At 67.9% G+C, this 49,421-nt stretch carries 56 protein-coding genes and 2 tRNA genes (1 of these 58 cut by a window edge); 33 read left to right on the top strand and 25 right to left on the bottom strand.

All coding sequences use genetic code 11. The annotated features are described in order from the left end of the window. The 3 genes from IEX25_RS10130 to betC form a co-directional block, all read left to right on the top strand. The coding region (locus IEX25_RS10130; protein WP_229665129.1) for a 3-hydroxyacyl-CoA dehydrogenase family protein at nt 1-379 on the top strand (379 nt) is incomplete at its 5' end. An 87-nt stretch (nt 380-466) separates the two neighbouring features. Continuing rightward, complete coding sequence (gene choX, locus IEX25_RS10125) at nt 467-1,399, top strand: choline ABC transporter substrate-binding protein (RefSeq protein ID WP_188715040.1); 933 nt, start codon at nt 467-469, stop codon at nt 1,397-1,399. A 4-nt stretch (nt 1,400-1,403) separates the two neighbouring features. Beyond that, entirely contained in the window at nt 1,404-2,894 is a 1,491-nt protein-coding gene (gene betC, locus IEX25_RS10120) for a choline-sulfatase (protein WP_256388123.1), read from the top strand. Nucleotides 2,895-2,926: 32 nt separating this feature from the next. On the opposite strand, the gene IEX25_RS10115 is transcribed toward betC, so the two are convergent. From IEX25_RS10115 to IEX25_RS10090, 6 genes are all read right to left on the bottom strand, one after another. Then, nucleotides 2,927-3,340 (bottom strand): DUF2852 domain-containing protein, encoded by a 414-nt coding sequence (locus IEX25_RS10115; RefSeq protein WP_103173333.1) that lies wholly within the window; start codon nt 3,338-3,340, stop codon nt 2,927-2,929. An 80-nt stretch (nt 3,341-3,420) separates the two neighbouring features. Continuing rightward, entirely contained in the window at nt 3,421-4,035 is a 615-nt protein-coding gene (locus tag IEX25_RS10110) for a TetR/AcrR family transcriptional regulator (protein ID WP_103173334.1), read from the bottom strand. Further along, the gene (locus IEX25_RS10105) at nt 4,036-4,314 is read right to left on the bottom strand and encodes an HPr family phosphocarrier protein (protein WP_103173335.1); all 279 of its coding nucleotides are present in this window, start codon (nt 4,312-4,314) and stop codon (nt 4,036-4,038) included. Beyond that, on the bottom strand, nt 4,311-4,733 hold the full coding sequence (locus IEX25_RS10100) for a PTS sugar transporter subunit IIA (protein WP_103173336.1): 423 nt from the start codon (nt 4,731-4,733) through the stop codon (nt 4,311-4,313). The genes IEX25_RS10105 and IEX25_RS10100 overlap by 4 nt, the downstream gene beginning before the upstream one ends. Beyond that, the gene (rapZ, locus tag IEX25_RS10095) at nt 4,730-5,704 is read right to left on the bottom strand and encodes an RNase adapter RapZ (RefSeq protein ID WP_229665135.1); all 975 of its coding nucleotides are present in this window, start codon (nt 5,702-5,704) and stop codon (nt 4,730-4,732) included. Before rapZ ends, IEX25_RS10100 begins: the two co-directional genes overlap by 4 nt. Before the next feature lie 62 nt (nt 5,705-5,766). Further along, nucleotides 5,767-6,177 carry an HPr kinase/phosphorylase gene (locus tag IEX25_RS10090; RefSeq protein WP_103173338.1) on the bottom strand — a complete coding sequence of 137 codons (411 nt, stop codon included), beginning with the start codon at nt 6,175-6,177 and terminating at the stop codon, nt 5,767-5,769. Between the two features lie 201 nt (nt 6,178-6,378). On the opposite strand from IEX25_RS10090, the gene IEX25_RS10085 reads away from it, so the two are divergent. Next, on the top strand, nt 6,379-7,974 hold the full coding sequence (locus IEX25_RS10085) for a phosphoenolpyruvate carboxykinase (protein WP_103173339.1): 1,596 nt from the start codon (nt 6,379-6,381) through the stop codon (nt 7,972-7,974). Nucleotides 7,975-8,101: 127 nt separating this feature from the next. Here the strand turns inward: IEX25_RS10085 and IEX25_RS10080 are convergent, their stop codons facing one another. The 4 genes from IEX25_RS10080 to IEX25_RS10065 all read right to left on the bottom strand — a co-directional run bounded on the left by IEX25_RS10080 (nt 8,102) and on the right by IEX25_RS10065 (nt 13,457). Beyond that, nucleotides 8,102-10,081: a PhoX family protein gene (locus IEX25_RS10080; protein WP_103173340.1), complete on the bottom strand. Its 1,980-nt coding sequence runs from the start codon at nt 10,079-10,081 to the stop codon at nt 8,102-8,104. Between the two features lie 135 nt (nt 10,082-10,216). Next, complete coding sequence (argF, locus tag IEX25_RS10075) at nt 10,217-11,143, bottom strand: ornithine carbamoyltransferase (protein WP_103173341.1); 927 nt, start codon at nt 11,141-11,143, stop codon at nt 10,217-10,219. Between the two features lie 187 nt (nt 11,144-11,330). Next, on the bottom strand, nt 11,331-12,497 hold the full coding sequence (locus IEX25_RS10070) for an aspartate aminotransferase family protein (protein ID WP_103173342.1): 1,167 nt from the start codon (nt 12,495-12,497) through the stop codon (nt 11,331-11,333). A 141-nt stretch (nt 12,498-12,638) separates the two neighbouring features. After that, complete coding sequence (locus tag IEX25_RS10065) at nt 12,639-13,457, bottom strand: ABC transporter permease (protein WP_229665128.1); 819 nt, start codon at nt 13,455-13,457, stop codon at nt 12,639-12,641. A gap of 117 nt (nt 13,458-13,574) precedes the next feature. Between IEX25_RS10065 and IEX25_RS10060 the strand changes: the two genes are divergently transcribed. Continuing rightward, the gene (locus IEX25_RS10060) at nt 13,575-14,183 is read left to right on the top strand and encodes a GcrA family cell cycle regulator (RefSeq protein WP_103173343.1); all 609 of its coding nucleotides are present in this window, start codon (nt 13,575-13,577) and stop codon (nt 14,181-14,183) included. 27 nt (nt 14,184-14,210) lie between these two features. Continuing rightward, complete coding sequence (locus tag IEX25_RS10055; RefSeq protein WP_103173344.1) at nt 14,211-14,552, top strand: MliC family protein; 342 nt, start codon at nt 14,211-14,213, stop codon at nt 14,550-14,552. On the opposite strand, the gene nudC is transcribed toward IEX25_RS10055, so the two are convergent. Then, complete coding sequence (nudC, locus tag IEX25_RS10050; protein ID WP_103173417.1) at nt 14,549-15,496, bottom strand: NAD(+) diphosphatase; 948 nt, start codon at nt 15,494-15,496, stop codon at nt 14,549-14,551. The two genes, IEX25_RS10055 and nudC, sit on opposite strands and share 4 nt — an antisense overlap. A 57-nt stretch (nt 15,497-15,553) precedes the next feature. Then, on the bottom strand, nt 15,554-16,204 hold the full coding sequence (locus IEX25_RS20015) for a hypothetical protein (RefSeq protein WP_103173345.1): 651 nt from the start codon (nt 16,202-16,204) through the stop codon (nt 15,554-15,556). A gap of 140 nt (nt 16,205-16,344) precedes the next feature. Between IEX25_RS20015 and metG the strand changes: the two genes are divergently transcribed. From metG to IEX25_RS10025, 3 genes are all read left to right on the top strand, one after another. Beyond that, nucleotides 16,345-18,063, top strand: a complete 1,719-nt coding sequence (metG, locus tag IEX25_RS10035) for a methionine--tRNA ligase (protein ID WP_188715034.1) — start codon at nt 16,345-16,347, stop codon at nt 18,061-18,063. A gap of 74 nt (nt 18,064-18,137) precedes the next feature. Continuing rightward, nucleotides 18,138-19,058 (top strand): arginase, encoded by a 921-nt coding sequence (rocF, locus tag IEX25_RS10030; protein WP_103173347.1) that lies wholly within the window; start codon nt 18,138-18,140, stop codon nt 19,056-19,058. Between the two features lie 56 nt (nt 19,059-19,114). Beyond that, a tRNA-Leu gene (locus IEX25_RS10025) sits at nt 19,115-19,199 on the top strand. Nucleotides 19,200-19,261: 62 nt separating this feature from the next. On the opposite strand, the gene IEX25_RS10020 is transcribed toward IEX25_RS10025, so the two are convergent. From IEX25_RS10020 to IEX25_RS10005, 4 genes are all read right to left on the bottom strand, one after another. After that, nucleotides 19,262-19,337: transfer RNA gene (locus IEX25_RS10020), tRNA-Thr, on the bottom strand. A gap of 85 nt (nt 19,338-19,422) precedes the next feature. Continuing rightward, the gene (locus IEX25_RS10015) at nt 19,423-21,210 is read right to left on the bottom strand and encodes a heme biosynthesis HemY N-terminal domain-containing protein (protein WP_103173348.1); all 1,788 of its coding nucleotides are present in this window, start codon (nt 21,208-21,210) and stop codon (nt 19,423-19,425) included. A 10-nt stretch (nt 21,211-21,220) separates the two neighbouring features. After that, nucleotides 21,221-22,567, bottom strand: coding sequence for a COG4223 family protein (locus tag IEX25_RS10010; protein WP_188715032.1), 1,347 nt, complete (start codon nt 22,565-22,567; stop codon nt 21,221-21,223). A 154-nt stretch (nt 22,568-22,721) separates the two neighbouring features. Next, nucleotides 22,722-23,384 (bottom strand): uroporphyrinogen-III synthase, encoded by a 663-nt coding sequence (locus tag IEX25_RS10005; protein WP_103173350.1) that lies wholly within the window; start codon nt 23,382-23,384, stop codon nt 22,722-22,724. A 65-nt stretch (nt 23,385-23,449) separates the two neighbouring features. Here IEX25_RS10005 and tsaD point away from each other — a divergent pair, with 65 nt between their 5' ends. From tsaD to truA, 9 genes are all read left to right on the top strand, one after another. Then, nucleotides 23,450-24,520: a tRNA (adenosine(37)-N6)-threonylcarbamoyltransferase complex transferase subunit TsaD gene (tsaD, locus tag IEX25_RS10000; RefSeq protein WP_103173351.1), complete on the top strand. Its 1,071-nt coding sequence runs from the start codon at nt 23,450-23,452 to the stop codon at nt 24,518-24,520. Then, nucleotides 24,517-25,458 (top strand): NAD(P)H-dependent glycerol-3-phosphate dehydrogenase, encoded by a 942-nt coding sequence (locus IEX25_RS09995; RefSeq protein ID WP_103173352.1) that lies wholly within the window; start codon nt 24,517-24,519, stop codon nt 25,456-25,458. Before tsaD ends, IEX25_RS09995 begins: the two co-directional genes overlap by 4 nt. Then, complete coding sequence (locus tag IEX25_RS09990; protein ID WP_188715030.1) at nt 25,455-25,730, top strand: YciI family protein; 276 nt, start codon at nt 25,455-25,457, stop codon at nt 25,728-25,730. Before IEX25_RS09995 ends, IEX25_RS09990 begins: the two co-directional genes overlap by 4 nt. Then, on the top strand, nt 25,730-26,143 hold the full coding sequence (locus IEX25_RS09985; protein ID WP_188715062.1) for an EVE domain-containing protein: 414 nt from the start codon (nt 25,730-25,732) through the stop codon (nt 26,141-26,143). The genes IEX25_RS09990 and IEX25_RS09985 overlap by 1 nt, the downstream gene beginning before the upstream one ends. 158 nt (nt 26,144-26,301) lie before the next feature. Continuing rightward, a complete protein-coding gene (locus IEX25_RS09980; protein ID WP_103173355.1) occupies nt 26,302-26,553 on the top strand; it encodes a DUF4170 domain-containing protein in 252 nt (83 codons plus the stop codon). Between the two features lie 22 nt (nt 26,554-26,575). Next, nucleotides 26,576-27,733, top strand: a complete 1,158-nt coding sequence (locus tag IEX25_RS09975) for a 3-deoxy-D-manno-octulosonic acid transferase (RefSeq protein ID WP_188715028.1) — start codon at nt 26,576-26,578, stop codon at nt 27,731-27,733. Continuing rightward, nucleotides 27,730-28,728 (top strand): tetraacyldisaccharide 4'-kinase, encoded by a 999-nt coding sequence (gene lpxK / locus IEX25_RS09970; protein ID WP_103173357.1) that lies wholly within the window; start codon nt 27,730-27,732, stop codon nt 28,726-28,728. The genes IEX25_RS09975 and lpxK overlap by 4 nt, the downstream gene beginning before the upstream one ends. Before the next feature lie 156 nt (nt 28,729-28,884). Continuing rightward, nucleotides 28,885-29,847 (top strand): 5-bromo-4-chloroindolyl phosphate hydrolysis family protein, encoded by a 963-nt coding sequence (locus tag IEX25_RS09965; protein ID WP_103173358.1) that lies wholly within the window; start codon nt 28,885-28,887, stop codon nt 29,845-29,847. A gap of 7 nt (nt 29,848-29,854) precedes the next feature. Then, a complete protein-coding gene (truA, locus tag IEX25_RS09960) occupies nt 29,855-30,634 on the top strand; it encodes a tRNA pseudouridine(38-40) synthase TruA (protein ID WP_103173359.1) in 780 nt (259 codons plus the stop codon). Between the two features lie 4 nt (nt 30,635-30,638). Here the strand turns inward: truA and IEX25_RS09955 are convergent, their stop codons facing one another. Further along, the gene (locus IEX25_RS09955) at nt 30,639-31,100 is read right to left on the bottom strand and encodes a sugar transferase (RefSeq protein WP_188715026.1); all 462 of its coding nucleotides are present in this window, start codon (nt 31,098-31,100) and stop codon (nt 30,639-30,641) included. 265 nt (nt 31,101-31,365) lie between these two features. Here IEX25_RS09955 and IEX25_RS09950 point away from each other — a divergent pair, with 265 nt between their 5' ends. The 10 genes from IEX25_RS09950 to IEX25_RS09905 all read left to right on the top strand — a co-directional run bounded on the left by IEX25_RS09950 (nt 31,366) and on the right by IEX25_RS09905 (nt 39,630). Beyond that, nucleotides 31,366-31,821, top strand: coding sequence for a universal stress protein (locus IEX25_RS09950; RefSeq protein ID WP_103173419.1), 456 nt, complete (start codon nt 31,366-31,368; stop codon nt 31,819-31,821). A gap of 63 nt (nt 31,822-31,884) precedes the next feature. After that, on the top strand, nt 31,885-32,442 hold the full coding sequence (locus IEX25_RS09945) for a NifU family protein (RefSeq protein WP_103173360.1): 558 nt from the start codon (nt 31,885-31,887) through the stop codon (nt 32,440-32,442). Continuing rightward, nucleotides 32,435-33,022: a tRNA (adenosine(37)-N6)-threonylcarbamoyltransferase complex dimerization subunit type 1 TsaB gene (gene tsaB, locus IEX25_RS09940; protein ID WP_103173361.1), complete on the top strand. Its 588-nt coding sequence runs from the start codon at nt 32,435-32,437 to the stop codon at nt 33,020-33,022. Before IEX25_RS09945 ends, tsaB begins: the two co-directional genes overlap by 8 nt. Further along, complete coding sequence (locus tag IEX25_RS09935; protein WP_103173362.1) at nt 33,019-33,438, top strand: GNAT family N-acetyltransferase; 420 nt, start codon at nt 33,019-33,021, stop codon at nt 33,436-33,438. The genes tsaB and IEX25_RS09935 overlap by 4 nt, the downstream gene beginning before the upstream one ends. Before the next feature lie 81 nt (nt 33,439-33,519). Then, nucleotides 33,520-34,503: a BMP family lipoprotein gene (locus tag IEX25_RS09930; RefSeq protein ID WP_103173363.1), complete on the top strand. Its 984-nt coding sequence runs from the start codon at nt 33,520-33,522 to the stop codon at nt 34,501-34,503. Between the two features lie 10 nt (nt 34,504-34,513). Then, nucleotides 34,514-36,112 (top strand): ABC transporter ATP-binding protein, encoded by a 1,599-nt coding sequence (locus IEX25_RS09925; protein ID WP_103173420.1) that lies wholly within the window; start codon nt 34,514-34,516, stop codon nt 36,110-36,112. Beyond that, nucleotides 36,113-36,676 (top strand): hypothetical protein, encoded by a 564-nt coding sequence (locus IEX25_RS09920; protein WP_103173364.1) that lies wholly within the window; start codon nt 36,113-36,115, stop codon nt 36,674-36,676. 5 nt (nt 36,677-36,681) lie between these two features. Then, nucleotides 36,682-37,776, top strand: coding sequence for an ABC transporter permease (locus IEX25_RS09915; protein ID WP_103173365.1), 1,095 nt, complete (start codon nt 36,682-36,684; stop codon nt 37,774-37,776). Continuing rightward, nucleotides 37,776-38,828: an ABC transporter permease gene (locus tag IEX25_RS09910; RefSeq protein WP_103173366.1), complete on the top strand. Its 1,053-nt coding sequence runs from the start codon at nt 37,776-37,778 to the stop codon at nt 38,826-38,828. The genes IEX25_RS09915 and IEX25_RS09910 overlap by 1 nt, the downstream gene beginning before the upstream one ends. Continuing rightward, the gene (locus tag IEX25_RS09905) at nt 38,812-39,630 is read left to right on the top strand and encodes a purine-nucleoside phosphorylase (protein WP_103173367.1); all 819 of its coding nucleotides are present in this window, start codon (nt 38,812-38,814) and stop codon (nt 39,628-39,630) included. Before IEX25_RS09910 ends, IEX25_RS09905 begins: the two co-directional genes overlap by 17 nt. Here the strand turns inward: IEX25_RS09905 and yghX are convergent. The 3 genes from yghX to IEX25_RS09890 form a co-directional block, all read right to left on the bottom strand. Then, a complete protein-coding gene (gene yghX / locus IEX25_RS09900) occupies nt 39,618-40,505 on the bottom strand; it encodes a YghX family hydrolase (RefSeq protein ID WP_188715024.1) in 888 nt (295 codons plus the stop codon). The genes IEX25_RS09905 and yghX overlap by 13 nt on opposite strands. Nucleotides 40,506-40,589: 84 nt before the next feature. Then, complete coding sequence (mnmH, locus tag IEX25_RS09895) at nt 40,590-41,648, bottom strand: tRNA 2-selenouridine(34) synthase MnmH (protein ID WP_103173369.1); 1,059 nt, start codon at nt 41,646-41,648, stop codon at nt 40,590-40,592. Between the two features lies 1 nt (nt 41,649). After that, nucleotides 41,650-42,210 (bottom strand): L,D-transpeptidase, encoded by a 561-nt coding sequence (locus IEX25_RS09890; RefSeq protein ID WP_103173370.1) that lies wholly within the window; start codon nt 42,208-42,210, stop codon nt 41,650-41,652. A 140-nt stretch (nt 42,211-42,350) separates the two neighbouring features. Between IEX25_RS09890 and IEX25_RS09885 the strand changes: the two genes are divergently transcribed. From IEX25_RS09885 to IEX25_RS09875, 3 genes are read left to right on the top strand one after another with little or no spacing between them, the layout of a single operon-like run. After that, a complete protein-coding gene (locus IEX25_RS09885; protein WP_146038652.1) occupies nt 42,351-42,632 on the top strand; it encodes a hypothetical protein in 282 nt (93 codons plus the stop codon). Next, nucleotides 42,613-44,856 (top strand): heavy metal translocating P-type ATPase, encoded by a 2,244-nt coding sequence (locus IEX25_RS09880; RefSeq protein WP_103173371.1) that lies wholly within the window; start codon nt 42,613-42,615, stop codon nt 44,854-44,856. The genes IEX25_RS09885 and IEX25_RS09880 overlap by 20 nt, the downstream gene beginning before the upstream one ends. Further along, nucleotides 44,853-45,482: an arylesterase gene (locus tag IEX25_RS09875; RefSeq protein ID WP_229665127.1), complete on the top strand. Its 630-nt coding sequence runs from the start codon at nt 44,853-44,855 to the stop codon at nt 45,480-45,482. The genes IEX25_RS09880 and IEX25_RS09875 overlap by 4 nt, the downstream gene beginning before the upstream one ends. Here IEX25_RS09875 and IEX25_RS09870 read toward each other — a convergent pair. The 5 genes from IEX25_RS09870 to meaB all read right to left on the bottom strand — a co-directional run bounded on the left by IEX25_RS09870 (nt 45,479) and on the right by meaB (nt 48,912). After that, nucleotides 45,479-45,934 (bottom strand): copper chaperone PCu(A)C, encoded by a 456-nt coding sequence (locus IEX25_RS09870; protein WP_103173372.1) that lies wholly within the window; start codon nt 45,932-45,934, stop codon nt 45,479-45,481. The two genes, IEX25_RS09875 and IEX25_RS09870, sit on opposite strands and share 4 nt — an antisense overlap. A gap of 17 nt (nt 45,935-45,951) precedes the next feature. Beyond that, a complete protein-coding gene (locus IEX25_RS09865; protein WP_146038653.1) occupies nt 45,952-46,302 on the bottom strand; it encodes a hypothetical protein in 351 nt (116 codons plus the stop codon). Nucleotides 46,303-46,398: 96 nt separating this feature from the next. After that, a complete protein-coding gene (gene rpmB / locus IEX25_RS09860; protein WP_103173374.1) occupies nt 46,399-46,689 on the bottom strand; it encodes a 50S ribosomal protein L28 in 291 nt (96 codons plus the stop codon). 137 nt (nt 46,690-46,826) lie between these two features. Then, nucleotides 46,827-47,891, bottom strand: coding sequence for a bifunctional transcriptional activator/DNA repair enzyme AdaA (locus IEX25_RS09855; RefSeq protein WP_205049029.1), 1,065 nt, complete (start codon nt 47,889-47,891; stop codon nt 46,827-46,829). Nucleotides 47,892-47,943: 52 nt separating this feature from the next. Next, a complete protein-coding gene (meaB, locus tag IEX25_RS09850; RefSeq protein ID WP_103173375.1) occupies nt 47,944-48,912 on the bottom strand; it encodes a methylmalonyl Co-A mutase-associated GTPase MeaB in 969 nt (322 codons plus the stop codon). Between the two features lie 63 nt (nt 48,913-48,975). On the opposite strand from meaB, the gene IEX25_RS09845 reads away from it, so the two are divergent. Continuing rightward, the gene (locus IEX25_RS09845; RefSeq protein WP_103173376.1) at nt 48,976-49,323 is read left to right on the top strand and encodes a thioredoxin fold domain-containing protein; all 348 of its coding nucleotides are present in this window, start codon (nt 48,976-48,978) and stop codon (nt 49,321-49,323) included. Between the two features lie 83 nt (nt 49,324-49,406). Continuing rightward, nucleotides 49,407-49,421, top strand: partial view of a serine--tRNA ligase gene (serS, locus tag IEX25_RS09840; protein WP_103173423.1) — the 5' portion only. 1,278 nt of this gene lie beyond the right edge of the window; 15 of the gene's 1,293 nt are visible here — the first part of the coding sequence; its start codon is at nt 49,407-49,409; its stop codon lies off the right edge, out of view.

Raw genomic sequence — 49,421 nt, 5'->3', positions numbered from 1 at the left:
GCTCCACGAGGTGGTGGAAAGGCTGGGCAAGACGGCGGCCAGTGCCGAGGACTTCCCGGCCTTTATCGTCAACCGCATCCTGATGCCGATGATCAACGAGGCGGTTTATACGCTTTACGAAGGCGTGGGCAACGTGAAGTCCATCGACAGCGCGATGAAGCTGGGCACCAACCATCCGATGGGTCCGCTGGAACTGGCCGACTTCATCGGGCTGGATACCTGCCTGGCGATCATGAACGTGCTCCATGACGGCCTGGCCGACACCAAGTACCGCCCCTGCCCGCTGCTCACCAAGTATGTCGAGGCCGGATGGCTGGGCCGCAAGACCGGCCGGGGCTTCTACGACTATCGCGGAGAAACGCCGGTTCCGACACGGTGAGGGGGCCCCATGTCGCTTTCAGGCGCGACGGCGGCAGCGATCCGTTCTTGATTGAACGGATAAGCAAAATCCAAAAGGAGGTAGATGATGAAGGCTTTGACGATGACGGCCGCCATGCTGCTGGCTGCGACGGCCCTGCCCGTCCTGGCGGATGATGCCGCCACCTGCGGCACGGTGCGCTATTCCGATCCCGGCTGGACCGACATCACCGCGACGAACGGCGTCGCCGCCGTTCTGCTCGAGGCGCTTGGCTATACGCCCGAAATCTCGACCCTTTCGGTGCCGGTGGGCTATGAGGCGCTGAAGGGCGGCCAGACCGATGTGTTCCTGGGCAACTGGATGCCCGCGCAGCAGAAGTTCCGCGACGACCTGGATGCGGCAGGCACCATCGACGTGCTGGCGCAGAACCTGGAAGGCGCCAAGTTCACCCTGGCCGTCAACAAGGCCGGCGCCGATGCGGGGGTCAAGGATTTCGCCGATCTGGATGCGCAAAAGGACGCCTTCGGCGGCAAGATCTATGGCATCGAACCCGGCGCGCCCGCGAACCAGTCGATCCAGTCGATGATCGACGCGGACGAATTCGGCTTGGGCGACTGGGAACTGGTGGAATCCGGTGAACAGGCGATGCTGGCGCAGGTCACGCGCAGCGGCGACAGCCCCGTGGTGTTCCTGGCCTGGGCGCCGCATCCGATGAACGAAGCCATCGACATCACCTATCTGTCGGGCGGCGATGCGCAGTTCGGGCCGGACTTCGGCGGGGCCACCGTCCATACCCTGGCGCGCAAGGAATGGGTCGCGGCCTGCCCCAATGCCGCCAAGCTGTTCAGCCAGTTGGTCTTCGACGTGCCGATGGAAAACGTCCTGATGGGCAAGATCCTGGACGACGGCATGGACGCCAGGGACGCCGCAAGGGAATGGCTGGCCGAGAACCCCGAGGCTGCGGACGCATGGTTGGAGGGCGTGACCACGCTGGACGGCCAGCCGGGCGCGGATGCGGTGAAGGCGGCAATTGCCGGATAAGACCGTGAAGCCGAATATCCTGATCCTGATGGTGGACCAGCTGTCGGGGGTGCTTTTCCCCGACGGCCCGGCGCCTTTCCTGCATACGCCCAACCTGAAGCGTCTGGCCGAACGGTCCACGCGTTTCGCCAACACCTATACCGGCAGCCCGCTTTGCGCACCCGCGCGCGCCAGCTTCATGTCGGGGCAGTTGCCGCGGCGGACGCGGGTCTATGACAATGCGGCGGAATTCGCGTCAGACATCCCGACCTATGCCCATCACCTGCGGCGGGGCGGATACCAGACCAGCCTGTCGGGCAAGATGCATTTCGTGGGCCCCGACCAGCTTCACGGCTTCGAGGAACGGCTGACCACCGACATCTATCCCGCCGATTTCGGCTGGACCCCCGATTACCGCCGCCCTGGCGAACGGATCGACTGGTGGTATCACAACCTGGGTTCCGTCACGGGCGCAGGGGTGGCCGAGATCACCAACCAGTATGAATACGACGACGAGGTGGCCTTCAACGCCTGCCGCAAGCTTTACGACCTGTCGCGGGGCAAGGACGACCGGCCCTGGTGCCTGACGGTCAGCTTCACCCATCCCCATGACCCCTTCGTCGCGCGCCGCAAATACTGGGACCTGTACGAGGGCATCCCGGAACTGGAACCGCCTGCGGCCATCGCCTATGACGACATGGACCCGCATTCGCGTCGCCTGATGGATGCCTGCGACTGGCGCGCCTTTGACATCACGGACGATCATGTTCGCCGGGCGCGGCAAGGCTATTTCGCCAATATCACCTATGTGGACGAAAAGATCGGCGAGATCCTGGACGTGCTGGACCGCACCCGGCAGGAGGCCATCGTCCTGTTCCTGTCCGACCACGGAGAGATGCTGGGCGAACGCGGCATGTGGTTCAAGATGAACTTCTTCGAACCGTCCAGCCGCGTGCCGCTGATGATTTCGGCCCCCGGCATGGCGCCGGGGCGTGTGGACCAGCCGGTCAGCACCATCGACGTCCTGCCGACGCTTTGCGACCTGGCGGGGCTGTCGATGGACGAGATCGCGCCCTGGACGGATGGTCATTCGCTGGCCCGCGGCGCAGAGCGGGGGCCGGTGCCGATGGAATATGCGGCCGAGGGCAGCGTGGCGCCGATGGTGGCGATCCGCGACGGACGGTGGAAATACATCGCCTGCGCGGCTGACCCCGAGATGCTGTTCGACCTGGAAACCGACCCCGAGGAACGCGACAACGTCGCGGGCGATCCCGGCCATGCGGTGCCCCTGGCCCATCTGCGCGTCCTGGCGATGCAGCAATGGGATCTGGACGCCTATGACGCCGAGGTGCGCCAGTCCCAGGCCCGCCGCTGGATCGTCTATGAGGCGCTGCGCAACGGGGCCTATTACCCTTGGGACCATCAGCCGCTGCAACTGGCCTCGGAACGCTACATGCGCAACCACATGGACCTGAACGTGCTGGAGGAAAGCCAGCGCTTCCCGCGGGGGGAATAGCAAAAGGGCCGGTCATCCCGGCCCTTCCTTCGTCACGCGCCCTGCTGGGCGTCGTTCTTTTCGCCGCGGTTCTGCATGAACTGGTCGAATTCGGCCTTGTCCTTGGCCTCGCGCAGCTTTTCGAGGAAGTCCACGAATTCGCGGTGCTCGTCCTCAAGGCGTTTCAGCGTTTCCTCGCGATAGGCGTCAAAGGCGCTGTTGCCCGTGGCAGGGGCGTAATAGCGGGCCGATACCCGGCGATTGCTGCAACCGAACATGCGTTTGCTCCAGATCATATAGGCCAGAAGGGCAAGGCCAAGCGGCCAGAAGAAGACGAAGCCAAGGATCATGGCGATGATCCAGGCGGGCTTGCCGCGGGCATCCAGCCAGTCGCGGGCGCGGATCAGCGGGCCTTGGACACGCGACGGCACGGAATAGGCGGGCATTCGATATGATGCGCTGTGCATCCGGGAACCTCCCATGTTAATGTTAATCACATTTACATAAGTAGGCGGCACCAAGGTTCCGTCAAGCGGAGGGGCGAAAATTATTCGCCGATCAAACCAAGCCCCCGCAGATAGATGATCGCGCCGCTTTCCAGCATCTCGGACGCGCCGATGGAACTGCGCCCGCCGGGCTTGCCGCGCAAGAACAACTCGACCACCCCATGGCTGAGCGCCCAGATGTGATTGGCCACCATCCGGGCGGGCGGGCGGCGGTCGGGCGGCAGGCGTTCGGCCATGCTTTCGGCCGCGCGGATCAGCGCCCGCTGCGCCCGGTCCGAGGCGGCGGCAAGATCGGCGTTGCCGGCGATCGAGATCCCGGATTCGAACATCGCCATGTAATAGCCCGGCTGTTCGGCCGCGAAGTCCAGATAGGCCTGCCCCATCCGCATGAAGGCCGTCAGGGGGCGCGGCCTGCCTTCGTCGAAGGCCTGTTCCAGCCGAGTGCCGAAATCGACGAAGCCTTGCCGGGCCACTTCCTCCAACAGGTCGTCGCGGCCTTTGAAATGGCGATAAGGCGCGGCTGGGGACACGCCCGCCCGGCGCGCGGCCTCGGTCAGGGTAAAGGCCAGGGGGCCGGTTTCCTGGATCAGCACAGCCGTTGCATCCACCAGGGCCTGGCGCAGGTTGCCGTGGTGATAGGTCTTGCGGTCGGGCACCTACATGCCTTCGCCGAAGTAATCCGCCACCAGGGCTTCAAGCGCGTCGGCCAGGGGCAAGGCGTCCGGGCCGCTGGTCGTCACCGTGATCTGGCTGCCGCGCGGCGCGGTCAGCATCAGAAGGCCCATGATGGAATCCCCCGACACGCACATGCCGTCCTTTTCGACCTGTGCCTGCGCGTCGAAGCGTTCGACCAGATCGACGAATTTGGCACTGGCCCGCGCGTGAAGGCCCTTTTCGTTTATGATGGCAAGCCGGCGGGTGATCGGTCCGGTCATCCGAAGCGCGGTCCTGTGTCGAAGACCGCCTCGACGGGAACATTATAGGAATTGATGTACTTGCGCCCCGCCTCCTTGGCGAAGGCCACCGCGTCAGGCACCGGCAGGTGACGCGACTTGGCCAGCTTGACCAGCATGGGCAGGTTCGCACCGTACAGGATGGTGCGGTCGCGCACGGCGCAGGCGGGCAGCGACAGGTTCGACGGCGATCCCCCGAACAGGTCCGTCACCACAACCACGCCGCTGCCGTCGTCAACGGCATTGGCGGCCGCCTGGATTTCGGCCGTCTTGGCGGCGCGGTCGTGATCGTCCTCGATCGCGACGGCTGCAATGCCGCTTTGCGGTCCCACCACATGTTCGACCGCCAGAAGATATTCCCTGGCCAGGCCGCCATGCGCCACGATAACGATTCCAATCAACGCGTTCCACCACGTTCAACAGCGCGCAGCCGACCCGCCTCTTGCGCGCTGCCTGCGGCATCGCCCAAGACCGGCGGCGTCGGATTGCGACGCTCGAGTTCCCTATGCCTTATTGACACCGGCCAACCGGCCTTCGCAAGCGCCTGTGCCACCTTTTCAGCCAAAGTGACGGAACGGTGTTGTCCGCCGGTGCAGCCGAATCCGACCGCCAGATGGGACTTTCCCTCCTCGACATAGGCCGGAAGCAGAAACAGGATCATCTCGCACACCCGATCCAGGAAGTCGGCGAATCGCGAGTCGCTTGCCACATGGTCCTGCACCGCCGCGTCGCGCCCGGTCAGGGGGCGCAGCGCGGGTTCCCAATGCGGGTTTGTCAGGAAGCGGCAATCGAACATCATGTCGATGCCCCGCGGCACCCCCCGCTTGTAGCTGAAGGAATGCAGGGACACGCTGAGCCTGCGGTTCGGGCGAATGTCGAACCACCGCGTCAGTTCCGCCTTGAGGTCGTGGGGCGACAGATCCGAGGTATCGACAAGAACATCAGCCCGGACACGGATGGGGGACAGAAGGTCGATTTCCGCCATGACGCCTGCCGCGGGCGCGCTGTCGGGCGACAGCGGATGACGCCGCCGGGTTTCGTTATAGCGGCGTTCCAACACCTCGGGCGCGCAGTCCAGGAACAGCACCTCGGGGGCGTAGCGCGGATCGCGGGTCAGCCGGTCGATCAGCTCGATCAGGTTGCTGGCGGAAAAATCCCGGTTACGCACGTCCAGCCCCAAGGCCAGCGGCTCGGGCCGGCTTGGCCCGTCCAGAAGGCGCGGGATCAGCGACAAGGGCAGGTTGTCGATGGCCTCGAACCCCAGATCCTCCAGCACGTTGATCGCCGTGGACCGTCCAGCGCCGGATGGCCCAGTGACCAGAACCAGCCGTTGCACCCCCTCATCGGATACCGAAGGAAGTTCAACGGGCATAGTGGTGGGATCGTCACCCAGATCGATCATCTTTCCTGCCTGCAAGGGATACAGATCGTTCGTCACAGGACGCGGCCGCCCAGCAAAAGCTGCCGCAGTGCAGCGTAAAGATGCGGTCGATAGGGGCCGGTGACAAGGGGCACGGCCACCCCCAGCACATCATAGCTGCGCGACTGTGGCAGGCGATCATCAGGCCCGGCGCCAAGATCGACCACCTGTGCGACCCGGACCGGCCCGGCAGCGTCCGCCGCCAGGATGCCGATCCCCCGTGCCTCGATCCGCCCCGACAAGGCGGGCGGGCAACTGGCAATGACATCAGCCCCGTCGCGGCGCAGGTCGGTCCTGTCGTCGGCGACCAGCGAAGCGCCCACCGCCAGCAGTTCCAGCGCCAGTGTCGACTTGCCTGCGCCAGAAGGCCCCAGGATCATCAGGCCGGCATTGCGGATGGATACCGTGGTCGCATGAAGCTGCATTCCGAATCACCCCCTGATCCCATCATCGGCAGATTTCGCTAATACAGGGTTGAGAAGCAGCGCATCTTGTCCCTGTTGGCGATAACATTGTCTGTTTCCGCTAACTGTTCGCGCCAACTTCTTTTTCGCGCTTCGGCCCATGCTATAGCCGCCCCATAATGCTTCACGAAAGTGTCGCATGCCATCGCATGAGGAGAGACCATGTCCAGCCGCGTAAACCCGAACTGCAAGCTTGAGGATCAGGGAATCGAGGGCCTCGGCCGGGTTTACTACAACCTGCTGGAGCCGGCGCTGATGACCGAGGCGGTGGCCCGCGGCGAAGGCAAGCTGGGCCTGGGCGGCACCTTCCTGGTCTCCACCGGCGCGCATACCGGGCGTTCGCCCAAGGACAAGTTCGTGGTCCGCAGCCCCGAGGTCGAGGACACGATCTGGTGGGAAAACAACAAGCCCATGTCGCCGGAGGCCTTCGATCGCCTGCACGCCGACATGCTGGCCCATATGAAGGGCCGCGACTATTTCGTGCAGGATCTGTTCGGCGGCGCGGATGCCGACAACCGCCTGGACGTGCGCGTGGTGACCGAACTGGCCTGGCACGGGCTGTTCATCCGCCACCTGCTGCGGCGCCCCGATGCCAGCGAATTGGCAAGCTTCGCGCCCGAATTCACCATCATCAACTGCCCCAGCTTCAAGGCCGATCCCGAACGCCACGGCTGCCGCAGCGAAACGGTGATCGCGCTGAACTTCGCCAAGAAGCTGATCCTGATCGGCAACACGGCCTATGCGGGCGAGAACAAGAAATCGGTCTTCACGCTGCTGAACTATCTGCTGCCGGAAAAGGGCATCATGCCGATGCATTGTTCGGCCAACCACGCCATCGGCAATCCCGACGACAGCGCCGTCTTCTTCGGCCTGTCCGGCACCGGCAAGACCACGCTGTCGGCCGACCCCTCGCGCGTGCTGATCGGCGATGACGAACATGGCTGGTCGGACAAGGGCATCTTCAACTTCGAGGGCGGCTGCTACGCCAAGACCATCAACCTGTCGCCCAAGGCCGAACCCGAGATCTATGCCACCTGCTCTCGCTTCGGCACGGTGATCGAGAACATGGTCTTCGACCCGGAAACGCTGGAACTGGATTTCGACGACAACTCGATCACCGACAACATGCGCTGCGCCTATCCGCTGGAGGCCATCGGCAACGCGTCGGATACCAGCCTGGGCGGGCATCCGAAGAACGTGATCATGCTGACCTGCGACGCCTATGGCGTGCTGCCGCCCATCGCGCGGCTGACGCCTGCGCAGGCGATGTATCACTTCCTGTCGGGCTTCACCTCCAAGACGCCGGGGACCGAGGTGGGTATCGTGGAGCCGATCCCGACTTTCTCGACCTGCTTCGGCGCGCCCTTCATGCCGCGCCGCCCCGAGGTTTATGGCAAGCTGCTGCAGGAAAAGATCGCCCAGCACGGCGCAAGCTGCTGGTTGGTCAATACCGGCTGGACCGGCGGAGCCTTCGGCACCGGCAAGCGGATGCCCATCGCCGCAACCCGCGCCCTGCTGGCGGCCGCACTGGACGGCAGCCTGAACGACGTGCAGTTCCGCAAGGATCCGAACTTCGGCTTCGAGGTTCCGGTCAGCGTGCCGGGCGTCGAGGAGAAGCTGCTGGATCCGCGACAGACCTGGGCCGATCCCGCCGCCTATGACAAGCAGGCCGCCAAGTTGGTGCAGATGTTCAGCGACAACTTCGCGCAATATCTGGAAGCCATCGACGACGAGGTTCGCGCGGCGGCCATCGGCTGAGATCGCTCATCCAAAATTCAAAGGCCGCGCAGATAGCGCGGCCTTTTTCTTTTGGTACGTAGGGTGCGTGCTTGCACGCACCGACTGCGCAAGAACCGTGGTGCGTGCAAGCACGCACCCTGCGGGATCACCCGATCCGGCCGCCGCCCTGTCTGGTGATCGCCACCACGGCCGGGCGCACGGGCATGGCATCGTCGAAATCCGGCCAGCGGGTGGAAAGATCCTCGTAATAGGACGGGCGGCCATGGCCTTCCCAGTCCTCGCCGCCGTCGCCCGGATGCTGGACGGCCACGAAGAAGGTGGTCATGTCCTCGGTGATGCAGGGGCCGCACAATTCGGCGCCCACCGGCACGCGATAGAACAGCCGCGATGTGCCGCGCGCCGCGCCCTCGGTGTCCAGGGCCCAGAGCCCGTCCGTGCGCCCCGTATCGGCCATCGAGTTGCCGTCGGTCGAAACCCAGAGCCGCCCTTCCGCATCCACGGCGGCGTTGTCGGGCATCCCGAACCAGCCATCCACCGTGGTTTCGGTCGAAAAGGTGGCCCCCACCTCGGCAATCGAGGGATCGCCGCATTTCACCAGGATTTCCCAGGTGCCGCTGGTCGCGGTGAAGTCGCCGTCCTGCTCGATGATCTCGATGATATGGCCGAAGGCGTTGTCAACGCGCGGATTGGCGGCATTGGCTTCCTCGCGCTTGGTGTTGTTGGTCAGCATGACATAGGCGCGGCCCGTCAGCGGGTTCGGCTGGATGTCCTCGGGGCGGTCCATCGGGGTCGCTTCCAGCAGGTCGGCGGCGCGGCGAGTCTCGATCAGGACATCGGCCTGGGTCGCAAAGCCGTTGGCGGCGGTCAGCGGGCCTTCGCCTTGCACCAGCGGCAGCCATTCCACCCGCCCGCCCTCATCGAAGCGCGCGACATAAAGCGTGCCTTCGTCCAGCAGGTCCATGTTGGCGGCGCGGTCCTCAGGGTTGTACTTGCCCGCCGTGACGAACTTGTAAACGTAATCGAAGCGTTCGTCGTCGCCCAGGTAGAAGACCACGCGGCCGTCCTTGGCCACCACGCTTTCCGCGCCCTCGTGCTTGAAGCGGCCAAGGGCGGTGCGCTTTTTCGGGGTCGAGTTCGGGTCCATCACGTCCACCTCGACGATCCAGCCGAAGCGGTTGGCCTCGTTGGGATCCTTGGACACGTCGAAGCGGTCGTGGAACCTGCCCCAGGCATAGGTCGAATCCGGGATGCCCAGGCGTTCGTAATTCGCGGCCTCGGCATGGCCTTCGGGAAGCGTGCCGGTGAAATAACCGTGGATGTTTTCCTCGGCCATGATGTAGGTGCCCCAGGGGGTCACGCCGCCCGCGCAGTTGTTGATCGTGCCCAGCACGGCGCGTCCCGTCGGATCGGCTACGGTCTGCAGGCGGGCATGGCCCGCGGCGGGGCCGGTCAGTTCCATCGGAGTCTTGGCGGTGATGCGGCGGTTCAGCGCCCCGTCCAGCACCGGCTGCCATTTGCCGTCAACCTTGCGGATCTCGATGATCGTGCCGCCATGGGCCGCCATCTCGATGTTCACGCGGGCCTCGTCGGCCTCGGACACTTCGATCTCGCCGTCCTTGATGGTGACGATGCCGGGGAACATCAGGTGTTCGTTGGTGTATTCGTGGTTCACGACCAGCAACCCGCGATCATCCGCCCCATCCAACGGGATGAAGCCCACGAAATCGTTGTTGTATCCGAACTGGCGTTCCTGCGCGGCCTCGGACTGGTTCAGCGGGTCGAAATCCGGGGCGTCGGCGAACACCTTGTCGCCCCAGCGCAGCAGCACATCGGCGTCATAGCCCTCGGCCACATGGTGATCGGCATCGACGCCTGCGGTGACTTCGGGGAAGTTGAAGGCCGAGGCCGGGGCAGCCTGCGCATCGGTCGCCGACAGCAGCGCCATCGGGCTGACCGTGGCCGAGATCGCCGTCACCGCCATGGAGCCTTTCAGGAAACCCCGGCGGGAAAAGCGGGCCGCGATGATCTCGCCCATGGTGCGGCTGGCGGTGGGATTGAGGCCGGGGCCGTCGGCCTCCTCCAGCTTGCTGGTGCGAAAGATGTTGCGGGTTTGCTGGTCACGCATCGCGCTCTCCTGGCTGTCGTTGAGGCCACGGGGCCTGTCGGGCAGCGATTAGGGGGGCGGTGCGACAGGGATGCGTCAGGTTTGTGAAGCTTTGACGAAAACGCCCGCCGGATGGCGGGCGTCCGGCGGGTCCGTTCAGACGCCCAGGCACCAGCGCATCACCGCCTTCTGGGCGTGCAGGCGGTTCTCGGCCTCGTCCCAGATGACCGAATGGGGGCCGTCCATCACCGCGCTTGTCACCTCGTCCTCGCGGTGGGCGGGCAGGCAGTGCATGAACAGGCTGTCGGGCTTGGCCTTCGCCATCAGCGATTCATTGACCTGATAGCCGCGCAGTTGGTTGTGGCGGCGTTCCTTGGCCGATTGGGGATCGTGCATCGACACCCAGGTATCGGCCATGACCAGGTCCGCGCCCTCGACCGCCTGGGCCGGGTCGCGCACGATCTCGGCCCGGACGCCCTGGGCGCGGGCGAACTCCAGGGCATCGCGTTCGGGGTCGAGCGGCGGGGGGCCGCTGAAGGTGAAGTCGTAGCCGAACTGGCCCGCGCCATGGATCACGCTCGCGCAGACATTGTTGCCGTCGCCGACCCAGACCACCTTGCGGCCGGCGATGGGGCCGCGATGTTCCTCGAAGGTCATCACGTCGGCCATGATCTGGCAGGGATGGGTGCGGTTGGTCAGGCCGTTGATGACCGGGACGGTGGCATGTTCCGCCATTTCCAGAAGGGTCGCTTCCTCGAAGGTGCGGATCATGATGAGGTCCACATAGCGCGACAGCACGCGGGCGGTGTCGGCGATGGTCTCGCCATGGCCCAGCTGCATTTCGCTGCCCGACAGGACCATCGTCTGCCCGCCCATCTGGCGCACGCCCACGTCGAAGCTGACGCGGGTGCGGGTCGAGGGTTTTTCGAAGATCAGCGCGACCATGCGGCCGGCCAGCGGCTGTTCGTCGTCGGGCGTGCCCTTGGGGCGGTTGTTGCGGGCGGTCTTCATGGCAAGGGCCTGGTCGATGATCGACCGCAGATCCGCCTTGTCGGTGGTGTGGATGTCCAGAAAATGCTTCATCTTTGTGGCTTTCGCGATTTGGGCAAGGAAGCCCGCTTGGCGTGACCGGGTCAAGAGGGGGCGCTGCCCCCACGCGCGTGCCGCGCGTTCCCCCGGGATATTTGAGCAACGAAGAAGCGGTTATCGTCGGCGCGTCAGCAGGCGGCAGGGATGATCCCCGCCGCCAGTGCCATGCAGGGGCGCAAGGTCACGCAAGGCTTGCCGCCGCGCGGTCGAGCCGCGCCACCGCCTCGGCGATCTCGTCATCGGTGATGTTCAGGGGCGGCAGCAGGCGCAGGGTATTGTCGGCCGCCGGCACGGTCAGCAGGTGCTGCGCGTATCCCGCCTTGACCACATCCGTGGGCGCGACCTTGCATTTCAGGCCCAGCATCAGGCCCTGGCCGCGCACGGCTTCGAAGACATCGGGATGGGCGGCGACCAGGCCTTCCAGCCTTTGGCGGAACAGGGCGGCCTTGCGGTTCACCTCGGCCAGGAAGGCGTCGTTGGCCACGATCTCCATCACGCGGGCACCCACCGCGCAGGCCAGCGGGTTGCCGCCATAGGTGGAGCCATGCGTGCCCGCGACCATGCCGGCGGCGGCCTTTTCGGTGGCAAGGACGGCACCCAGCGGGAAGCCGCCGCCGATGCCTTTGGCGACCATCATGATGTCCGGCGCGATGCCTGCATATTCGTGGGCGAACAGGCGGCCGGTGCGTCCCATGCCGCATTGCACCTCGTCCAGCACCAGCAGCGCGCCGTATTGGTCGCACAGCGCGCGGATGTCCCGCAGGTCGGCGTCGGGCAGCGGGCGGATGCCGCCTTCGCCCTGCACGGGCTCCAGCATGACGGCGGCGGTCCTGTCGCTGATGGCGGACCGAAGCGCGTCCAGATCGCCCCAGGGCAGCGTGCGGAAGCCGGGCATCAGGGGGCCGAAGCCCTTGGTCATCTTTTCCGACCCCGAGGCCGCGATGGCCCCGGTGGACCGGCCGTGGAAGGCGCCCTCGAAGGTCAGGATCTCGATGCGGTCCTGGTCCCGGTCGTGCCAGTACTTGCGGACCATCTTGATCGCCAGTTCCGCGGCCTCGGTCCCGGAATTGGTGATGAAGGCCGTGTCGGCGAAGGTGTGTTCGACCAGCAGGTCGGCCAGCCTTTCCTGCTGCGGGATCTGGTAAAGGTTCGAGACATGCCAGATCTTCCCCGCCTGTTCGGTCAGCGCGGCCACCAGGTCGGGGTTCGTATGGCCCAGCACGTTCACCGCGATCCCCGAGCCCAGGTCCAAGTATCGGCTGCCGTCCGTGGCGATGGCCCAAGCCCCTTCGCCCTTTTCAAAGGCGATGGGTGCGCGGTTATAGGTCGGCAGGACGTGCGAAATCATTGGGGACTCCCCGATTGGCAGGACGGAATGTGAGGGCAGGCGGGATCGGACGGTGACGGGGCGTCAACGTCGGGGACGGGCAAGAATGGCGGTCCGCGTGATCATGGCTTCGGCCATAGCGCCGATTCGCGCATCGCGCAATCACGCTTTCATCCGATAGCCGGTTTTGAGCCAGCGCCATGCCAGCCACAGGATCAGCGCCACGACGACGGTGCATATGACCAGACCGCGCCCGACCGGCGCGTCGCTGACCCCGGTGACGCCAAAGCGCGCGCCGTCGATCAGGTAGAAGACCGGGTTCCAGTGCGACAGCGTGCGGAAGGGTTCGGGCAGGGCCTGGACGGAATAGAAGGTGCCCGACAGGAAGGATAGCGGTGTGATAATGAAATTGCTGATCGCGGCCATCTGGTCGAATTTCTGTGCCAGCACCCCGGCCAGGATCCCCAGGCCCCCCAGCATCAGCGCGGCCAGCAGGACAAAGGTCAGCGCCCACAGGGGATGGGCCACCCCCTGCCCCGTGACCAGCACCATGCCCGTGCCGATCACCAGACCCACCAGTCCTGCGCGGGCCACGGAACCTGCCAGATAGCCCGCCAGCAATTCCCCCGCCGACAGGGGCGGCATCAGCGTGTCCACGATATTGCCCTGCACCTTGGCCGAGGTGATCGAGCTTGAGGTGTTGGCGAAGGCGTTCTGGATCACCGTCATCATCAGGATGCCCGGCCCCAGGAAGACCAGATAGGGCAGGCCCATCACCTGCCCCCGGCCCTGCCCCATGGCCAGGGCGAAGATCAGCACGAACAGCGCCGCCGTCATCAGGGGCGCAAAGATCGTCTGCTGCCAGACGGCCATGAAGCGCATCACCTCTCGGGTGGCGAGGGTGCGCAGGCCCAGCCAGTTGACGCGGCCGAAGCGGCGCACGCCCATGGCGGGGGTGTCGGTGCGGATCGTAGAGGGCATCAGGCGGTCCTTGAATTTCTGCGCATCGGCGGCTAAATCTCGGCATCCCGTTTCTGACGGGGGCAATCGCAGGTTTCAAGATGGGGCGGCGGACGACACCCGCCCGGAAAGGCAATCATGTCCTGGACGGATGAACGCGTCGAGACGCTGAAGCGCATGTGGTCCGAAGGCCAGTCGGCAAGTGCCATCGCCAAGGAACTGGGCGGCGTGACGCGCAACGCGGTCATCGGCAAGGTCCATCGCCTTGGGCTGTCTAACCGCAACGATGAACCCGAGGCCGCCCCTGCGCCTGCCCCCGAACCCGTGGCGGACAAGAAGATCGACCGCAAGCCCGCGCCTGCCGCCGAACCCGCCCGTCCCGAACCCCAGCCCGAAGTCGCGGCCGTCCCGGCCGACCCTGCCCCGGAAGAACCCGTGTCCCAGCCTGTCTTTACCCCCGTTCCGCGCCGCCCGATCGTGCCGGCGGGCCAGCCCCTGCCGCCCCAGCCTTCGGCCAACGAGATCAGCCCCGAGACGCTGGCCTCGGTCCGCGAGGTGGAAAAGCGCGCCCGCAAGCTGACCCTGATGGAACTGACCGAACGCACCTGCAAATGGCCGATCGGCGATCCCGCGACGGAAAAGTTCTGGTTCTGCGGCCTGCCCAGCCAAGCGGGGAAGCCTTACTGCGAGGCCCATGTCAGCGTGGCCTTCCAGCCGATGAGCTCGCGTCGCGACCGGCGGCGTTAAGGGTCCGGCATACGGGGTTCGCGTCCGATGCGCCTGTCCTGCCTCACCCTTGCCGCAACGGCCGCCCTGGCCGGTCCCGGCCAGTCGCAGACCACGCTGACCCTGCCGCTGGACGGGGCGACGCTGAACGACACCACCTATTTCTGCAATAGCGGCGCCGTGGTCGAGGTGCGTTATCTGAACGCCGGGCCGAACAGCCTGGCGCTGCTGCCCATCAAGGGCGAACAGCGGATCTTCGTCGGCGTGATCGCCGCGTCCGGCGCCCGGTATGTTTCGGGCGAATACGAATGGTGGTCCAAGGGCCGCGACGCCAGCCTGACCAACGCCTTGGACCCCGCCGATACCCAATCCTGCGTCGAGACGGACTAACGGACGTCCAGCCGGTCTTCCACCCAGGCCCGCAGGATCGTCTGGGCAATGGCGCCCTTGCGGGCGGGGCGGATGCGGGAATGCCGTCCTGCAAGCGCCTCGGCCACCTCGGCCCTGCCGATCCACATCGCGTCCTCCAGTTCGCCTGGATCAAGGGTGATGTCGCGCGTTTCCGCCCGCGCCAAGCATCCGATCATCAGCGAGGCCGGGAACGGCCAGGGCTGGGACGTCAGATAGCGCACATCGCCCACGCCGATCCCTGATTCCTCGTGCACTTCGCGGCGGACCGCTTCCTCGATCGTCTCGCCCGGCTCGACGAAGCCCGCCAGAAGCGAATACATCCCCTCGTCCCAGCCGGATTGACGGCCAAGCAGGACGCGGTCGCCGTCCAGCACCAGCATGATCACCACCGGGTCGGTGCGCGGAAAATGCGGCCGCCCGCAGGCGGGGCAATCGAAGCGCCAGCCCGCATGGGCGACCGTGTTGCGTGCGCCGCAATTCGAACAGAAGCCGTGGCTGCGGCGCCATTCGAAAATCCCCTTGGCGGGGGCGGCAATGGCGGCATCGCGGTGATCCAGGTCGCCCAGGATGGCACGCAGATCGGCAAAGCGTTGCAAGGGCGCCAGGGACAGGCAGGCTGCGGGATCACCGTCGGGCGGCACCAGGCCGGACACATCAACCGCGAAATGCGCAGTTCCCCTATCGTCCAGGCCAAGGAACAGCGCGCCCTCCGCCTGGCCCGACACCCTTGCGTCGTCGGCGGCCAGCCAGACCAGCCGCGGCCCCAGCCCATTTTCCTGGAACAAGGGCTTGCCCTGCCAGAAGGGCAGGACACGGCTGGCGGGATCGGCCAGGTAACGCGCCATGGTCCCGGCATCGCCCCGCAGCCGGTCCGCGCGGTCAAGATAGCTGCCACCAAAGGTGATTTCGGATTCGTCGATCATGGCCGCGACGCTGCACCGGCGCGGGCGCCGCGACAAGGCCCCTTCGCGACAGGACGTTCAGTCCCGACGTTCCCAGCCGATCCGGTGGCCCATGACCACGGCCATCACCAATGCCATCGAGGCGACAAGTTCCAGCATCTCCTCGATCCTGGAGGCGCGGACAACGGTCTCGGCGCCGATCTCGTGATTGATCGCGGACAGTTTTCGCCCGATCCCGTCCAGGCTTTTCGACACGATCACGGTGACGCCCGCCAGCAGGACCAGCCAACTGTCCGGCCGCCCTTGCCGCAGCCCGCGGACGAAGGGGGGAACGGTCCGGGCGGTCAGCCGCCAGGCACAGACCAGGATCAGCGCGATCACCGCCGCCCCTGCGATCTTCTCGGCCAGGGGCGCAGGACCGGAATAAAGCCGCAGTTGCAGCACCCCTTCGGTCGTCAGCGCCTTGTCCATGTCGAATTCGCGCAAGAACATCAGGACCAGGATCACCGGCAGGTGCCACTGGCTGCGCCGCATGCCGGGGGGCATCACGGCGACCAGCAGCACGGCGGCGGCCAGATAATAGACGCCCGACAGGAACTCGATCGTGTGACCCTCGTCGAAGATCTGGGCGATGGTGTCGTGCAGCAGCAAGTCCACCCCCAGCATCAGGACAAGGGCTGCCAGCATCAGCGACAGCGCCGTCGCGGGTTGAAAATCACTGTGGCGCAAGGATGGCTCCGGTTCTGGCGGCTGGCACGAAGGGGCGACCTTAAGGGCCGGGGACAGGGGGATCAAGCAGGCGGCGAAATGCTGGTCTTCCCCTTCGGGCGTCTATAGATACGGGGCCGATCAGATTCACAGGAACCGGAATGGCCCGCCACCTCATCACCTCCGCCCTGCCCTATATCAACGGCATCAAGCACCTGGGCAACCTTGTCGGGTCGCAACTGCCGGCCGACCTTTACGCCCGCTTCCTGCGGGCGCGCGGACACGAGGTGATGTTCATCTGCGCCACCGACGAACACGGCACCCCCGCCGAACTGGCCGCCGCCAAGACGGGCGAACCCGTGGCCGAATACTGCGCGCGGATGCACGGGGTGCAGGCGGAACTGGCGCGGGGCTTCGGGCTGTCCTTCGACCATTACGGCCGGTCTTCCAGCCCGCAGAACCACGCGCTGACCCAGCATTTCGCGGGCAGGCTGGCCGAGAACGGTTATATCGCCGAGGTCAGCGAAAAGCAGGTCTATTCGGTCGATGACGGCCGCTTCCTGCCCGACCGCTATATCGAGGGCACCTGCCCCAATTGCGGCTATGACAAGGCCCGCGGCGACCAGTGCGAGAATTGCACCAAACAGCTTGATCCGACCGACCTGATCGACCCGCGCAGCGCCATTTCCGGCAGCACCAACCTGGAGGTGCGCGAAACCAAGCACCTTTATCTGCGCCAGTCCGCCCTGAAGGACCAGATCAGCGACTGGATCGACAGCAAGACCGACTGGCCGATCCTGACGACCTCGATCGCGCGCAAATGGCTGGACGACGGTGAAGGCTTGCAGGACCGGGGCATCACCCGCGACCTGCACTGGGGCGTGCCCGTGCGGCGCGGCGACCAGCCCTGGCCGGGGATGGAGGGCAAGGTCTTCTATGTCTGGTTCGACGCCCCCATCGAATATATCGCCGCCACCGCCGAATGGGCGGATGCGCATGGCAAGTCCGACGCCGACTGGCGCCGCTGGTGGCGCCGCGACGAAGGGGCGGATGACGTGACCTATACCCAGTTCATGGGCAAGGACAACGTCCCCTTCCACACCCTGTCCTTCCCCGCCACGCTGATCGGGTCCGGCGAGCCGTGGCGCATGGTCGATTACATCAAGTCCTTCAACTACCTGACCTATGACGGCGGGCAGTTCAGCACGTCGCAGGGGCGCGGCGTCTTCATGGACCATGCGCTGGAAATCCTGCCCGCCGATTACTGGCGGTGGTGGCTTTTGTCCCACGCGCCGGAATCCGGGGACAGCGAATTCACCTGGGAAAATTTCCAGCAGTCCGTGAACAAGGACCTGGCCGATGTGCTGGGCAACTTCGTCAGCCGCATCACCAAGTTCTGCCGGTCCAAGTTCGGCGAGACGGTGCCCGAGGGCGGCACCTACGGCCCCGAGGAAACCGCCCTGGTCGAGGCGCTGACCGCGCGCATCCGCGCCTATGAAGGCTTCATGGCCGCGATGGAGGTCCGAAAGTCCGCGTCCGAGTTGCGCGCGATCTGGGTCCTGGGCAACGAATACCTGCAATCGGCAGCCCCCTGGTCCACCCACAAGACCGACGCGGACAAGGCGGCGATGCAGGTGCGCCTGGGCCTGAACCTGGTCCGGCTTTATGCCGTCCTGTCCGCGCCCTTCATCCCCTTCGCGTCCCGCGCGATGCTGGAGGCGATGGGAACGGGCGACGGCGCCTGGCCCGACGACGTGTCGGCGGCGCTGACCGCCCTGCCGGCGGGCCATGCCTTCACCGTGCCGGATGTCATGTTCGCCAAGATCACCGACGAACAGCGCGCCGAATGGGCCGAGCGTTTCAAGGGCGTGCGCCAGTAACGCCGCGTGGCGGTGGACATTCCCACCCCGCCTGCGTTTATTCGGGATGACCATCCCAGGACGAAAGGCACGGCATGACCCATTGCATCCTGATCGGTGCGCCCCTTGACGAAGGCCAGCGTCGCCCCGGCTGCCTGATGGGACCGGCCGCCTATCGCGTGGCGGGGCTGGCGGGCACCCTCACGGCCTTGGGTCACACGGTCCGGGACATGGGCGATGTCCAGCCGGAACCGGCGCCCCAGGTGACTTGCGCCAATCCCGCCGTGCATCACCTGCCAGAGATGATCGCCTGGACGCAAGCGCTGCAAGAAGCGGTGGCCCAGGCGCTGCCCGAGGGATTGCCGATCATCATGGGGGGCGATCACGCCCTGGCCCTGGGCACCGTGGCGGGGGCGGCAATCCATGCGCAGCGGCAGGGACGGCCGTTGTTCGTGCTGTGGCTGGACGCCCACAGCGACATCCACACGGTCCAGACGACGACCTCGGGCAACCTGCACGGCACGCCGATCGCCTATGCCCTGGGTCTGCCGGGCTTCGATCCGTTTCCGCCCTTCCCGCATCCCGTGCCCGGCGAAAACATCTGCATGTTCGGCATCCGAAGCGTCGATCCCGCCGAACATGCCACGATGCTGTCCGTCGATATCACCGTGAACGACATGCGGGTTCTGGACGAACAGGGGATCGTCGCGCCCCTGCGCGCCTTCCTGGACCGGGTCAGGGCGGCGGGCGGGATGCTGCATGTCTCGCTGGACGTGGACTTCCTCGACCCCTCGATCGCGCCTGCGGTGGGCACGACCGTTCCCGGCGGCACCACCTTCCGCGAAGCGCATCTGGTGATGGAACTGCTGCACGAATCCGGCCTTGTCACCTCGCTGGACCTGGTGGAACTGAACCCGTTTCTGGACGAACGCGGCCGCACGGCCAAGCTGATGGTCGATCTGGTGGGCAGCCTGATGGGCCGCAAGGTCTTCGACCGCCCCACCCGCAGCTTCTAGGGCCGCAACTTCCGGCCCTTGCCATTCCCCGTCCCGCCCGCTAGCGAATTCAAGGCGCGGGCGTGGCGGAATGGTAGACGCATGGGACTTAAACTCCCTGGAGCATCGCTCGTGCGGGTTCAAGTCCCGCCGCCCGCACCATCCTTGCAGGTCCTGAATGCAGAAACGGCCAGCCCCAAGGGGACTGGCCGTTTCTGGATCCGTGGTGCCGGTGAAGGGACTCGAACCCCCGACCCCATCATTACGAATGACGTGCTCTACCAGCTGAGCTACACCGGCATCTGGTGACGCGCCCGATATCAGGTTCCCCGGCGGGGGGAAAGGGGGCGCGGCACATTTTCTGCACGCCCCCCAAGGATATCGGTCACGGGCGCGCCTTGCCCTCGGTCCAGTCGGCATCCTCGGGCGGCAGAACGTCCGGGCGGACCAGGACGGGTTCGGGACGCTCATCCCTGTCGAAAGGCCGCTCGGGGGCGGGCTTGGCTGTTGCCTGGGGGGACGCCTGCGGCGCCGGCATGGGCTGCACCTCGACCTTGACGGGCTCCGGCATCACGGGCGCCGGCTCGGGGGTCGTGACGGTGCTGACGGGCTCGATCGTCACATAGTCGCTTTCACGCGGCACCATTCCGGGGGCCACATCCGCAACCTCGGTCCGGCGGATCTTCGGCGCATCGGACCTGGGCTTCGCAGCCGGGGGCGGCGACACCTCGGGCACGGGATCGGCAAGGGCCCCGTCTTCCGCCCTGTCAGACCTGCCGGGCTGGGGTTTCGGGCCGCCGACCAGCAGGGGCAGCATCTCGGCGCCCTTGGTCGCGGTGGCGACGGCCTGGGCCTTGTCGGGTTCCCGCCAGGTCAGCGTGTCGAAACCACCGCAGCTGTCGCAGACCGGCGCCCAGTCGGACATCACGTTGTGGCACTTGTCGCAGACCCATTGCGGGCCGCGCGACGCGGTCAACGCGCGTGCCAGATAGCCGCGGACGACGCTGTCGTCGGCCCCTTCGCCACGCTCCACCGCCGCCATGATGGACAGGGTCCGCACGGTCGGGTGCTTTTCCGCCAGATCGCCAAGCGCACGGCGGGCGCCGGGGAAATCCTCGGCCGCCAGCAGCAGTTCGGCCCGCAGCAGGCGCGATTCCTCGTCATTGGGGTTCTTGGCGATCAGCCGTTCAAAGCGCGTCAGCCGGGCCGCCGGAGTCTCGTCCGGCACGATCTCGGCATAGGCCGCCGCGACATCGGGATGCGGGCGCACCGACCAGGTCTTTTCCAGCACGCGCGAGGCGTTGCGGTAATCCTTTTGCGCGACATAGCTGCGCGCGGCCAGCACCGCCGCCGGGATCAGGTCAGGGGATGCCTTGTTGGCCGAAATCGCGGCCTCTCGTGCGCTGATCGAATTGCCCTCGGCCAGGACCTCGCTGGCTTCCTGAAGCGCCAGAACGGCGTCGCGGCGGATATGCACGTCCTTGGGCAACTCGCCCTGCTTGCGCTTTTCCTTCAGCAACTGCCGCGCGCCCTTCCAGTCATGCTCGCGCATTTCCAGATCCAGCAGCGTGTCCTGCAATTCGCGGTGCCTGGGCTTCAGGGCATAGGCCTTTTGCGCCAGCAAAAGCGCGGTCGCGGTGTCGCCTTCGTCGATCTTCTGGCGCATCAACCCGCGGATGCCGACAAACCGCGTGCGGTCGTCCTCCAGCAGGGTGCGATAGACCTGGCCCGCCCGGGCCTTGTCCCCCGCCACCTCGGCCGCCTGGGCGGACAGAAGGTTGGTGATATGGGGCATGTTCAGGTATTTCTCGGCCTTGGCGGCCTTGTCCTGGGCCAGCTTGCCTTCGCCTGAGGCGACCGCCAGCATCCCCTCGCCCAGGGCGGCATAGCCCTTGCGTTCGCGCGACCGCGCGAAATAGCGGTCGATGGCGGTTTCGTCGCCCGCCAGGAACCGGATGAAGGCCAAAAACAGGCCCAGGGCCTTGAAGACCAGCCAGGCCAGGACCATCAGCACCAGCAGCGCCACGACCGCCTTGACGGGGGTCAGCGCGTATTCGGTGCCGGCATATTCCAGGCGCAGCATCTGCCCCGTTTCCGACAGGCGCATGGCGCCCAGGGAAACAAGCAGCACGACGGCAAAGAAGAACAGGATTTTCAACAGGGACAGCAGCATTGCCCGGACCTCAGTTTGCAGGGGCGGACAGGTCGGACAAAGCCGCCTGCGCATCGCGATAGGCGGTGGCCCCGGCCAGCCATTCGGCCATGGCGGTGGCGGTCTTGCCCGGTTCCGGCAGCGCCTCGATCTCTGTCACGGCATCGCCGATGCGGCCTTCCTCGACCGCCGCGTCGGCGCGCGACAGGATCGCATCGGGGTCCGTGCCCTCTTTCGGCTCGACCGAACGGGCGCCGGTCTGGGCGCGGATGAAGTTTCCGAACAGGCTGCCATTGCCCGCCGCGCTGTCCTGGCGCAGGGATGCGCGCAGGGCCGCCCGCGCCGCTTCCGGGAAGGACGCCTGCAGGCTGTCCAGGCTGGGAACCTCGCGCGTCAGCGCCTCGGGGGCCTCGATCCCCACGCCTTCCAGGGTCTGGCGCGCCTCGTCCGGGGTCACGCCCCGGTCAAGGGCGGCTTGCAGCGCGGCGACGGCGGCAACGGCTTCGGCCCGGCGGGTGGTTTCGGCGGCCGCTTCCTGCAACTGCTGCGCCTCGGCCTGGGCTGCGTTGATCTGGGCCTGCGCGGCCTGGGCTGCGGTCTGAAGCTGCTGCTCCAGCGTGTCGGCCTGCTCGGCCAGGGTCTGCACGCGCGCGGCAAGATCGGGGTCGATCTGCGGGCGGCTGGCAAGGTCCTGGATCTGCGCGGCCTGTGCCTCGACCTGCTCGCGCAGCGCGGCCTGGGCCTCGACCTGCTGGCGCAGCGCGGCCAGATCCTCGACCGTGGGCCCGGCGGGCGCGTCCGCAGCCGCGGGTGCCTGGGCCATTTCGGCGCGCAGGGCGTCGATCTGTTCCGCCGTCGCGGCCTGGGCGGCGGCCACAGCCTCGTTGCGGATGGCGGCGACGTCGATGTCGGGGGCCACCTGCGCGACAGCCTGGGTGTCGGGCTGTTCGGGCAGCCAGCCTGCGGGCAGGTGCGGCAGCGCCCAGATGGTCGCGGCCGATCCCAGCCCCGCGGCAACGACCCCGCCCAGGAACACGGGCCAGAAGCCGGTCTTCTGCACGGTCACCTTCTGCGACGGGGCAGCGGGCGGGACCGAGGCCGAAGCGGGGGTCGAGGCCGAGGCGGTCGCAGAGGCAGGGGCAATCGCCGAGACCGGGGCATCGCGCATGGCCGCTTCCGCCGGGGTATCAGCGGGCGCATCCTTGGCCTTGGCCTTTGTCTTGCGCGCGGCGGGGGGATGCTGGTCCGTCCCGTCGCCCAGCAGGGTGGATTCCACCGGCCTGATGTCGGTCGCTGCCCCCAGGGCGGCGGCAGGTTCGCCAGCGGCGATATCGGTCTGGGCGATGATGCCCGGTTCGGCCGGATTCTTCTTCGGCACCGGGGGTGGCGTGTCCTGCGCAGTCTCGGATGGGCTGGAGCTTCTGGTCTTGTTTGGCTTTTTCACGTCTTGTCCCCGTCTCGCGGCAGCAGCATAGCCGCGTCTGGCCCGCAGCCTAATGAGACCCGGGCCGCTTCTCAACCCGCCCTGCGCATCATTGTTCCGCCAAGGCCAGTCGGCGAATGGCCGCCACCATCGCCGCCGCCTCGGGCCGGTCGGCCACCTCGTGACCGGCGGAAGGCGCGTCCCATTGGGCCAAGGTTCCATGGCTGATCGCCACCGGCCACAGCGCAGCCCTTGCGCCCCGCGCGGCCTCCGAGGCAAGCCGGGCGCTGCGCGGCGAAAACAGCGGCAGCACCACGGGCGCGCGACCCGCCAGCAGCGCCCGCGCCCGGTCGGTCAAGGACAGGGCCTGCTGGTCATAGACGATCACCCCCGGCACCGGCAGGCGCTTGGCCAGGTGGCGGCCATGGGGATGGATCAGCGGCACGTCCGCCGCCTCGATCAGCGGGAAAAGGCCCTCGGCAAAGCCGTTGCCCTCGCGCACGTCGAACCCGGCCTCGCGCGCCACCTGCGCCGTGTGCGTGCCCACGCACAGCGCCAGCCGCCCGCGTCCCGGTCCTGCCGAAGGCACCGCATGGGCCGAGGTGAAGACCAGTCCCGGCGCCGCGTGCAAGGGCGCGCTGTCGTGATCCACGGCCCTGATTTCCTGCAGCGGAGAGATCACGGCGTCCCAGTCCGGCAGCATCGCCGCGAAACGCTGCGAATCTTGCAAGGGGCGTGTCAGCAGCAGGACAGGCCGCGCGGGACTGGACATTGGCAAACCCCATGACCGATGCTAGGGCCTAAGGCCTAAGCGTCATTCCCCCGCCCGGCAAGAGCATGGACGACACCCAGATTTTCCTTGGCATCGAGAGCAGTTGCGACGACACCGCCGCCGCCCTGGTGACGGGCGGCCGTCGGATCCTGTCCTCGGTGGTCCAGGGCCAGACGGCGCTTCATGCCGATTTCGGCGGCGTGGTGCCGGAAATCGCCGCCCGCGCCCATGCGGAACGGCTGGACCTGGCGGTGGAACAGGCGCTGTCCCAGGCTGGCGTCGCGTTGTCCGACGTCACGGCGGTCGCGGTCACAGCGGGGCCGGGGCTGATCGGCGGCGTCATGGCGGGCGTGATGTTCGCCAAGGGCATCGCTGCCGGGGCTGGCCTGCCGCTGGTGGGCGTGAACCATCTGGCGGGCCACGCCCTGACCCCGCGCCTGACGGACGGGATCGGCTTTCCCTATCTGATGCTGCTGGTGTCCGGCGGGCATTGCCAGTTCCTGCGCGTGGAGGGGCCCGAGGATTTCACCCGCCTTGGCGGCACCATCGACGACGCCCCGGGCGAGGCGTTCGACAAGCTGGCCAAGCTGCTGGCCCTGCCCCAACCGGGCGGACCTTCGGTCGAGGCCGAGGCCGCGACCGGCGATCCCGACCGCTTTGCCCTGCCGCGCCCGCTGCTGGACCGGCCGGGCTGCGACATGTCCTTCTCGGGGTTGAAGACCGCGGCCCTGCGCCTGCGCGACCAGTTGATCGCGGACCAGGGGGGATTGCGTCAGGGGGATCGGGCCGACCTTTGCGCCGCCTTCCAAGCTGCCGTGGCCGAGGTTCTGGCCGAAAAGTCCCGCCGCGCCCTGGCCGCGCATCCTGTCCCGGTGCTGGCCGTCGCGGGCGGCGTCGCCGCCAACCGCACCATCCGCGCAGCCCTTGAACGGGTCGCACAGGATGCAGGCGCCCGCTTCCTCGCCCCGCCCTTGGCGCTTTGCACCGACAATGGCGCGATGATCGCCTGGGCCGGGGCCGAGCGTTTCGCCCTGGGTCACCGCGACGGCATGGACCTGGCCGCCCGTCCCCGCTGGCCGCTGGACCGCAGCGCCGCGCCGATGCTGGGCGGCGGCAAGAAAGGGGCCAAGGCATGAGCATCGCGATCCTGGGCGCGGGCGCCTTTGGCACGGCGCTGGCGGTGGCGCTGTCGGCGAACGGCCCGGTGACGCTCTGGGCGCGGGACACAAGCTGGGGCCGCGACAATCCGCGCCTGCCGGGCGTGACGCTGCCGGACGCGATCCGCGTGACCGACGACCTGCCCATGGCGGCGCAATCGGGCACGCTGCTGCTGGCCCTGCCCGCGCAGGCGCTTGGCGGGTTTCTGTCCGATCATGCGGCGCTTCTGGACGGCAAGCACCTGGTCAGCACCGCCAAGGGCATCGACCTGCGCAAGCTGACCGGCCCATCCACCCTGCTGACGGAGGCCTGCCCTGCCGCCACGGTCGCCGTCCTGACCGGCCCGTCCTTCGCCGCCGATATCGCGCGCGGGCTGCCCACCGCCCTGACCCTGGCCTGCGCAGACGCAGCAGCGGGCAAGGCGCTGCAACACGACCTCTCCACGCCGGTTCTGCGGCTTTACCGCACCACGGACGTGACCGGCGCCGCACTGGGCGGGGCGCTGAAGAACGTCATCGCCATCGCGGCAGGCGTGGTCATCGGCGCGGGCCTGGGCGACAGCGCGCGGGCCGCCATCATCACCCGCGGCTTCGCCGAGATGACCCGCCTTTCCGCCCGGCTGGGCGCCCGCCCGGAAACGCTGACCGGGCTGTCGGGCCTGGGCGATCTGACGCTGACCTGCACCTCGGCGCAGTCGCGCAACTTCCGTTATGGCCAGGCGCTTGGCGCCCACCAGCCCTTCGACGCCGCCACCACCGTGGAAGGCGCGGCCACGGCTCGCGCCGTCGCCGCCCTGTCGCAGCGCATCGGCTGCGACATGCCCATCGCCGCCATGGTCGCGGCCCTTGCCGAAGGCCGGGTTTCCGTCGAAAACGCGGCCGAGATGCTGATGACCCGCCCCCTGAAGGAGGAATGATGCCCCTGTTCGCCGTGATCTGCCGGGACAAGCCCGGCGCCCTGCAAACCCGCCTCGACACGCGCGAGGCGCATCTGGGCTTCATCCGCGACAGCGGGATCGTGCGCATGGCCGGCCCCCTGATCGAGGATGGAGAGATGCGCGGATCGCTGCTGATCCTGGAAGCCGACGACCTGGCCGCCGCGCAGGACTGGGCCGCGAACGACCCCTACAAGGCGGCCGGGCTGTTTCACAGCGTCGATGTCATCGAATGGAAGAAGGTGATCGGCTGATGGCCTATTGGCTGTTCAAATCCGAACCCGATGTCTTCAGCTGGGACGACCTGGTTGCCAAGGGCGACGCGGGCGAGGAATGGGACGGGGTGCGCAACTATCAGGCCCGCAACTTCATGCGGGCCATGAAGGTTGGCGACCAGGGCCTGTTCTACCATTCCAACATCGGCAAGGAAGCCGTAGGCATCGTCGAGGTCATCGCCGAGGCCCATCCCGACAGCAAGGCGGACGATCCGAAATGGGAATGCGTGGACATCAAGGCCGTGAAGCCCCTGCCCCGGCCCCTTTCGCTGAATCAGGCCAAGCAGGAACCGGCGCTGAAGGACATGGTGCTGGTCAACAACTCGCGCCTGTCCGTCCAGCCGGTGGCGGAGGCGGAATGGGCGGCGATCCTGAAACTGTCGGGGCTGTGACGGCTGTTTCACCTTGGCCTGAATATCCCGGGGGGTCGTCGGTCGGTGCGCCATCGGTTCAAGAACCGGCCGGCGGCAGGCTGGCCCCCGGCTTGCCGCTTCAATCCACGGCGCCGCTGGTCTAAGGTCCGCGCCGAACCAACCAGGGGAAACCACCCATGAGCCAGCGTCTGCACCTTGTCTTCGGCGGCGAATTGATCGACCCGCAGGGCACCCAGTTCCGCAACACCGACGACATCCACATCGTCGGCATCTTCCCGAACTACCAGGCCGCCTATGACGCCTGGAAGGCCGAGGCGCAGCGGACCGTGGACAGCGCCCATACCCGCTATTTCATCGCCCATCTGCACCGTTTGCGGGACGAGGAAGCGGCCGCCAGCCCGACTGAGGAGCTGGACGTCAGGAACTGACCGGACGCCGGGGCGCGGGCGCATGTTCAGGGGAACCGGCATGGGCCAGCTTGGCCTTTGGTGGCAGCGTCGCCGGGTCGCGCCAGCCGACGCCCCCTTGCCGGAAATCCCGCAGGGTGCGGGCCCCCTGCTGCTGGTCCAGGTCGCCCTCGAAGCCCGTGCGGCATTCGCCCAGGTCCAGCGGCGCCTGATGCGCGGCAGGCCGGATCTGCGCATCCTGGACGCGGGCGATCCCGCACCCGCCGCGGCCGAGACGCTGATGCAGGCCGGTCCTGCCGCCCTGCTTCTGCTGGGGTCGGACCTGCCCGCCGCGCTGATCCAGGCGGCCGCCCGCCGCGACCTGCCCATCTTCCTGGCCGAAGGGCGCTTCGGGCCGGAAGACCTGGGCTGGGCGCTGCGGGCCAGCGCGCGCCGCGCCTTGCTGCGCCAGATGCGCGCGGTCCTTGTGACCGATCCGGCCAGCCATTCGGTCGTCCTGCGCATGGGCGTGGACCGCAGGCGCGCGACGATGACGGGGCCGGTCGCCGAAATCCGCGACCCCCTGCCCTGTTCCGAGGCCGAGCGCAGCACCCTGGCCCAGCTTCTGCGCGGCCGCCATGCCTGGCTTGCCGCATCCGTCCCCCCGGCCGAGGAACAGGCCGTGCTTGCCGCCCATCACGCGGCCCTTGCACAGTCGCACCGCGCCCTGCTGTTCATGGCCCCGCGCGACCCCGACCGCATTGACCCTCTGGCCGACGAGATCGAGGCCAGCGGCCTTGTCGTGGCGCGCCGGTCCATGGACGAGGATCCGACCGTCGAGGTCCAGGTCATGCTGACCGACGGCCCGACCGAGATGGGGCTGTGGTATCGCCTGGCGCCCGTCACCTATCTGGGGGGCACCCTGTCGGGCGATGACGCGGCCGCGCGCCACCCCTTCGAGCCCGCCGCCCTGGGATCGGCCATCGTTCACGGCCCCCATACGGAACGCCATGCGACCGAATGGCAGCAGCTTGGCGGCGCGGGCGCGGCGCGGCAGGTCAACTCGGCCGAGGATCTGGCAGCCGCCATCGCCGAATTGTCCCAGCCGGATCTGATCGCCACGCTGGCCAGCAACGCCTGGACGGTCAGCACCGGCGGGGCGGATGTGACCATGCGGATCTGCGCGCCCGTCCTGGACGCCATCGGAAAGGCCAAGCCATGAAACGCGCACCCGCCTTCTGGTATCAAGACCCGCCGACCTTGGCTGCGCGCCTGCTGTCGCCCCTGGGTGCGGCCTATGCGCGTGCCACCGCCCGGCGGCTGGCGGGCGGCGCGCGGGCGCGGGTGGGCGTGCCGGTGATCTGCGTGGGCAACCTGAATGCGGGCGGCACCGGCAAGACCCCCACCGTCATCCACCTGCAACAGGCGCTGCAGGCACGCGGCATCGCCGCCCATGTCGTGTCGCGCGGCTATGGCGGCAGCGCGGATGGTCCCCTGCGGGTGATCGAATCCCGCCACGAGGCCGCCCTGACGGGGGACGAGCCGCTGCTGATGGCGGCCTTCGGGCCGGTCTGGGTGGCCAAGGACCGGCTGGCGGGCGCAGGGGCGGCCGTTGCAGACGGCGCGCAGGCAATCATCCTGGACGACGGCTTCCAGGACCCGGCCCTAGCCCATGACCTGTCGCTGGTGGTCGTCGATGCCGCCAAGGGCTTCGGGAATGGCTTGTGCATTCCCGCCGGACCGTTGCGCGAACCCGTCGCCGGCGGTCTTGCGCGCGCCGACCTGCTGCTGTCCATCGGCCCGACGGATGCGCAGGCGCGCTTTGCCGTGCCCCCGAACGCACCCCCGAACGCCCCCCCGCATCTGCGCGGGCATCTGGCGCCCCTGCCGATGGGCATGGACTGGCAGGGCCATCGCGTCCTGGCCTTTGCGGGCATCGGCCACCCCGAAAAGTTCTTCGCCACGCTGACCGCGCTTGGCGCCGATCTGGTCCGGGCCGAGGCGCTGGAGGATCACCAGCCCTTCACCCCCGCCCTTCTGACGCGGCTGGAAACGGAATCGCGGCTGCTGGGCGCACAGCTTGTCACCACCGAAAAGGACGCGGCCCGCCTGCCCCGGTCCTTCCGGTCCAGGGTGATGACCCTGCCGGTGCGGCTGGCCATCGCGGATCCGGCGCCCCTGGACCAGGCGCTCGACCGGTTGTTTCCGCGCCCCTGATCTTTGCAATCGGGCGCACAATCCCGATATAGGGCGGGACGGGCCAGCGCGGCCCCAGGGAAAGGACAGGAATGTCGCAGAAGGCCATTCAGCGGCTCAGCTTCTATCTGCTGGTTCTGGTGACGCTTTATGCGTCCTTCGGGGCGGGGTAAGGGCATGGCGAAACGCTTTGGCGGGCGCCATTCGCCCGGCCTCGGACCGCAGGACGGCAACCGCAATCCCGTGCCCGCGGCGCCGATCCGGCATCCGCTGGCCGGGCGCCCCAAATACGTCACCTTCGCGGCCCTGCCCTTTCTGTTCGGCGCCTTCTTCCAGGAACCGGCGGGCATGGCCGGCAGCCTTGCGGCCTTCGGCGTGATCGCTAGCGCCATGTGGATGACCGGCGAAGGCCTGGCCGCCGAGGCCGCCTATCAGGTGCGCCGCGTCGCCCGGCGCCCCGCCATTCCGCGCAAGCTGTTCGGCAGCGTCATGACCGGACTTGGCCTGGGCCTGGGCATGGCCGAACCAGGCAGCCTGGCCGGGGCGGGCGTCGTCGGCGCGACCGGCATGGTGCTGCACTGGCTGGCCTTCGGCGCGGATCCCATGCGCGACAAGGGCATGTCGGGGTCCGAGGGTTTCCAGGGGGAACGCGCCCAGAAGATGATCGAGGACGCCGAGGCGCATCTGGCCCAGATGCGCGATGCGATCCGCCGCCTGAATGACCGCTGGCTGGAGGCGCGCGTGGACCGCTTCGCCGGGACGGTCGGCGACCTGTTCGACCGGGTGCGCAGCAATCCGGGCGATCTGTCCGCCGCCCGCCGCTATCTGGGCGTCTATCTGATGGGGGCCCGCGACGCGACGGTGAAGTTCGCGGACCTGTATCGCCAGACGAATGATCCGGCGACGCGGCTGTCCTACGAGACCTTCCTGGACGACCTGGAAAAGGACTTCAGCGCCAAGTCCCGCCGCCTGCTTGAAGGGGGAAAGACCGACCTGGAGATCGAGATCTCGGTCCTGCGGGAACGGTTGGCGCGCGAAGGCGTGCGGGCCAGCGAACCTGCGGCCCTTGACGCGCCGCAGACGGAAACCGCGCGATTTCTCGACGGGTTGCTGACCCCCGACCGGGACAAGGCGCGCTGATCCTCCGATGCCGCGTTTTGCGTTGAAGATCGAATACGACGGGCGTCCCTTTGCCGGATGGCAGGCGCAGGCCGACCAACCCTCGGTCCAGACCGCCGTCGAAGCCGCCCTTGCCCGTCTGGACGCCGGCTTCGCGGCAGGCGCGCGGATCGCGGCGGCGGGGCGCACGGATGCGGGCGTTCATGCCACCGCCCAGGTCGCCCATGCCGACCTGGCGCGCGACTGGGATCCTTTCCGGCTGGCCGAGGCGCTGAATTTCCACCTGAAGCCCGCCCCCGTCGCGGTCCTGGCGGCGACCCGCACGCCCGACGATTTCCATGCCCGCTTCTCAGCCGTCGAACGGCGCTATCTGTTCCGCCTGCAGGCCCGCCGCGCCCCAGCCACGCATGATCGCGGCCTGGCCTGGCAGGTGCTGAACCCGCTGGACGCGGATGCCATGCGCCAAGGGGCGGCCCATCTGGTGGGGCGGCACGATTTCACGACCTTCCGATCCTCGATCTGCCAAGCGGCCAGCCCGGTGAAGACCCTGGACGAGATCCGCATCGACGAGGTCGAGATCCCCCATGGGCGCGAATACCGTTTCCACCTGCGGGCGCGGTCCTTCCTGCACAACCAGGTCCGGTCCATCGTCGGAACCCTGGAACGGGTCGGCGCGGGATCCTGGTCGCCGGACCGCGTGGCCGACGCCTTGGCCGCCCGCGACCGCGCGGCTTGCGGACCGGTCTGCCCGCCGCATGGCCTTTATCTGTGCGGGGTCGGCTATCCGAAGGATCCGTTCGCGGCCTAGTGGGCTAGGATCGGCCCCGGCGGCGCGGGCGCTCGTCCCTGGAGGTCAGGACGATCTTCAGCGTGTTCCACATGATCCACAGGTCCAGCCGGATATCGCGGTGGCGCTGATAGATCAGGTCGATCTTCAGCTTCGCGGGCAGGCAGCGGCGGTAATAGGCAAGCTCGGTCGCCTCGGCGCTTGTGCAGCGGGCCAGGATGCGATCCTCGTGCCGGTGATAGATCAGGGTGGCAAGGCCCGTCACGCCGGGGCGGCTTTTCAGCACCTGCGAATAGACCGCCGGGAAGCGCTCGACATATTCGCGCAAGGGCGGCCGGGGGCCCACAAAGCTCATGTCGCCCTTGAGGATGTTGAACAGTTGCGGCAATTCGTCGATGCGGGTGCGCCGCAGGAAATGGCCCAGCGGGGTGATTCGCCAGTGCTTGTGCGCGCCAGTGGCACCGAAATCCTCGTTCTCGGGGATCATGGTGCGGAACTTCAGCTGCCGGAAGGGCTGGCCGNCCCATCGACCACGAACCAGGACATCTTCGGCGCAGCGAGCCGCGCCGAACCGGTCTTGTCCCAGTCATGGTGGATCGTCACGATGCCTGCCCTGCAACAATTAACTCTTTTCTGCCGGTAGCATACGACGGCACATATGGAAACCGCCCCCCGGGGCAATCCGCCGAATGACTTGCGCGACCATGGCAAAGGGGTCACTGTCTGCCCAAAGCGGCAATGCAAAGGCGATGATGCGGAAATTTCTTGTGATGCTGGACGACAGTCGGGAATGCCTGAACGCGATGCGTTTCGCGGCCATGCGGGCATCCAATTCCGGCGGCGCGGTGACGGTGCTTGCGGTCGTCCCCCCAAACGAGATCCAGCATGGCTTCGGCGTGGCCGAGGTGATGCGCGCCGAAGCCTATGAACGGATCGAGGCGCATTTCGAGGTTTTCGCCAAGTGGATGAGAATGCGTCCGAAAGTCGAACCGGAACTGGTCATCCGCGAGGGCGATCCGGCCGAACAGCTGCTGGCCTATCTGCACGAGGACCCCGAGGTCGGCATCGTCGCCATGGGGATGGGATCGGACCGGTCGGCCCAGAATCCGGTGCTGACGCGGCTGTTGCGCGACACCGCATCCCTGCCCTGTCCCATCACCATCGTTCCCGCCGACATATCCAAGGAACGGCTGGAGGCGATCACCTGATGCCGCCCGCTTGACCCGCAGGCCCCGCATCGCCATATCCCGTGCAAAGGAGCCTTGGCCAAAATGTTCATCCAGACCGAAACCACACCGAACCCTGCGACGTTGAAGTTCCTTCCCGGCGAAATCGTCCTGGAAAGCGGCACCGCCGACTTCCCCGACATGCAGGCCGGCGCGAAATCCCCCCTGGCGCGGCGCATCTTTGCCGTGGACGGCGTGACGGGCGTTTTCCTGGGCCGCGACTTCGTGACCGTGACAAAGGCCGACGACCACCCCTGGGATCACCTCAAGCCGTCGATCCTGGGCGCGATCATGGAGCATTTCCAGTCCGGCGCCCCCGCCATCGAAGGCGTGGCGGAACAGTCGGGCCATGCCAGCCATGACGGCCCCGATACCGAGATCGTCACCCAGATCAAGGAATTGCTGGACACCCGCGTCCGCCCGGCAGTGGCCCAGGACGGCGGCGACATCACCTTCCACGGCTTCGACCGGGGCATTGTCTATCTGCACATGCAGGGGGCCTGCGCGGGCTGCCCGTCGTCCACCCTGACGCTGAAGATGGGGATCGAGAACCTGCTGCGTCATTACATCCCCGAGGTGGTCGAGGTCCGGCCCGTTGCCTGACCCCATTGCCCTGGGCTTCGACACGTCGGCCGCGCATTGCGCGGCCGCTTTGCTGCGGGGCGACCGCGTGCTGGGCCAGGCCGCCGAGGAGATGACCAAGGGCCAGGCCGAACGGCTGTTTCCGCTGCTTGAAGGGCTTCTGGCCGATGCCGGGCTGTCCTGGCGCGACCTGGACGTGATCGGCGTGGGGATCGGGCCGGGCAATTTCACCGGCATCCGCATCGCCGTCGCGGCGGCGCGCGGGCTGGCACTGTCGCTGGGCATCCCGGCGGTCGGCGTCACGGCGACCGAAGCCGCCGCCTTCGGCTTGCCCCGCCCCTGCCGGGTGGTGCTGCCGCTGCGCGCGGGCCAGGTCGTCTGGCAGGATTTTGGCGGACCGGACTCCAGCCCCCGACAGGCCCAGGCCGACATGCTGCCGCCCGGCCCTGCACCCTTGATCGCCCCGATCCCGCCCGCGGTGGCGATCGCCCGCATTGCCCTGGAACGCCGCACAGGTCCCGGCCCGCGTCCCGCGCCGCTGTATCTGCGGCCCGCGGATGCCGCGCCGGCCCGCGACCCGGCCCCGCTGATCCTGCCGTGACCCCCGACGGGCTTGCCGCCCTGCACAGCCGCTGCTTCCTTCATCCCCGTCCATGGAGCGGCGCGGAATTCGCCGATCTGCTGGACAGCCCCCATGTCTTCCTGCTGACCCGGCCCAAGGGCTTCCTGCTGGGGCGCGCGGTCGCGGACGAAGCCGAACTGCTGACGCTGGCCGTCGCCCCCGAGGCCCGCCGCCAGGGGATCGCCCGCGATCTGGCGGCGGAATTTGCCGCGACGTCACAAGCCCGCGGCGCCACCCGCGCCTTCCTTGAGGTCGCGGCCGACAATGCCCCTGCGCAGGCGCTCTATCATGCCGCAGGCTGGAGGGAATCCGGGCGCAGACGGCGCTACTATGGCCCGGAACTGGACGCGATCGTGATGACCCTGGCCCTGGCGCCCGCCCAACAAGGCGGTTGACCGGCCGCAGTCGATACGCCCTAATCAGGCCATCTCGCAGGCGGCTTGAATCGCCTGCAAACAACAGGATGAGGTTTCCTTATGTCCCTGACGAAATCGCTGCTTGCGGGCGTGGCGCTGACGGCCCTGACGGGCACCGCAGCCCTGGCGGAACCGGCGCTGATCTTCGACCTTGGCGGCAAGTTCGACAAGTCCTTCAACGAAGCCGCCTTCAACGGCGCGCAACGCTGGGCCGAGGAAACCGGGGGCACCTACAAGGAACTGGAAATGCAGTCCGAGGCGCAGCGCGAACAGGCGCTTCGCCGCCTGGCCGAAACGGGCGCCAATCCCATCGTCATGACCGGCTTCGCCTTTGGCGACGTGCTGAACCAGGTGGCCCCGGACTATCCCGACACCCAGTTCGCCATCATCGACATGGTGGTGGAACAGCCCAACGTCCAGTCGATCGTCTTTACCGAGGAACAGGGCAGCTATCTGGCCGGGATCATGGCGGCGCAGGCGTCGAAATCCGGTACCGTGGGCTTCATCGGCGGCATGGACATCCCGCTGATCCACAAGTTCGAATGCGGCTTTGCCCAGGGCTTCAAGGCCGCCAAGCCCGACGGCCGCGTGCTGATCAACTATACCGGCACGACGCCCGCTGCCTGGAACGACCCGGTCAAGGGCGGAGAGCTTGCCAAGGCCCAGATCAGCCAGGGCGCCGACGTGATCTATGCAGCGGCCGGCGGCACGGGCATCGGCGTGCTGCAGGCGGCGGCGGACGGCGGCATCCTGTCGGTCGGGGTGGACAGCAACCAGAACCACCTGCATCCCGGCAAGGTGCTGACCTCGATGGTCAAGCGTGTGGACAATGCGGTCTATGACACCTTCACCAACGGCGTGGAACCGGGCGTCAAGGTCATGGACCTGAAGGCCGAGGGCGTGGACGTGGCCATCGACGACAACAACAAGCCCCTGGTGACCCCCGAGATGCAGGCCGCCGTGGACGAAGCCCGCGCCAAGATCGCCAGCGGGGAAATCACGGTCCACGACTACATGACCGACAACGCCTGCCCGGTCCAGTAACGTGGCGGCCATGACGCAGGCACAGGGGCGGCTGGAAACGGCCGCCCCTGCGGCGATTGAGTTGCGCGCCATCTCCAAGGCCTTCGGCCCCGTGCAGGCCAACCGCGACATCCACCTGCGTGTCGAACGCGGCACGATCCACGGCATCATCGGCGAAAACGGCGCGGGCAAGTCCACGCTGATGTCGATCCTTTACGGCTTCTACAAGCCCGACGCGGGCGAGATCCTGGTGGGCGGGCGGCCCCTGACCATCGCCGACAGCCAGACCGCGATCCGCGCGGGCATCGGCATGGTCTTCCAGCACTTCAAGCTGGTCCAGAACTTCACCGTGCTGGAAAACATCATCCTGGGGGCCGAGGACGGCCGCCTGCTGCGCCCGTCGCTGTCCAAGGCGCGCGGCGTGTTGCGGCGTCTGGCCCAGGAATACGAACTGAACGTCGATCCCGACGAAGTTGTCGAAAACCTGTCGGTCGGCCACCAGCAGCGGGTCGAGATCCTCAAGGCGCTGTATCGCCAGGCCGACATCCTGATCCTGGACGAACCCACGGGCGTGCTGACCCCGGCCGAGGCCGACCACCTGTTCCGCATCCTGGAAGGCCTGCGGGCCGAGGGCAAGACGATCATCCTGATCACCCACAAGCTGCGCGAGATCATGGAGATCACCGACACCGTCTCTGTCATGCGCCGGGGCGAGATGGTGGCATCCGTCAGGACCGCCGAAACCAGCCCCGAGCAGCTTGCCGAGTTGATGGTGGGGCGCAAGGTCCTGCTGAACGTGCAGAAGACCCCCGCCACCCCCGGCAAGCCCATCCTGGAGATCCGTGGCCTGCGCATGGCGGATGCGGCGGGCGTGGAACGGCTGCGCGGCATCGACCTGACCATCCGCGCGGGCGAGATCCTGGGCATCGCGGGCGTGTCGGGCAACGGCCAGACGCAGCTTCTGGAAATCCTTGGCGGTTATCCCGAAAAGGGCAGCACGCTTTCGGGCGAGATCCGCATGAACGGCGTGCCTTTGCCCGTGGCGGGCGCGGCCTGCAACGCCGCCGAACGCCGCCGCCAGGGACTGGGCCACATCCCCGAGGATCGCCAGGCCGAGGGGCTGATCATGGATTTCGCGGCTTGGGAGAACGTGGCCTTCGGATACCATGACGCACCGGAATACGGGCGCGGCCCGCTGATGGACCGCGACGCCATCCGCCGCGACGCCGAAGGCAAGATCGCCCGCTTCGACGTCCGCCCGCCCAGCTGCGACCTGGCCGCGCGCAACTTTTCCGGCGGCAACCAGCAGAAGATCGTCGTCGCCCGAGAGATCGAGCGCAACCCCGACCTGCTGCTGATCGGCCAGCCGACGCGCGGCGTGGACATCGGCGCGATCGAATTCATCCACAAGCGCATCGTGGAGTTGCGCGACGCGGGCAAGGCGATCCTGCTGGTGTCCGTGGAACTGGACGAGATCATGTCGCTGTCCGACCGCATCGCGGTGATGTTCGACGGCCGCATCATGGGTGAACGCCTGCCGGGCGACACCACGACCGGCGATCTGGGCCTGCTGATGGCAGGCGTGGACGCCGCCCCCCAGACCCAAGACCCTCCTTCCCGGGAACCCTGAATGACGCCTGCCCGAATTGCCTGCCTTGTTTCCCTTGCCCTGGCTGCCGGATGCAGCAGCGGCGCCATGCCCCGGATGCCCAAGATGGACATCTGGCCCGACGGCGATGCCCCCGACCGCCTGGTCATGGCCGCCGAGGCGCGCGCCCAGACCCGCGCCCGCAATCCCGACGGAAGTTGGGCGGTGGCCGATCCGGTCCGGGAATCGGATTACGAGAACGACTTCGCGGCCAATTGCGTGACCGCCGCGCAGGGCACCGCCTGCGCCGACCACGCCCCGGTCCAGATGCCTGCCGGCGCCGCAACCGCGCCCCAGGTCACGGGCCGCGTGGCCATCGCCTTCGCCACCCTTTCCGACGGCAGCCGCTGCACCGGCGAGGCGCGCCAAGGCGCCACCCGGGCCGAGGAGAACCTGCTGGCCGTGCGCGGCTTTCCCGGCGCGGGCGGCGCGGTTCCCCGTGCCCGCAGCCTGGCGCGCATGGCGGGCAATGGCGATGCGATCACCTGGGACCAGATCGCCGATCCGCGCGCCTTCCTGGCGCTGTGTTCCGGCATGAAAGGCTGAAGCCGATGGAAAAGATGCCGAAATGGGCCGATGTGTTGCTGACACCGCTGATCTCGCTGGTGCTGGCGATGGCGATTTCGGCGCTTGTGATCCTGGCCATCGGCGAAAGCCCGTGGGAGGCGCTGACCACGATGATCGACGGCGCGCTGGGGTCCAGCTATGGCTGGGGCTTCACGCTGTATTATGCGACGAACTTCATCTTCACCGGGCTTGCGGTGATGGTCGCCTATCACGCCAGCCTGTTCAACATCGGCGGCGAGGGTCAGGCGGCGATGGGGGGCCTGGGCGTGGCCCTGGTTCTGCTGTCGCTGCCCCTGCCGCATTGGGCGTTGGCCCTGCCCGCCGCCATGATCGGCGCGGCCCTGTTCGGCGCGGCCTGGGCGCTGATCCCCGCTTGGCTTCAGGCCAGGCGCGGCAGCCATATCGTCATCACCACGATCATGTTCAACTTCATCGCGGCCGCCGCGCTGAACTATATCCTGGTGAACCTGCTGCGCCCGGTGGGCAGCATGGACCCGGCCTCGGCCCGCTTTCCGAACGAAACCCACCTGCCCAAGCTGTCCGACATGGCGCTGTCGCTGGGCGTCGAATGGGGCAAGAACACCCCCGTCAACATCAGCTTCTTCGTCGCCGTCATCGCCTGCGTCCTGGTCTGGCTGCTGATCTGGCGCAGCCGCCTGGGCTTCGAGATCCGGGCCTTCGGCAAGTCCGAACCGGCGGCCCTTTACGCGGGCATCAACCCCGTCCGCATCACCGTCATCGCCATGCTGATTTCCGGCGGGCTGGCGGGCATGATGGCCATCAACAACGTGATGGGAGAGGCCGAGCGCCTGGTCCTGAACGCGGTCGAGGGCGCGGGCTTCATCGGCATCGCGGTGGCCCTGATGGGCCGAAACCACCCGCTGGGCGTGTTCCTGGCCGCGCTGCTGTTCGGGTTCCTGTATCAGGGCGGGGGTGAGCTTGCGCTCTGGACCTCGATCCCGCGCGAACTGATCATCGTGATCCAAGCGCTTGTGATCCTGTTCACGGGCGCCCTGGACAACATGGTGCGGGTGCCGCTGGAACGGATGTTCATGGCGATGCGGAAAAGGGGCGCGTGATGGATCTGAACACCGTCCTGCAAATCCTGGACAGCGCGGTGCGGCTGATGACGCCGCTGCTGCTGGCCTGCCTCGCCGGGCTTTATTCGGAACGCGCGGGCGTCTTCGACATCGGGCTGGAAGGCAAGATGCTGATGGCGGCGTTCAGCGCCGCCACCGTGGCCGCGCTGACCGGCAATGTCTGGCTGGGTGCCATGGCGGGCCTTCTGGGCGCGCTGATGCTGTCGGCGGTCCACGGCATCGCCTCGATCACCTTCCGGGGCAACCAGCTGATCTCGGGGGTGGCGATCAACTTCCTGGCCTCGGGCCTGACGGTGCTGCTGGGCCAGAAGATCTTCGGCCTTGGCGGGCGGACCCCCAGCCTGACGCCGGGGGCCGAGCTTGAGGCGCAGGTCGGTCCGTTCCGCGCCTGGCTGTCGGGGATCATGGGACCGGACACGGCGGGTTGGCTGACCACGACCCCGCGCATGACCGGGATCACCCTGCCCTTCGCCGAGACCTTGGGCAACGTCCCCGTCATCGGCCCGCTTTATGCCGAGGTGATCTCGGGCCATACGATTCTGGTCTATGTGGCCTTCCTGATGGTGCCGCTGACATGGTGGGTGCTGTATCGCACGCGCTTCGGCCTGCGACTGCGGGCGGTGGGGGAAAACCCCGCCTCGGTCGATACGGCGGGCGTGTCGGTGACGCGGCTGCGCTTTGCCGCCGTGGCGATCGCCGGGCTGCTTTGCGGGCTGGCGGGGGCCTATCTTGCCACCGGGCTGTCGGCGGGCTTCGTCAAGGAAATGACCGCGGGGCGCGGCTTCATCGCGCTTGCCGCGCTGATCTTCGCCAAGTGGCGGCCCTGGGGAGCGCTTGGGGCGACCTTCCTGTTCGGCCTGCTGGAGGCCGTCGCGAACCGCTATCCGAACCTGGACCTGGGCGTGATCACGGTGCCGTCGATGTTCATGAACGCCCTGCCCTATATCCTGACCGTGATCATCCTGGCGGGCTTCGTGGGCCGCGCCATCCCGCCCCGCGCCGGAGGAGAGCCCTATGTCAAAGAGCGTTGAGCTTGCCCGCCTGATCCGCGACCGCGCGGGCGACCAGCCGCCGGAATACGGGCTTATCCTGGGATCGGGCCTGGGGCATCTGTCGGGGACTGTGGATGGCGTGGCGATCCCCTATGACGACCTGCCGGGTTTTCCCCATGCGGGGGTGTCGGGCCATGTGCCGCAACTGGTGATCGGGCAGTTGGAAGGCCGCCGCGTCGCGGTCTTCGGCGGGCGGTCGCATTATTATGAATCCGGGCGGGCCGATGCGATGCGCCTGCCGCTGGAGGTGCTGGCCGCGCTCGGCTGCGACCGGCTGATCCTGACCAATGCCGCCGGGTCCCTGCGGCCCGACATCCCGCCGGGCGGGCTGATGCTGCTTGGCGACCACATCGCCTTTGCAGGAACCAACCCCCTGATCGGAGAGCCGACCGACGCCCGCTTTGTCCCCATGACCGATGCCCATGACGGGGCCATGCGCGCGGCCCTGTCGGCCGCCGCCGAAGCCGAGGGGATCGACCTGCCCGAGGGCGTCTATTGCTGGTTTTCCGGCCCCAGCTTCGAGACGCCGGCCGAGATCCGCGCCGCGCGGATCCTGGGCGCCGATGCCGTCGGCATGTCCACCGTGCCGGAAATCATCCTGGCCCGGTTCCTGGGCATGCGCTGCGCCGCCATTTCGGTCATCACCAACATGGGCGCGGGCCTGTCGGACGAATCCATCAGCCACGACCACACCAAGGCCATGGCCCCCCTGGGCGCCGCCAAGCTGGAACGGATATTGCGCCGTTTCCTGGGGGAAGCGCCCGCCGTTCAGGCGAGATAGCGCGCGAACCAGTCCAGCGTCCGCTGCCAGGCAAGTTCCGCGGCCGCCTGGTCATAGCGCGGCGTCGAATCATTGTGGAAGCCGTGGTTCACGCCGGGATAGACATGCGCCTCGAACACCTTGCCATGCTCGCGCAGCGCGGCCTCGTAGGCGGGCCAGCCTTCGTTGATGCGCTCGTCCAGTTCGGCAAAGTGCAGAAGCAGCGGCACCTGGATCTTCGGCACGTCCTCGACGGGCGCCTGACGTCCATAGAACGGGACCGAGGCGGCCAGTTCCGGGTAAGCCACCGCCAGGGCGTTGCAGACACCCCCGCCATAGCAGAAGCCGACCGCGCCGACCTTTCCCGTCGAATCCTCGTGCCCGACCAGGTGTTCGGCAGCGGCGAAGAAATCGTTCATCAGCTTTTCGGGATCGACCTGGGCCTGAAGCGCGCGGCCTTCCTCGTCATTGCCGGGATAGCCGCCGACCGATGACAGCCCGTCCGGCGCCAGGGCCAGATACCCGGCCTTGGCCAGCCGCCGCGCCACATCCTCGATGTAAGGGTTCAGGCCGCGGTTTTCGTGGATGACCAGCACGGCGGGCCAGGGACCGTCCCCGCCCGTGGGCCGCACCATGTAGCCGCGCACCTCTCCATGACCCTGGGGCGAGGGATAGGTCACATAGTCCGCAAGGATGGCGGGATCGTTGAAGCTGACCTGCTGGGCCAGGGCATAGTTCGGCCGCAGCATGTTCAGCAGCGCAAGCGCGGTGACGCCGCCCACGGCGAACTTGCCCGCCCGGTCTAGGAATTCGCGCTTGGTGATCAGCCCATGGGCATAGAAGTCGTAAAGCTCCAGCAATTCCTGCGGGAAATCCTTGGCGGTCATCCGGCTCATCGCATCCTCCTGGTGGGTTCGGCGCAAGCTTAATGCGGGATGGATCGAGGGCCGGATCACAAGACCGCGACACTGCCGGCACCTTCAGCGGATCGGAGCCATCTGGACCAGGGTTTCTTCCAGCCGTGCCGCCGCGCTGTCCAGATCATGCAGGTCATCCAGCGTGGCGACGGCCCTTTCCTGCGCCGCATAGCGCAGGCGGTGCTTTAGGTAGCGCGGATCGTAATGGTCGCAAAGCAGCCCCTGCGCCAGGCCGCGCCAGTCGCGGGCGGCAATGGCGGCCTGCCATGCCTCAATGCGTTCGGCCGGATGCAGGGGGGACAGCGCGGCCACGATCGCCTCGATCCGCGCGGGGTCGTCCACCATGTCCTCATAGGCGGCTGCGGTATAGGCGGCGCGGGCGGCGACCGGGACGTCCAGCCGCAGCCGGGGGGCTGCGCAGATGGCCTGCCACATGGACTTGGGCACCGTCAGGCGGCCGATGCGGCTGCTTTCGGCCTCGACCAGAACGGGGCGGGCGGGATCCAGGGCCTCCAGCGCCAGGGCCAGCCGCCCCTCGAACAGCTTCTGGCCGGGCTGGCCTTCGGGGTGGCCGCCGAACAGGCTGCCGCGATGGTTGGCAAGCCCTTCCAGGTCGATCACCTGCCAGCCGCGCGCGGCCAGCCGCAGCAGGATCGCGGTCTTGGCGCTGCCGGTGTTGCCGTCCAGGACGATCACGGGGGCGGGGACGGGCCGGTTCTGCACCCGGTCCACGACAAGGCCGCGCCAGGCCTTGTATCCGCCTTCGATCCGGTCCACGCGCCAGCCGATCTGCGACAGGATGGTGGCGAAGCTGCCCGACCGCTGCCCGCCGCGCCAGCAATAGACAAGCCCCCGCCAGCTTCCGTCCCGATCCGCCAGCGGCCCCGCGATATGGCGCGCGGCATTGGCCGCCACCAGGGCGCCGCCGATCTTGCGGGCGTCGAAGGGGGACACCTGCTTGTAGATCGTGCCGACCCTTGCCCGCTCGGCATCGTCCAGCACGGGCAGGTTGATCGCGCCGGGCAGGTGATCCTCGGCATATTCGGCGGGCGAACGGACGTCGATGATGTCGTCGAACCCCGCCAAGGCAGGGTCCGCAACCTGTGTCAGTCGCAGCGTCACGTCAATAGACGTAGACCGGCGCCCCGATCGGAACCTGGTCGTACAGCGCCATCACCGCCTCGTTGCGCATGCGCAGGCAGCCGTTCGACACCGCCCGGCCGATGGAATTCGGCTCGGTCGTGCCGTGGATGCGGATCGCGGTGTCCTGGCCCTTGTCGTTGTAGAGATACAGGGCCCGTGCCCCCAGCGGGTTCTGCGGGCCGCCGGGCATGCCGTTGGCCCATTTCGCGTATTGCTGGGGCTTGCGCTTGATCATGTCGGGCGTGGGCGTCCAGGACGGCCATTCGACCTTGCGGCCTACGGTCGCGCGGCCCTTCCAGACCAGTTCGGCCGTGCCCACGGCCACGCCGTAACGCACCGCCCGGCCCGGCGCGATGACGTGGTACAGGAAGAAGTCCTTGCTGACCACGACGATGCTGCCGACCTCGAAATCCTCGCGGATGGCGACCTCGGTCGGGGCATAGGGGTCGCGCGCTGCCTCCTGCGAGAAGGCCAGCGAGGGGGCGAAATAGGCGGCGGCCATCAGCGGCACGGCCAGCGACATCAGCTCACGGCGGTTCATGGTGATCCTGTGGGTCTCGTGTTCTTCTGCTCTGAAACGCAAGTAACAAGGGATTGGTGCCACTGGCAACTCACGTCGGCGTATCGGACGGGGAAAAACGGGCCTTGACCCCGGACCCTGCCGGCCACATCTGAAGATCCATGGCCGATCACCTGCGCCCTTGCCGTCATTCCCGGCGTCGCCCCCTGCGGCGGCCCGCGCATCTGTGCCGGGGCCGGGGCGACCGGGCCTGCCGCTGCCACCAGGATGCGCGCCCGGCCGTGGCCCGCCCCCTCTGCGCGCCGCGCCGTGACCCGCGTGCCCTGATCGCCGCGCAGTTTCCCTGGTGGGCGCCCCTGCGGCCGCAGGCGCCGCCCCGTTTCCTGAACCCGTCCCTTGGCACGCATTCAGGAAACACGCATCATGACCGTTCAATCATCTGACCTGCCCGTTCCGGGCGACCTGGTCACCACCCGCCTGTCCGTCGAGGGGATGAGTTGCGCCGCCTGTTCGGGCCGCGTCGCCCGTGCCCTGTCGGCCCGTCCCGGCGTCGCGGACGCGCAGGTCAACCTGCTGGCGGGCACCGCAAGCATCCGCCACGCTCCCACCCTGTCGCCCGCCGACCTGGCCGGGGTCGTGACCAAGCTGGGCTATCCGGCAACCGTTCCCCAAGACGTAGCGCCTGTCGCTAGGACCGACGAGGCCGCGACCCTGAAGCGCGCCTTCCTGACGGCGCTTGTCCTGACCCTGCCGGTCTTCGCGGCGGAAATGGGCGGCCATCTGGTTCTGGCCTTTCACCACTGGCTGCACGCACAAGTCGGCACCGCGCCGCTGAACTGGATGCAGATGATCCTGACTGCGCTTGTCCTGGCCGGTCCGGGGCGGCGGTTCTTCACCACCGGCATTCCCGCCCTGCTGCGCGGCGCGCCCGAGATGAACAGCCTTGTCGCGCTTGGATCCGGGGCGGCGTTCCTGTTCTCGGCCGTGGTGGTGCTGTTGCCGGGCCTGATCCCGCCCGCATCCCGGCACGTCTATTTCGAGGCTGCGGCGGTCATCGTCACCCTGATCCTGATGGGCCGCTGGCTTGAGGCCCGCGCCAAGGGCCAGGCCGGGGCCGCGATCCGCGCGCTGATCGAACTGGCCCCGGATCGCGCCACCATCCTGCGCGACGGCAGGCCCGTCCCCGTGGCGGTCGCCGATCTGTGGCCGGGCGACCTGGTGCTGCTGGCGCCCGGCGAACGGGTGGCCGTCGATGGCGTCGTCACCGAAGGCCGGGGCCATATCGACGAATCCATGCTGACGGGCGAACCCCTGCCCGTCGAGAAATCCCCCGGCGATCCGGTGACGGGCGGCACGGTGAACGGCACCGCCGCGCTGACCTATCGCGTCACGGCCACGGGCGCTGAAACCACGCTGTCGCGCATCGTCGCCATGGTCGAAGGCGCCCAGAACGCCCGCCTCCCCGTGCAGGCCCTGGTGGATCGCATCACCCGCGTCTTCGTGCCCGTGGTGATCGGGCTGGCGGCGCTGACCTTCGCGCTGTGGCTGGCCTTCGGTCCCGACCTGGCTCATGCGGTCGTTGCTGGGGTTGCCGTGCTGATCATCGCCTGCCCCTGCGCGATGGGGCTGGCCGTGCCGGTGTCCATCATGGTCGGCACCGGGCGCGGCGCGCAGCTGGGCGTGCTGTTCCGGCGGGGCGAGGCCCTGCAGCGCCTGTCGAACGCCCGGCTGATCGCCTTCGACAAGACCGGCACGCTGACGCGCGGGCGCCCGGAACTGGTCGCAATCCAGACCGACGGCATCGCCGAGGACGAAGCCCTGCGCCTTGCCGCCGCCGCCGAGGCGCGGTCCGAACACCCCCTGGGCGCGGCCATCGTCGCGGGCGCGGCCGCACGCGGGCTGGACCTGCCCCCGGCGGCCGATGTCCAAGCCACGGCCGGGCGCGGCCTGTCGGGCATGGTCGAGGGGCGCCGGTTGCTGATCGGCAACCTGCCTGCCCTGTCGGATGCCGGGATCGTCCCTGCCCCGGCCCTGTGCATGGCGGCCGAGGAAGCCGCCGCGCAAGGCGCGACCCCGGTCCACCTGGCCGTCGATGGCCGCCACGTCGCCAGCTTCGCCCTGGCCGATCCGGTCCGCGACACCGCACCCGGCATGATCGCCGCCCTGCACGGCATGGGGCTGAGGACGGCGATGCTGTCCGGCGACGTTCCCGCCACCGCAAGCGCCGTGGCGCGGCGGCTGGGGATCGACGACGTGCAGGCAAGCCTGATGCCCGGCGACAAGCTGGAGGCGATCCGCGCCATGGGGGCCGGGTCGGTCTTCGTGGGCGACGGGATCAACGACGCCCCGGCGCTTGCGGCTGCGGAAACCGGCATCGCCATCGGCTCTGGGACCAGCATCGCCATCGAATCGGCGGATCTGGTGCTGATGTCCGGCGATCTGACGGGGGTGCCGCGCGCCATCCGCCTGTCGCGGGCGGTGATGCGCAACATCCGGCAGAACCTGTTCTGGGCCTTCGCCTATAACACCGCGCTGATCCCCGTCGCCATGGGCGTGCTGGTGCCCTTCGGCGGGCCGCAGCTGTCGCCCATGCTGGGGGCCGGGGCCATGGCGCTGTCCTCGGTCTGCGTGGTGGGCAATGCCCTGCGCCTGCGGGGCGTGCGGTGATCGGGCGGCGGGGCGTCCTTGCCGGGGCGGGCGCGATGGCCCTGGCCGGGGCGGCCCCGCCGCGACCGCGCGTGCTGGCCTTCGGGGACAGCCTGTTCGCGGGCTATGGCCTGGCGCGGGGACAGGGGATGGTGCCCCAGTTGCAGGCCTGGCTTGACCGTGACGGAACGCCCGCGACGATCATCCCGGCCGCCTTGTCGGGGGACACGACCTATGGCGGGCGGATGCGCATCGGATTTTCGCTGCGCCGCCACCGCCCCGATGCGGTCATCGTGGAACTTGGCGGCAACGACATGCTGTTGGGCTGGTCCGCCGCGCGGGCCGAGGCGAACCTGGACGCGATCCTGACCCAGGCCGGGGCGGGCGGGCGCCCCCTGCTGCTGGTCGGCCTGAACCCCATTCCGGGCGAAGTCGGCTGGAGACAGGCTTGGCACGCGATCTGGCCACGCCTGGCCGACCGTCACGGCGCGGTGCTGCTGCCCAGCCTGTACGCCCCGCTTGCCGCCCTGCCGAAGGCTCGGCATCGCGACTATCTTTTGGCAGATGGCATCCATCCGAACGCGGCAGGCATCCGGTTGATGGCCGCCGCGCTTGGCCCGAAGGTCCGGCAGATGCTGAGGGGCTAGTGGCCCTTATGGCCGCCGTGGCCTTCCTCGGCGCGGTCGTTGTCCAAAGCGGCCTCGATGGGCCGGGTGCCGCAGTCACCGAAGTCCAGCGTCAGCGCGACGGTTTCGCCCTGGGCCAGGGGCTTGGTCAGCCCCATCAGCATCACATGGTCGCCGCCCCGCGCAAGGGCATGTTCGGTCCCTGCCGGGATGGCGATGCCGCCTTCCACCTTTTGCATCTTCATCACGCCGTCCACCTCGGCATGGGTGTGCAATTCGACCATTTCGGCCGCATCCGACGACACGCCCGTCAGGCGGCAGTCGGTGGCCCCGTGGTTTTCCACCACCATGAAGGCGGCGGCGGTCTTGGGATTGGTGCTGCGCACATAGGCGTCGCGGATCGTCAGCCCCTCATCGGCAAGTGCGGCTGCGGGGGAAAGGACCGCCAGGGCGGCCAGGGTCATGCGGATCATCTGTGTTGTCCTTCGTGTCAAACGGTTGTGGTTGCGGAAAACCGTGACACAGGAGGATCGCGCGCCGCAGGCCGAGGGGATTGCTGGTCCCGCAGGGGCAAGGCCGACAAGGACCGCGCAAGCGCACCGGGACTGCGCATGATCGGCCCATCCAGGGGCGCATCCGGCACTGCGGCCAGCAGCGCCAAGGCCATGTCGGGGCAGATCTGCGCGGACCGGGGCGCATCCGGGTGATCCACGACCACCACGCCATGCCCCGTGCAAAGCACGACCCGTTCGGCGCGGACGACTGTGCCGCGCGCCGCGCCAAGACCGATGCCGGTCAGGGCAAGGCACAGAATCAGCGCAAGATGGACCGGGTGTCGCATGGCAGGACCATCAGCCAAGAGGCGGGCGAAGGCAACCGACATGCAAAAGCCCCGCCGTGGAAACGACGGGGCATAATGCCGCAGTCAGTGGCCTGATCAGGCCTGGGGCGCGTCGGCCTTGGCGATCTCGCGCTTGATCTTCAGAGCGCGGTCCGACAGTTCGGCATCCTTCGCCTTGGCCAGGAAGGCGTCCAGGCCACCCCGGTGATCGACCGAACGCAGCGCCGCGGCCGAGATGCGCAGCGAATAGCTGCGGCCGAGGGCATCGGACATCAACGTGACCTCGTTCAGGTTCGGCAGGAACCGGCGACGGGTCTTGTTGTTGGCGTGGCTGACATTGTTGCCGGTCATCGGGCCTTTGCCGGTCAGTTCGCAGACGCGCGACATGGTGTTGATCCTTCGTCTTTGCTATGCGGGCGGTCCCGGCGGGGGGTTCCGGCCCAAAGTGAAAGGGCGCCGCGAGGCAGCGCCCGGAATTCCGTTTGCGCGTCCCTAATGGAACCCGCGCGGGCCGTCAACCCGAATCAGGCATAGCCGCGTTCGATCGCGATCAGCTTTTCCTTGCGCCACAGCCCGCCCGCATAGCCGGTCAGCGTGCCATCCGCGCCGATCACCCGGTGGCAGGGCACGACCAGGGCGATGCGGTTCGTGGCATTGGCCCGCGCCACCGCGCGCATGGCCGTGGGCCGCCCGATGGCCGCCGCAAGCTGGGCATAGCTGCGGGTCTGACCGGCGGGAATGTCCTGCAAGGCGCGCCAGACGACCTGCTGGAAGGGGGTGCCATGCAGCGTCACCGGCACGTCCAGCCGCGGCCCCTGCCCCGCGAAGTAATCGGCCAGTTGCGATTCCGTCAGGTCATGGACCGGCGTGCGCCCAAGGCCGACCCGGCCGCCGACATGGGCCGACAGGCGGCGCAATCCATCGGGCAGGGCCTTGCGGTCGATGAATTCCAGAAGGTGCAGCGCGCTGTCATCCGCGATGGCGATCATGCCGCCCAGGGGCGTGTCGATCCAGTCGGCCAGCAGGTCCGACCCCTGCCGCAACTGGTGCGGCGCATGGCCGAACAGCCGCGCGAAGGCCGCCCGGAACCCCGAGGCCGAATCGAATCCCGCGTCCAGTTGCGCCTCGATCATCGCCGATCCTTTCGCCAGGCTGGACATGCCGCTGCGCAGCCGTGCCGCGCGGGCCATTCCCAGGAAGCTTTGTCCGAAATGCCGCTTGAAGGCCCGCCGCACGGTCGAAGGGTCATGCCCAAGCGCCAGCAGGTCCCCCTCGGACCAGCGGTGGCCGGGGCGTTCCTCCAGCCGGGCCAGCAGGTCGCGCACCAGCGGATCGCCTTCGGCGGTGGCGCCAGCGGGATGACAGCGCAGGCAGGGGCGAAAACCGGCGGCCTGCGCATCCTTCGCGGATGCGAACCAGCGGCAGTTCCGGGCCAGCGGCTTGCGGGCCGGACAGGTGAGGCGGCAGAAGATGCCAGTGGTGGCGACGCCCACCAGGGCGCGCCCTTCCCAGGCAGGGTCTCGCGCCACAAGCGCGGCATAAAGCGTGTCGTGATCAGGCAGGCCCAGCATGTCGTTCACCCTCTCCATGCCTTCGATCCTAGCCGATTCGCGGGGCCGCACGGGCCGCGAAATCGGGCGTCTATTTCTGCGCGGCCAGCCAATCCAGCATGTCCTGCGCGGCTTCGGCGGGAACGGCATCGCCATGGGCCACGGCATCGCCCAACTGCATCAGCCGGTCCCGCGCGGCAGGGGTTTCCAGCCGCGCCAGCAGGCCCGCACGCACATCGGCCAGGAACCAGTGCCGCGCCTGCTCGGCCCGGTTGGCCGCGAAATGGCCCTGCACGCGCCGCCATTCGGTCAAGGCCCGCATCTCGGACCAGGCCTTTTCCAAGCCGTCGCCGGTCGCGGCGGATACCGGCAGCGCTTTGGGAAAGCCCTGGGGATCCTGTGGGCGCTTGCGCAGCAGGCGCAGCGCGCCCGCGTAATCCGCGACCGTGCGGCGCGCGGTGCCCAGCAACTCGCCATCGGCCTTGTTGACCAGGATCAGGTCAGCCATCTCCATGATGCCGCGCTTGACGCCCTGCAATTCGTCGCCACCCGCCGGGGCCAGCAGCAGGACGAACAGGTCGCACATCTCGGCCACAAGGGTTTCGGACTGGCCGACGCCGACCGTTTCGATCAGCACCACGTCGTAACCCGCCGCCTCGCACAGGCGGATCGCCTCTCGCGTGCGGCGCGCCACGCCGCCAAGCTGGGCGTTGGACGGCGTGGGACGGATGAAGGCCATGGGATTGCGCGCCAGCGTCTCCATCCGGGTCTTGTCGCCCAGGATGGACCCGCCGGACCGCGCGGAACTTGGATCGACCGCAAGGACCGCGACGCGCAGGCCCTGTTCTGTCAGCATCGTCCCGAAGGCCTCGATGAAGGTGGACTTGCCGACGCCGGGCGTGCCGGACAGCCCGATCCGCAGCGCCTGGCCGTCGGGCAGATCCGCCAGCAACGCCACTGCGCGGGCGCGGTGATCGGGGCGCGTCGATTCGATCAGCGTGATCGCCCGCGACAGGGCGCGCCGGTCCTTGGCGACCAGGGGTTCCAGAAGCTCGTCCATGGTCAAGGGATAGGGGGCGGCGATGCGATTGCCAAGCCACCGCCGCCATCCGATAATGCCGCCATGATCCGTTTCCTTGCCGCCCTTGCCCTGATGACCCTGCCCGCCGCGGCCGACCCCCTGCGCCTGCTGATGGTCGAGAAGGACGGCTGCATCTATTGCCAGGCCTGGGACCGCAATATCGGGCCGGGCTATGCGGCCTCCGACGCGGGCCGCGCGGCGCCGCTGATGCGCGTGGACATCCATGGCCCCTATCCCGACGGGCTGGCCCTGGCGCGGCGTCCCTTTGTCACGCCGACCTTTATCCTGCTGGAGAACGGGTCCGAGGTCGGGCGGCTGGAAGGCCACATGACGGCGGACCAGTTCTATCCGGCATTGTCGGACCTCCTGACGCAGGCAGGCCGCAGCTAGCGCGCAAAATGCCGCGCCGGGCTTCCGCAAGGGGCCTGCATCGGCTAGGGACCCGGCAACGCTTCCAGCCTACGGTGACGATCATGCATGACATCCGT

The sequence above is a fragment of the Paracoccus acridae genome (assembly GCF_014642735.1).
GTDB classification, from domain to species: Bacteria; Pseudomonadota; Alphaproteobacteria; order Rhodobacterales; family Rhodobacteraceae; genus Paracoccus; species Paracoccus acridae.
The sequence above is the reverse complement of the archived record's forward strand: the minus strand, read 5'-3'. Positions and strand labels throughout refer to the sequence as shown.

Coding starts and splice junctions, on each gene's coding strand:
- IEX25_RS10015 (WP_103173348.1), bottom strand. CDS start 21,210: ATGCTGCTGTCCCTGTTGAAAATCCTGTTCTTCTTTGCCGTCGTGCTG.
- IEX25_RS09910 (WP_103173366.1), top strand. CDS start 37,776: ATGGATCTGAACACCGTCCTGCAAATCCTGGACAGCGCGGTGCGGCTG.
- IEX25_RS10080 (WP_103173340.1), bottom strand. CDS start 10,081: ATGCGTGACCAGCAAACCCGCAACATCTTTCGCACCAGCAAGCTGGAG.
- IEX25_RS09925 (WP_103173420.1), top strand. CDS start 34,514: ATGACGCAGGCACAGGGGCGGCTGGAAACGGCCGCCCCTGCGGCGATT.
- truA (WP_103173359.1), top strand. CDS start 29,855: ATGCCGCGTTTTGCGTTGAAGATCGAATACGACGGGCGTCCCTTTGCC.
- IEX25_RS09845 (WP_103173376.1), top strand. CDS start 48,976: ATGATCCGTTTCCTTGCCGCCCTTGCCCTGATGACCCTGCCCGCCGCG.
- IEX25_RS09915 (WP_103173365.1), top strand. CDS start 36,682: ATGGAAAAGATGCCGAAATGGGCCGATGTGTTGCTGACACCGCTGATC.
- IEX25_RS09920 (WP_103173364.1), top strand. CDS start 36,113: ATGACGCCTGCCCGAATTGCCTGCCTTGTTTCCCTTGCCCTGGCTGCC.
- IEX25_RS10055 (WP_103173344.1), top strand. CDS start 14,211: ATGCGCCTGTCCTGCCTCACCCTTGCCGCAACGGCCGCCCTGGCCGGT.
- yghX (WP_188715024.1), bottom strand. CDS start 40,505: ATGAGCCGGATGACCGCCAAGGATTTCCCGCAGGAATTGCTGGAGCTT.
- rpmB (WP_103173374.1), bottom strand. CDS start 46,689: ATGTCGCGCGTCTGCGAACTGACCGGCAAAGGCCCGATGACCGGCAAC.
- IEX25_RS09945 (WP_103173360.1), top strand. CDS start 31,885: ATGTTCATCCAGACCGAAACCACACCGAACCCTGCGACGTTGAAGTTC.
- IEX25_RS09905 (WP_103173367.1), top strand. CDS start 38,812: ATGTCAAAGAGCGTTGAGCTTGCCCGCCTGATCCGCGACCGCGCGGGC.
- IEX25_RS09965 (WP_103173358.1), top strand. CDS start 28,885: ATGGCGAAACGCTTTGGCGGGCGCCATTCGCCCGGCCTCGGACCGCAG.
- IEX25_RS10065 (WP_229665128.1), bottom strand. CDS start 13,457: ATGCCCTCTACGATCCGCACCGACACCCCCGCCATGGGCGTGCGCCGC.
- IEX25_RS09995 (WP_103173352.1), top strand. CDS start 24,517: ATGAGCATCGCGATCCTGGGCGCGGGCGCCTTTGGCACGGCGCTGGCG.
- IEX25_RS10070 (WP_103173342.1), bottom strand. CDS start 12,497: ATGATTTCGCACGTCCTGCCGACCTATAACCGCGCACCCATCGCCTTT.
- IEX25_RS10060 (WP_103173343.1), top strand. CDS start 13,575: ATGTCCTGGACGGATGAACGCGTCGAGACGCTGAAGCGCATGTGGTCC.
- IEX25_RS09955 (WP_188715026.1), bottom strand. CDS start 31,100: ATGATCCCCGAGAACGAGGATTTCGGTGCCACTGGCGCGCACAAGCAC.
- IEX25_RS09930 (WP_103173363.1), top strand. CDS start 33,520: ATGTCCCTGACGAAATCGCTGCTTGCGGGCGTGGCGCTGACGGCCCTG.
- IEX25_RS10085 (WP_103173339.1), top strand. CDS start 6,379: ATGTCCAGCCGCGTAAACCCGAACTGCAAGCTTGAGGATCAGGGAATC.
- IEX25_RS09870 (WP_103173372.1), bottom strand. CDS start 45,934: ATGATCCGCATGACCCTGGCCGCCCTGGCGGTCCTTTCCCCCGCAGCC.
- IEX25_RS10115 (WP_103173333.1), bottom strand. CDS start 3,340: ATGCACAGCGCATCATATCGAATGCCCGCCTATTCCGTGCCGTCGCGT.
- IEX25_RS09855 (WP_205049029.1), bottom strand. CDS start 47,891: ATGGAGAGGGTGAACGACATGCTGGGCCTGCCTGATCACGACACGCTT.
- IEX25_RS10090 (WP_103173338.1), bottom strand. CDS start 6,177: ATGCAGCTTCATGCGACCACGGTATCCATCCGCAATGCCGGCCTGATG.
- choX (WP_188715040.1), top strand. CDS start 467: ATGAAGGCTTTGACGATGACGGCCGCCATGCTGCTGGCTGCGACGGCC.
- metG (WP_188715034.1), top strand. CDS start 16,345: ATGGCCCGCCACCTCATCACCTCCGCCCTGCCCTATATCAACGGCATC.
- IEX25_RS09885 (WP_146038652.1), top strand. CDS start 42,351: ATGGCCGATCACCTGCGCCCTTGCCGTCATTCCCGGCGTCGCCCCCTG.
- lpxK (WP_103173357.1), top strand. CDS start 27,730: ATGAAACGCGCACCCGCCTTCTGGTATCAAGACCCGCCGACCTTGGCT.
- tsaD (WP_103173351.1), top strand. CDS start 23,450: ATGGACGACACCCAGATTTTCCTTGGCATCGAGAGCAGTTGCGACGAC.
- IEX25_RS10005 (WP_103173350.1), bottom strand. CDS start 23,384: ATGTCCAGTCCCGCGCGGCCTGTCCTGCTGCTGACACGCCCCTTGCAA.
- nudC (WP_103173417.1), bottom strand. CDS start 15,496: ATGATCGACGAATCCGAAATCACCTTTGGTGGCAGCTATCTTGACCGC.
- argF (WP_103173341.1), bottom strand. CDS start 11,143: ATGAAGCATTTTCTGGACATCCACACCACCGACAAGGCGGATCTGCGG.
- IEX25_RS09975 (WP_188715028.1), top strand. CDS start 26,576: ATGTTCAGGGGAACCGGCATGGGCCAGCTTGGCCTTTGGTGGCAGCGT.
- rapZ (WP_229665135.1), bottom strand. CDS start 5,704: ATGCCCGTTGAACTTCCTTCGGTATCCGATGAGGGGGTGCAACGGCTG.
- IEX25_RS09890 (WP_103173370.1), bottom strand. CDS start 42,210: ATGAACCGCCGTGAGCTGATGTCGCTGGCCGTGCCGCTGATGGCCGCC.
- IEX25_RS09950 (WP_103173419.1), top strand. CDS start 31,366: ATGCGGAAATTTCTTGTGATGCTGGACGACAGTCGGGAATGCCTGAAC.
- IEX25_RS09980 (WP_103173355.1), top strand. CDS start 26,302: ATGAGCCAGCGTCTGCACCTTGTCTTCGGCGGCGAATTGATCGACCCG.
- IEX25_RS09865 (WP_146038653.1), bottom strand. CDS start 46,302: ATGCGACACCCGGTCCATCTTGCGCTGATTCTGTGCCTTGCCCTGACC.
- IEX25_RS10105 (WP_103173335.1), bottom strand. CDS start 4,314: ATGACCGGACCGATCACCCGCCGGCTTGCCATCATAAACGAAAAGGGC.
- IEX25_RS09985 (WP_188715062.1), top strand. CDS start 25,730: ATGGCCTATTGGCTGTTCAAATCCGAACCCGATGTCTTCAGCTGGGAC.
- IEX25_RS09990 (WP_188715030.1), top strand. CDS start 25,455: ATGATGCCCCTGTTCGCCGTGATCTGCCGGGACAAGCCCGGCGCCCTG.
- IEX25_RS09880 (WP_103173371.1), top strand. CDS start 42,613: ATGACCGTTCAATCATCTGACCTGCCCGTTCCGGGCGACCTGGTCACC.
- meaB (WP_103173375.1), bottom strand. CDS start 48,912: ATGGACGAGCTTCTGGAACCCCTGGTCGCCAAGGACCGGCGCGCCCTG.
- rocF (WP_103173347.1), top strand. CDS start 18,138: ATGACCCATTGCATCCTGATCGGTGCGCCCCTTGACGAAGGCCAGCGT.